At 49.4% G+C, this 41,423-nt stretch carries 40 protein-coding genes; 17 read left to right on the top strand and 23 right to left on the bottom strand.

Features of this window, described 5'->3' with window-relative positions:
* Window positions 1-58: 58 nt before the first annotated feature.
* Complete coding sequence (locus tag QOS01_RS06630) at window positions 59-424, bottom strand: DUF1304 domain-containing protein (RefSeq protein ID WP_283621648.1); 366 nt, start codon at window positions 422-424, stop codon at window positions 59-61.
* A gap of 10 nt (window positions 425-434) precedes the next feature.
* The gene (locus tag QOS01_RS06625; RefSeq protein WP_283621647.1) at window positions 435-1,415 is read right to left on the bottom strand and encodes an alpha/beta hydrolase; all 981 of its coding nucleotides are present in this window, start codon (window positions 1,413-1,415) and stop codon (window positions 435-437) included.
* 103 nt (window positions 1,416-1,518) lie between these two features.
* Here QOS01_RS06625 and QOS01_RS06620 point away from each other — a divergent pair, with 103 nt between their 5' ends.
* From QOS01_RS06620 to QOS01_RS06610, 3 genes are all read left to right on the top strand, one after another.
* On the top strand, window positions 1,519-1,932 hold the full coding sequence (locus QOS01_RS06620) for a helix-turn-helix domain-containing protein (protein ID WP_047768500.1): 414 nt from the start codon (window positions 1,519-1,521) through the stop codon (window positions 1,930-1,932).
* A 9-nt stretch (window positions 1,933-1,941) separates the two neighbouring features.
* Entirely contained in the window at window positions 1,942-2,799 is an 858-nt protein-coding gene (locus tag QOS01_RS06615; protein WP_283621646.1) for an SAM-dependent methyltransferase, read from the top strand.
* Between the two features lie 278 nt (window positions 2,800-3,077).
* A complete protein-coding gene (locus QOS01_RS06610) occupies window positions 3,078-4,253 on the top strand; it encodes an MFS transporter (protein ID WP_283621645.1) in 1,176 nt (391 codons plus the stop codon).
* A gap of 461 nt (window positions 4,254-4,714) precedes the next feature.
* On the opposite strand, the gene QOS01_RS06605 is transcribed toward QOS01_RS06610, so the two are convergent.
* From QOS01_RS06605 to QOS01_RS06595, 3 genes are all read right to left on the bottom strand, one after another.
* Entirely contained in the window at window positions 4,715-5,173 is a 459-nt protein-coding gene (locus QOS01_RS06605; protein WP_283621644.1) for a hypothetical protein, read from the bottom strand.
* A complete protein-coding gene (locus QOS01_RS06600; protein ID WP_283621643.1) occupies window positions 5,170-5,577 on the bottom strand; it encodes a hypothetical protein in 408 nt (135 codons plus the stop codon). The genes QOS01_RS06605 and QOS01_RS06600 overlap by 4 nt, the downstream gene beginning before the upstream one ends.
* Window positions 5,578-5,731: 154 nt before the next feature.
* A complete protein-coding gene (locus QOS01_RS06595; RefSeq protein ID WP_283621642.1) occupies window positions 5,732-6,745 on the bottom strand; it encodes a lipoate--protein ligase in 1,014 nt (337 codons plus the stop codon).
* A gap of 178 nt (window positions 6,746-6,923) precedes the next feature.
* Here QOS01_RS06595 and QOS01_RS06590 point away from each other — a divergent pair, with 178 nt between their 5' ends.
* Window positions 6,924-7,385 (top strand): universal stress protein, encoded by a 462-nt coding sequence (locus QOS01_RS06590; protein ID WP_283621641.1) that lies wholly within the window; start codon window positions 6,924-6,926, stop codon window positions 7,383-7,385.
* The gene (locus QOS01_RS06585) at window positions 7,378-9,321 is read left to right on the top strand and encodes an elongation factor G (protein ID WP_283621640.1); all 1,944 of its coding nucleotides are present in this window, start codon (window positions 7,378-7,380) and stop codon (window positions 9,319-9,321) included. Before QOS01_RS06590 ends, QOS01_RS06585 begins: the two co-directional genes overlap by 8 nt.
* Before the next feature lie 56 nt (window positions 9,322-9,377).
* Here QOS01_RS06585 and QOS01_RS06580 read toward each other — a convergent pair whose 3' ends face one another.
* From QOS01_RS06580 to QOS01_RS06565, 4 genes are all read right to left on the bottom strand, one after another.
* Entirely contained in the window at window positions 9,378-10,046 is a 669-nt protein-coding gene (locus QOS01_RS06580) for a YczE/YyaS/YitT family protein (protein WP_283621639.1), read from the bottom strand.
* Between the two features lie 7 nt (window positions 10,047-10,053).
* Window positions 10,054-10,962 (bottom strand): ROK family protein, encoded by a 909-nt coding sequence (locus tag QOS01_RS06575; protein WP_283621638.1) that lies wholly within the window; start codon window positions 10,960-10,962, stop codon window positions 10,054-10,056.
* Between the two features lie 20 nt (window positions 10,963-10,982).
* Complete coding sequence (gene brnQ / locus QOS01_RS06570) at window positions 10,983-12,332, bottom strand: branched-chain amino acid transport system II carrier protein (RefSeq protein WP_283621637.1); 1,350 nt, start codon at window positions 12,330-12,332, stop codon at window positions 10,983-10,985.
* Window positions 12,333-12,470: 138 nt separating this feature from the next.
* Window positions 12,471-14,882, bottom strand: a complete 2,412-nt coding sequence (locus QOS01_RS06565; RefSeq protein WP_283621636.1) for a phosphoketolase family protein — start codon at window positions 14,880-14,882, stop codon at window positions 12,471-12,473.
* A 286-nt stretch (window positions 14,883-15,168) separates the two neighbouring features.
* Here QOS01_RS06565 and QOS01_RS06560 point away from each other — a divergent pair, with 286 nt between their 5' ends.
* Entirely contained in the window at window positions 15,169-16,284 is a 1,116-nt protein-coding gene (locus QOS01_RS06560) for an acyltransferase family protein (RefSeq protein WP_283621635.1), read from the top strand.
* 161 nt (window positions 16,285-16,445) lie between these two features.
* Here the strand turns inward: QOS01_RS06560 and QOS01_RS06555 are convergent, their stop codons facing one another.
* Window positions 16,446-17,177, bottom strand: a complete 732-nt coding sequence (locus tag QOS01_RS06555) for a GntR family transcriptional regulator (RefSeq protein WP_283621634.1) — start codon at window positions 17,175-17,177, stop codon at window positions 16,446-16,448.
* Window positions 17,178-17,298: 121 nt separating this feature from the next.
* On the opposite strand from QOS01_RS06555, the gene ybaK reads away from it, so the two are divergent.
* Both ybaK and QOS01_RS06545 read left to right on the top strand, forming a co-directional pair.
* Window positions 17,299-17,805 carry a Cys-tRNA(Pro) deacylase gene (ybaK, locus tag QOS01_RS06550; protein WP_283621633.1) on the top strand — a complete coding sequence of 169 codons (507 nt, stop codon included), beginning with the start codon at window positions 17,299-17,301 and terminating at the stop codon, window positions 17,803-17,805.
* Between the two features lie 78 nt (window positions 17,806-17,883).
* Complete coding sequence (locus tag QOS01_RS06545) at window positions 17,884-19,320, top strand: C69 family dipeptidase (RefSeq protein ID WP_283621632.1); 1,437 nt, start codon at window positions 17,884-17,886, stop codon at window positions 19,318-19,320.
* 64 nt (window positions 19,321-19,384) lie between these two features.
* On the opposite strand, the gene QOS01_RS06540 is transcribed toward QOS01_RS06545, so the two are convergent.
* Window positions 19,385-20,341 carry an NAD(P)-dependent oxidoreductase gene (locus QOS01_RS06540; RefSeq protein ID WP_283621631.1) on the bottom strand — a complete coding sequence of 319 codons (957 nt, stop codon included), beginning with the start codon at window positions 20,339-20,341 and terminating at the stop codon, window positions 19,385-19,387.
* Window positions 20,342-20,358: 17 nt separating this feature from the next.
* Window positions 20,359-21,285 carry a hypothetical protein gene (locus tag QOS01_RS06535; RefSeq protein ID WP_283621630.1) on the bottom strand — a complete coding sequence of 309 codons (927 nt, stop codon included), beginning with the start codon at window positions 21,283-21,285 and terminating at the stop codon, window positions 20,359-20,361.
* A 125-nt stretch (window positions 21,286-21,410) separates the two neighbouring features.
* On the opposite strand from QOS01_RS06535, the gene QOS01_RS06530 reads away from it, so the two are divergent.
* Together QOS01_RS06530 and QOS01_RS06525 are read left to right on the top strand one after the other, a co-directional pair.
* Window positions 21,411-22,250, top strand: coding sequence for a sugar phosphate isomerase/epimerase family protein (locus QOS01_RS06530; protein ID WP_283621629.1), 840 nt, complete (start codon window positions 21,411-21,413; stop codon window positions 22,248-22,250).
* A gap of 2 nt (window positions 22,251-22,252) precedes the next feature.
* Entirely contained in the window at window positions 22,253-23,374 is a 1,122-nt protein-coding gene (locus tag QOS01_RS06525) for an AI-2E family transporter (RefSeq protein ID WP_283621628.1), read from the top strand.
* A gap of 47 nt (window positions 23,375-23,421) precedes the next feature.
* Here the strand turns inward: QOS01_RS06525 and QOS01_RS06520 are convergent, their stop codons facing one another.
* From QOS01_RS06520 to QOS01_RS06510, 3 genes are read right to left on the bottom strand one after another with little or no spacing between them, the layout of a single operon-like run.
* The gene (locus QOS01_RS06520) at window positions 23,422-23,949 is read right to left on the bottom strand and encodes a DUF1836 domain-containing protein (protein ID WP_283621627.1); all 528 of its coding nucleotides are present in this window, start codon (window positions 23,947-23,949) and stop codon (window positions 23,422-23,424) included.
* Window positions 23,936-24,490 carry an NAD(P)H-binding protein gene (locus QOS01_RS06515; protein ID WP_283621626.1) on the bottom strand — a complete coding sequence of 185 codons (555 nt, stop codon included), beginning with the start codon at window positions 24,488-24,490 and terminating at the stop codon, window positions 23,936-23,938. The genes QOS01_RS06520 and QOS01_RS06515 overlap by 14 nt, the downstream gene beginning before the upstream one ends.
* Before the next feature lie 14 nt (window positions 24,491-24,504).
* Window positions 24,505-25,368: a P-loop NTPase family protein gene (locus QOS01_RS06510; RefSeq protein ID WP_283621625.1), complete on the bottom strand. Its 864-nt coding sequence runs from the start codon at window positions 25,366-25,368 to the stop codon at window positions 24,505-24,507.
* A gap of 166 nt (window positions 25,369-25,534) precedes the next feature.
* Between QOS01_RS06510 and QOS01_RS06505 the strand changes: the two genes are divergently transcribed.
* Complete coding sequence (locus tag QOS01_RS06505; RefSeq protein ID WP_283621624.1) at window positions 25,535-26,902, top strand: hemolysin family protein; 1,368 nt, start codon at window positions 25,535-25,537, stop codon at window positions 26,900-26,902.
* Window positions 26,903-26,976: 74 nt separating this feature from the next.
* Entirely contained in the window at window positions 26,977-27,447 is a 471-nt protein-coding gene (nrdI, locus tag QOS01_RS06500) for a class Ib ribonucleoside-diphosphate reductase assembly flavoprotein NrdI (protein WP_283621623.1), read from the top strand.
* A gap of 122 nt (window positions 27,448-27,569) precedes the next feature.
* Here the strand turns inward: nrdI and QOS01_RS06495 are convergent, their stop codons facing one another.
* A complete protein-coding gene (locus QOS01_RS06495; RefSeq protein ID WP_283621622.1) occupies window positions 27,570-28,004 on the bottom strand; it encodes a VOC family protein in 435 nt (144 codons plus the stop codon).
* Window positions 28,005-28,118: 114 nt separating this feature from the next.
* Here QOS01_RS06495 and QOS01_RS06490 point away from each other — a divergent pair, with 114 nt between their 5' ends.
* Complete coding sequence (locus QOS01_RS06490; RefSeq protein ID WP_283621621.1) at window positions 28,119-29,318, top strand: CynX/NimT family MFS transporter; 1,200 nt, start codon at window positions 28,119-28,121, stop codon at window positions 29,316-29,318.
* A 58-nt stretch (window positions 29,319-29,376) separates the two neighbouring features.
* Here QOS01_RS06490 and QOS01_RS06485 read toward each other — a convergent pair whose 3' ends face one another.
* Window positions 29,377-29,712 (bottom strand): ArsR/SmtB family transcription factor, encoded by a 336-nt coding sequence (locus QOS01_RS06485; protein WP_408612474.1) that lies wholly within the window; start codon window positions 29,710-29,712, stop codon window positions 29,377-29,379.
* A 34-nt stretch (window positions 29,713-29,746) separates the two neighbouring features.
* Window positions 29,747-30,307 carry a cadmium resistance transporter gene (locus QOS01_RS06480; protein ID WP_283621619.1) on the bottom strand — a complete coding sequence of 187 codons (561 nt, stop codon included), beginning with the start codon at window positions 30,305-30,307 and terminating at the stop codon, window positions 29,747-29,749.
* A gap of 299 nt (window positions 30,308-30,606) precedes the next feature.
* Between QOS01_RS06480 and zwf the strand changes: the two genes are divergently transcribed.
* From zwf to QOS01_RS06465, 3 genes are all read left to right on the top strand, one after another.
* The gene (gene zwf, locus QOS01_RS06475; protein ID WP_283621618.1) at window positions 30,607-32,088 is read left to right on the top strand and encodes a glucose-6-phosphate dehydrogenase; all 1,482 of its coding nucleotides are present in this window, start codon (window positions 30,607-30,609) and stop codon (window positions 32,086-32,088) included.
* 137 nt (window positions 32,089-32,225) lie between these two features.
* On the top strand, window positions 32,226-33,662 hold the full coding sequence (gndA, locus tag QOS01_RS06470) for an NADP-dependent phosphogluconate dehydrogenase (protein ID WP_283621617.1): 1,437 nt from the start codon (window positions 32,226-32,228) through the stop codon (window positions 33,660-33,662).
* A gap of 283 nt (window positions 33,663-33,945) precedes the next feature.
* The gene (locus QOS01_RS06465; protein WP_283621616.1) at window positions 33,946-35,889 is read left to right on the top strand and encodes a glycoside-pentoside-hexuronide (GPH):cation symporter; all 1,944 of its coding nucleotides are present in this window, start codon (window positions 33,946-33,948) and stop codon (window positions 35,887-35,889) included.
* Window positions 35,890-35,960: 71 nt separating this feature from the next.
* On the opposite strand, the gene QOS01_RS06460 is transcribed toward QOS01_RS06465, so the two are convergent.
* The 4 genes from QOS01_RS06460 to QOS01_RS06445 form a co-directional block, all read right to left on the bottom strand.
* Entirely contained in the window at window positions 35,961-36,956 is a 996-nt protein-coding gene (locus QOS01_RS06460; protein ID WP_283621615.1) for a serine hydrolase domain-containing protein, read from the bottom strand.
* 238 nt (window positions 36,957-37,194) lie between these two features.
* On the bottom strand, window positions 37,195-38,358 hold the full coding sequence (locus tag QOS01_RS06455) for an RNA-guided endonuclease TnpB family protein (RefSeq protein ID WP_283621614.1): 1,164 nt from the start codon (window positions 38,356-38,358) through the stop codon (window positions 37,195-37,197).
* A complete protein-coding gene (locus QOS01_RS06450; protein WP_283621613.1) occupies window positions 38,333-38,530 on the bottom strand; it encodes a hypothetical protein in 198 nt (65 codons plus the stop codon). The genes QOS01_RS06455 and QOS01_RS06450 overlap by 26 nt, the downstream gene beginning before the upstream one ends.
* Before the next feature lie 56 nt (window positions 38,531-38,586).
* Window positions 38,587-39,048: a universal stress protein gene (locus QOS01_RS06445; RefSeq protein ID WP_283621612.1), complete on the bottom strand. Its 462-nt coding sequence runs from the start codon at window positions 39,046-39,048 to the stop codon at window positions 38,587-38,589.
* Window positions 39,049-39,253: 205 nt separating this feature from the next.
* Between QOS01_RS06445 and QOS01_RS06440 the strand changes: the two genes are divergently transcribed.
* Window positions 39,254-39,724 carry an Lrp/AsnC family transcriptional regulator gene (locus QOS01_RS06440; RefSeq protein ID WP_283621611.1) on the top strand — a complete coding sequence of 157 codons (471 nt, stop codon included), beginning with the start codon at window positions 39,254-39,256 and terminating at the stop codon, window positions 39,722-39,724.
* 54 nt (window positions 39,725-39,778) lie between these two features.
* On the opposite strand, the gene QOS01_RS06435 is transcribed toward QOS01_RS06440, so the two are convergent.
* Window positions 39,779-41,065, bottom strand: coding sequence for a dicarboxylate/amino acid:cation symporter (locus QOS01_RS06435; RefSeq protein ID WP_283621610.1), 1,287 nt, complete (start codon window positions 41,063-41,065; stop codon window positions 39,779-39,781).
* Window positions 41,066-41,423 lie beyond the last annotated feature (358 nt).

Here is a 41,423-nt window from a genome sequence, read left to right as displayed (position 1 = left end):
ACTGGCATACACCAATCGAGATCTTCCTGCTTAATTTACGTCATTAAATTCGTTCAAGTTATTTCTTGCAATCTGCCGTTACCAAAAATGCTACTAATGCCGGCAGCAGCTGGAAAAGCCAGATCTTTTTGGTGGCGGTAAAACCGCCGAAGACCGCTACGACCATGACGAAAATCAACATCATCTGCCAGGCAATGATTAGGTTTGGTCCCTTTAGCAGCCAGTAGCTGAGAATCATCATTACACCCAGGGCACCATTGTAAATTCCCTGGTTTGCAAAGGCCACCCGGGCAGCGTGCTGACGGGTATATTCTTCCGGCAGGTCAAACGCTTCTGCCTGTTGGGCCGGGGTAGCAAACAGTTCCATCAGCATGATGCCAATATGCTCAATCGCCACGAGCATCACTAAAAAGATCAATAACATTTTTTCCGCCTCACTTAACGTACTGGTTTAAGAAGTGGGCAATTCGTCTTGGATACTGGTGCGGGTCCTTGGCGTACGATGCCGCATGCTTGGCACCCTTTACGACCCACAGTTGCTTGGGCCCCCGGCTGGCAGAATAGTTCTGGTAAACCATCCGGGTAGGAACAAAGTGGTCATCACTGCCGTGGATAAAAAGCATCGGGCGGTGGTTCTTGTGAAGCATCGCCGTCGCACTAGCACTATGCACGTAGAAGCCGTTTCTTACCCGGTTGATCAGGCTCAGGCTGCCAATTAACGGTGCACGAATTACTCGGGGAATATTATACAGGTTTCCCGCCTCGTAGTTAAGTTCCCCTTCAAGGCTGTCATAACCACAGTCCTCCACAAAGGCCTTAACCTGGTGCGGAAGGGCGATGCCACTGGTCATCATCGTTGTGGCCCCACCCATGCTGACCCCGAAGATCACAATCTGGCTATTTGCGCCGTTCTCGGCAATCAGTTTATTGGCCCACTTGCGGACGTCGTAACGTTCGGGCCAGCCGTAACCAATGTACTTTCCCTGGCTCTGGCCGTGGGCACGGGCGTCCGGCATCAATACGTTGTAACCCATCTGGTGGAACATGGCCCCGTATTCCCCCATCCGCTCCTTCTTACCCATGAAGCCGTGGAGGATAATGACGTTCTTAGTCGTCTTCTTGGCAGCTGGAATGTAGTCAGCAACTAGGCGGTAGTGCCCGCTGGCCGACTCCATGGTCCACTTTTCCTTATGGGCCCGCTTAAACCACATCTTCTGCTTATACAGTGGATCACTTTTACTAATCCGGTTTGAGTTGTTTACAAATGACTTATGACTAGGAACCATCGCCACGTTAAAGAAGTAACTACCCGCCGCAAAGAGGGCCACGGCAATTACGACAACGATTCCGACCAGCCACCGCCAGAGACGATGGCGACGTTTACTTGCTTGCTTTTTCAAAATGATTAACCCCATGTCGTATTTTTTAATCAATGCGAGTATTTTAGCACACTTTCCGTTACTTTGTAATCTTCTTTTGTTAAAATAGAATGTGAGACACTAAAGGGAGTGTGAGAGAATGTTTCCAGAAAGGCTCCGTGCACTGCGGAAGGGACAAAAAATCACCCTAAAAGAACTGGCCAAGCACCTGAACGAAAACCTTGGGCCCAACGAAAAGCCCAATACCGCTTCCCAGATTGGTAACTGGGAAAGGGGAATTCGGACCCCATCATACGTCGAGGCACGTAAGCTGGCCGAATTTTTTGATGTCAGTCTGGACTACCTGACCGGTAAAACCGACCGGGATGACTTCGACCTCGGCAAGTTATTCTTCTCCGGGAAAAACCTATCGTTCAATCAGACCGTCCTCACCAGCGAGGACCGTTACGAAATATTTCAACTGATTGACGGTTACCTGAAGGGAAAGAATAACCGGCGGGATACCGATAAGTTCTATGGCAAGCAGGAACAGCTGAATCTAAAGTTAAAGTAAGGACCAACAATGAATCCAAAGAAACTTAAAAAGTTAAAGAAGCGGGTTAAAAAGGCTCAGCAGACCGTGCACCAGGACCCATATATCAAACGGTTGATGAACTACCGGGACCTGTTCAACGACTTTCCCGCCATCAAGTACCTGATTAATAACGCCCTCGAAAGTGACCGCCTCTTGAAAAACGGCTTACTACCACAACCATTACCGCGGTTACTCCTCCCTGATGACATTCAAGACACGATCTTTAAAAAAGTGAACGCCCACTACCCCCAGGGTGACCCACACGGCGATGCCCTATGGGATAAGTACAGCGCAGCTTTGCCCAAGCTCGATAAGGACCTGCGCAACTTCCGTGACTACCTTGAGGACACGTACGGAATGTGGTCATACGTCAACGCTCCCTTCGCTAAGGCCCTGTCGAACTACCTTAATGGCGCACCGGTCCTGGAATTGATGGCCGGTAATGGTTACATTTCCAAGGGGTTGCGGAATAATAACCCTACCCAGCAGATTTACACCACGGACAGTCAGGCCTGGGTAAGGGAAAACGAAACGGGTAAGCACCCGGTAACCAAGATTGAGCGCCTGGACGCAGTTGATGCAGTCAAGAAGTACGGTAACGACGTTCAGTTTATTATCATGTCCTGGGCGCCTGACAAGCAGGAAACGGACTGGGAGGTTCTCCAACTTATTCGCGAAGACTACCCTGACGTCCACTTTCTGGTAATCGGTGAGAAGGACGGGGCGACCGACTCCAAGAAGTTCTGGCAAGAAGCCAAGCTGAGCCAGGACGAAGACTTAAAGAAGGTCAACCAGCAGCTCCACTCCTTTGACCTGATTGACGAACAAATTTACCTCGTGAAATAATTACACGAGGATTAGAACACGTTAAAAAGCCTTCAGCAAGATCGACAGCTGAAGGCTTTTGGTATTACTGGGACCGGTGAGCCCCTGCTTGTTCATCAGATAATGCACAAGCGCTTTGATACAAAAATTAACGGCGGGCCTTGTAGCTAATGCCGGGCCGCCCCAAAATTTTTCCTGACTTTTTTCAAATTTCTGTTAGTTTTTCCTAGTAAAAGTGGCCCATTTCCCGTACAATATTCTGGTTGCGAAAAATCTGAAACTAAGGAGGAAAACTAATAATGAAGTACCGTCTCCAAGCAATTTTATTCGTGTTCATCGCCTTTATGCTCGGCTGCAACGAATACATGATTGTCGGTGTCCTGCCGGATATTGCCCATGAATACCACGACTCACTGTCACGGTTAGGTCTGCTCGTCACCGTCTTTGCCTTGATCTACGCCGTCTTTACCCCCATCATCACCTCGCTAGCCAACCGTTGGCGACGGCACCACGTCCTGTTATGGTTGATGGTCATTTTCCTGGTCGGTAACACCTGGTCTTCTCTGGCAACTAACTTTACGTCCCTCCTTTTGTCCCGGATTTTGACCGCGACCGTTGCGGGGGCTATCATTTCACTTGTCCTCGTAATGGCCAGCTTTGTAGCCCCACGGGAAAAGCGGGCAAGCCTAGTATCCTGGGTCTTTGCCGGGTTCAGCATTGCCTCCGTCATCGGGATTCCCATTGGGACCATTATTAGTACCACCTTCTCCTGGCATGACAGTTTCTGGATGGTCACCGTCATTACGGTTTTGGCCTTTGCCTTCCTTCTCTGGCTGGTTCCCAAGGATACTCCCCAGGTAAAAAGCAGCTTAGGCAAACAGTTCGTACTCTTTAAGGATTCCCGGGTAATTCTCGGGGTTATCTTCGTCGTTTCAATCTGTGCGGCGGATTATACGATCTACACCTACATTCGTCCCCTGATCACTAACGAGATGGGTTTTAATAACACCTGGTTAAACTGGCTGCTGTTTGCGATGGGGGTCTTCTTCATCTTCGGCAACAAGTTCGGTGGGGTCCTGGCTGACCGGGGAGGCGTCCACCGGTTACCATTGATTTACGGTATTATGTTTGTCCTGTACGTTGCCTTTGGTCCCTTATTATCATTTAAGTGGCTGGCTATTCTCGTAGTTGGCTTACTCTGCATTGCCTTTTCCTGCTATGGTTCTTCAACCCAGTTGATGTTCTTAGACATTGCGGAAAAGGAATACCCGCAGTCACTAGACCTGGCATCCTCATTAAACTCGATCTTTGCCAACATCGGTATCTCATTAGGGTCCTTCACCGCATCCCAGGCCATGCACTTTACCACTATGAACCACCTCGGCTACGTCGGCTCGGTATACGCCCTGCTTGCCACCATTCTGGTGATTATTTTGAGCCGCCGCTACACGGGGATGCGGTACCCAGTTAAATAACTTAATTTAAAAAACGAAGCGACCGGAAGAAAGTTATTTCTCCCCGTCGCTATTTTTTATGGTTCTATTTTTCATTACCATCATTCTAATTATAAGCAAAGCAAAAATACGATTGCCATCAACGCAACAACTGAAACGCCATAATATGCTTCTGCCATAATGCTCACCCTCGCTTTCACCCTTATTGTAAGCCCTTACGTGAAAAAATGCACTATCTTTAGGGGATTAATTTAAAAGGGTGCACAAAAAAAGCGGCTAGCATCCGCTAACCGCTGGCTGTGTATTGATATCATCTCAGGTTAAAAGGCGATGTCCACTTCGCCTTCAACCGGGCACCTCACAATCCGGTGAGTTAACGTGCCCCACATTCGAAATGTCTAATGGCAGCAATTAGGGTTGCTACCAGACCTCTCGACTCATCGCAACATCTATTCTAGCAAAGATTACAAAAAAGACAAGGATTAGGCCCGATTTTCAACCGTTGCTGCCACGTGTTCGGCAACCCATTCCTGGGCACGCTGGACCAGGTTAGTGACACTACCGGCCTGGTCAGTATCGTTTGCCAACTCATCGATCCGCAAGCCCGACTTGTTGACGTCATCCCCCTCTAGCACCATGTAGAGGTTCACCGGGTATGCGGGTTCTTGGTCCAAGAGCTTTGGATCCAGGCGCTCTGCTTCGCCCATTGGGATGTTGATGAGGTTCATCTCCAGGCGGAGGCTCAGTGGGTCACCCTTCTTCATCTTCACGTTAATTACGTACTGCCCAAGTGTCCCTTGCGCAAGCTGGTCCAGCATAAACTGAATTCCCTTCTTGAGGGTCGTCTTCTGCTGTGCTTGGGCGGCCGTCTTTTCGACCGTTTCCGTGGTTACCTGGTCACCAGTTACCTGGGCTAAGTAGTCTGCTACTGTCATCTTCATTTTTTAGCTCGCTCCTCTAACTTCTTGATCCGGGCACGGGTATATTCAGCCCGCTGCCGGATGCCATAATAGATTCCTGCACAACCGACCAGGATACCGATAACACTTAGGGCCTCAACGATGATGCCAAAAAAGCTCGTCCGCTGGTTCACGGTCTGAAAAGCGGCCAAACAAGCAATCGCAAAGTACAGGTTCACAAAGATTGTGGCGTACCCACAAAAACGCATTTTCACGAGTGCCAGGCCGTTGACGACTGCCGCTAAAATAATAAATACCAGCAAGCGGCCCCACACGGGCGCACTCGTCAGCGGTAAGCCGTGCTGGATGGACATGATGGCGTCCAAGACCATTGCCAGGGCCGCCGCTACGGACGTCACCACAATTACCTTATCAGAGTTCTTCATCTCATTACCAACTTTCCTAAATTTAAAATAAAACGGGGCGCCAGGTCAATACCTGTCTCCCCGTCAATTTATTTTCACGATCACCCGGGGGTGAGTACAAGGTTTAACCTTTGTATTTCACTCCCATTCTACTAGATAACTGGACAAAGCTCAATTAGGCAAGCAAATCCGCAATCTGGTCGGTTGGGATTCCCGTAATGTATTGCTGGGTCCCCGCCTTTTCAAGGGCCTTGGCAATCTCATCGTGGTCGTACTTAACGCCCTTCAGCTGGTCAGCCAGCTTCGTAACGTCTTGCGGGCCAAAGAAATCACCAAAGAATTTGATGTTCTTGATCACGCCATCCTTAACGTCCAACCGAGCATCAATCGTCCCCATGTCGAAGTGCTTCCGCCGCTTCAACGTAAACTCAGGATTCTTGCCGTAAACCCAGTCCCAGTTGTTGTAGTACTGTTCGTAGATCTTGTCGATTTTCTTCTGGTCTTCTGGGGTAACAACGTATTGCTTATCCTTAATCTCGTCGAGGCTGTCAACGTTGAAGAGCCCCTTGATCAGGTCATCCCTGAAGGTTGGAACATCGATGTTTTGGTATTCCTTAGCCAGGTATGGCCGCAGGTTAGTAACCCGGGAGCGGACGGACTTGATTCCCTTAGAGGCAATCTTATCCTTGGCAACGTGGAGGGCATCCGCAACCACGCTCAGGTCAACGTTTAACATCAAGGTTCCATGAGAGAAGGTCTTGCCGTTCTTGGAGTACATTGCGTTACCAGAGAACTTCTTCCCGTCAACCAGGATATCGTTCCGCCCACTGACTTCTGCGGTCGTGGCTCCCATCTTATGAAGGACGTCAACAATTGGCTTCGTGAATGACTTGAAGTCACCAAATTCCTCACTGTCGCTTGGAACCACAAAGCTGAAGCAGAGGTTCCCCAGGTCTTGGTAGACTGCGCCACCACCAGAAAGACGCCGGGTAACCCGGATATTGTGTTCCTTTACGTAATCCTGGTTAATCTCTTCGGCCGTGTTTTGGTTCCGGCCAACGATAATGCATGGTTCTTCATAGTAGAACAGGACCAGTGGTTCGTTCCCAAAATCCTTATCATTCATCAGGTACTGCTCGGTTGCTAAGTTCATCCCAATATTGTGGGAAGTCATTGAAACATAACGCATTATATTACTCCTTACTTGTGAAAGATGTCACAATTATTAGACTAAAATAAACTATTTGTCTTTTAAGTCTCTACGAGTAGTTTAAACTTATCTGCAAACGTTTTCAATTATTTTGTTTTGCTATATTAAAAAAGTATAATAGAAATAAACAATACTATCGACAAAGGAGTTTTTTACAATGGCAGATTCACAATACAAAAACATTCTCGTCGCAATCGACGGCTCCAAAGCGACCAGCAAGGTTCTCGAAGCGGGAATCGACATTGCCGCCCGTAATCACGCCCACCTCGACATTCTGACCATCACCCAGGTTGACCAGTTGACCGATGGTTACAGTAATGCCGTTTTGAGTGACGAGCAGACCTATGACGCTGTCCACCGTACCCAGGAGCGGATGGAAGACTTGAAGCAAAAGTCAATTGACGCTGGAGTTACCGACGTCAGCATCCACATCCGGTTTGGTAACCCGAAGCGGGTCATTGCCCGTGAGTTCCCGAAGGACCACCACAACGACCTCATCGTGATTGGGGCCACGGGGATCTCTGGTATGGAACGGTTCATGGTGGGGTCCGTTACCTCCTACGTTAACCGGAACGCCCTCAGCGATGTCATGGTTGTGCGGATTGCAGAAAATGACTAAGCAAATTGTTACCGGCCTCGTCGCCCACGTTGATGCCGGCAAAACGACCCTTTCTGAAGCATTGCTCTACCAGTCTGGCCACCTGCGCAAGCTCGGCCGGGTTGATAACGGCGATGCTTTTCTTGATCCTGACCAGTTAGAAAAGCAGCGGGGAATCACGATTTTCACCCACCAGGCCCGCCTGTCTTACCATGATCTCACCCTCACAATGCTTGATACCCCCGGCCACATTGACTTCGCCGGGCAAACCGAACAGGTCCTCCAGGTGCTCGACTACGCAATTCTGGTGGTCTCCGCAACCAATGGCATCCAGGGCTATACCCGGACGCTGTGGGACCTTCTCAAGCGCTACGGCATCCCCGTATTTATCTTTATCAATAAGGTCGATAGCGTGGGGGCCGATTCTGTACGGGTCCTTAACCAGTTGCAAGACGAGTTTTCCGCCGGTTGCATCGACTTCACCAGCGGCCAGGTAACCACGGGCGAGGCTGCCGAAGCGATTGCCATGCAAGACGACACCGTCCTCGCTAGCTACCTCGACCAGGAAAAGCTAAGTGAAGATACGGTCCGGACCCTGATCAAAGGGCGGAAGGTCTTCCCCTGCTTTACCGGTTCTGCTTTAAAGATGACTGGAGTTACCAACCTCCTGGATGGGCTCGCTAAGTGGACCGTCGTACGTCCCACCAAGCAGGAATTTGCTGCCCGGGTATTTAAGATTTCCCATGATCCCAACGGCAACCGCCTGACCTGGCTCCGCGTCACCGGGGGAAGCCTGCGGGCCAAGAGCGTCCTCCTTCCTGACGAAAAAGTGGACCAGGTCCGTATCTACGACGGTGACAAGTTTACCATTGCCCAGACAGTTCCTTCTGGGGAGGTTTGTGCCGTCACCGGCCTGACCTCTTCCTTCCCGGGGCAGGGCATTGGGGCGGAAGCTAACACCCCCCGTCCGCAAATGCAGCCGGTGTTATCGTACGCGGTTGAGATTGGTGACAACGACCTCCAGGCCTGTCTGAAAGCCTTGCGGGAGCTTGCAGACGAGGATCCCCAGCTCAAGGTAACCTGGTCAAAGCACCTCCAAGAAATCCACGTGCACCTAATGGGAGAAGTGCAGCGGGAGATTTTGGAACAGATCTTGGAGGAACGCTACCAGCTCAAGCTCAAGTTTAGTCAGGGACAAATCCTCTACCAGGAAACCATCGACGCGTCTATCGAGGGGGTTGGCCACTTTGAGCCCCTCCGGCACTACGCCGAGGTTCACCTCCTCCTGGCCCCGGGGAAGCCCGGGACCGGCCTGCGCTTTGCCGCCGACTGCCGCGTTGACGTGCTTAGCCACAACTGGCAGCAGCAGATCATGACCAGCCTGGCGGCCAAAGAACACCGGGGCGTCTTAACTGGTGCACCGCTGACCGACGTGCAAATTACCTTGATTGGTGGCAAGGGAAGCATCGTTCACTCGGTTGGTGGCGACTTCCGCGAGGCAACCTGGCGGGCAGTCCGGCAGGGATTAATGGAACTGGCGGCCCACAAGCACTGCCTTCTTCTGGAACCCTACTACCGCTACCGGTTGACCGTCCCCCAGGATGAGGTTGGCCGGGCAATTAACGATATTCAAAAGATGGACGGGACGTTTAAGTTGGCCCCGAATACTGGCCAGTCGCAGGCCCTTTTGACCGGGGAAGCACCGGTTGCGACCATGCGCGATTACGCAACCGCCGTCCGTAATTACAGTCACGGCCAGGGCCACCTCGAATGCGTTGTTAATGGTTACCGGCCGTGTCATAACGCTAACGAAGTAATTGCCCAGGCAAAGTACGTGCCCACCGCGGACCTCGCCAACACCCCCGACTCAGTCTTTTGTGCCCATGGTGCAGGGTACCCGGTCCGCTGGGATAAGGTCCCGGAAATGGCGCACTTTCCCTACCGTAAATCACTTTAAAACAGGAATAGACCAGCAAACGGTTGCCGACAAATCAACCGTTTACTGGTCTATTTCTACTTTTGCGTCTTTACCCGGAAATTATGGTGGAGGCCATGCCAGACATGCTGGTCCGCCTGGCCAATCAGGGGACCGTTAAACAGGATACAAAGGAGGGTCCCAATATTAACCGAGTAGATGTGACGGGTTATGATCCACGCAATGGGAATCATAATGATGGGGACCATAAAGTTGACCAACTGGGCGGTCCCGACCCGGCCCTTGAAGTAGAGGAAGCGCAGGATGTTGGTCGTATCATCATTGGGGTGCATAATTAGGTTGGCCCGCTGGTAAAGGGAAATGGCGGTACAGAAGACCACGATTCCCACCAGGCACAGGAGGGTCTGCCACCAAATTGCCAACTGCGGAACCTTGAGCCAGTTGAAGAGGGCGATAAAGACATCAATGAAGTAGCTAAAACCCGCGATAAAGGCAACTTCACCGAAGAAGCGCCACTTATCCCACTGCCGAATCAGCAGCTGGTTGGTAATTGCCACCAGGACCCCCACGAAAAACATCATTAACCCAACCGAAATGTGGGCCATATAGGCCAGGTTAACCTCGGCGGCCGTCCACGGCGCCGCCCCCATGTTAGTCGCCACCGTTAGGCCGTTACCAAGGGCGTTCACCACCAGTCCCACGACTAGGGCAAATAGGCGTGTCGGCATCGTATTGTTCTTATTCATTAAATCCTCATTCTCCCCTATCTATTCGTAACAGTAAGCCATACAGCGCCCCCAATAGGTTCGCTTCGTTACCAAACTTGGCCTTTTGAATATCCGGCATAATGATATCGTCGTGCAGGCGGCGGTCCCCCTCCTGGAGTAGTTGAAACTGGTGGCGAATCTCGGTCACTACCACTGGTTGGGCGCTGATTCCCCCACCGATCAGGACCCGCTCTAGGTCAATAACTGCCTGGACATTCACCAGCAGGACCGCTACCCGCCGGCAAAAGGCCGCAAAGATATCCCAGGCCCGCGGGTTATGGTTGTTGATCTCGACGAAGGCCCGGCGCCCATCCTTTACATCCGGCAGGCCACACGCCGTGGCGACCGCCTTGACCATTTTTACCGCTGAGGTGCTGGCGCCCACCGTCGACTCGTGAATATCCGTATGGTCGTGGTTGTTAACAATTGCGCTGATTTCACCGGCCCGGAAGTGGGGACCCACAAAGAGCTGACCATTGATCATCAGTCCGCCCCCTACCGACGTACCAAGGGTCACTACCGCCCCACTATTTAGGCCCCGCAAGTTGCCCAGCCACATCTCAGCAAGGGTTGCACAATTAGCATCATTGCCCACGTAGACGGGGAGCTGGGCAATCTTTTTGAGGTAGCTGGCCAAGTTGAACTCCCCCATGAAGCCGAGGGCCCCCGTAAACTTAACCTGGCCACTGTGGTGGTTGACGATTCCCGGGACACTCACACAGACCGCACGGACACCCGGGTGGTCACGCACCAGTTGCCCAAGGATAGCTAAAAAAGCGTTGGCACTGGTCGGGGTAGCGGTTTTAGCCGTTTTAATAATATTTCCAGAATGATCGATTAGGGCACTCTTGATGGCGGTTCCCCCAATATCAATACTTAAATAGTGACGTTGCATCTGATCACTCCCCTGCGTAATTAGTTAGTATTATAACGCCGCCACCGCCAGGCAGCCAAGCCGAGTGCAAAGCCAACTACAGAAAACGGTACCCAGGCCAGACCAAGTTGAAAAAGCGGCAGGGTGTGTCCCGCCCACTTTACTAGGGCCTGGTTAAAGCCCAGCTTCAGAAGAACCGGTGGCAGGGCGTTGACCAGGTCAAAGAATGCGGGGAAGACGGTCAAGGCCAGGGTCCAGCGGTAGACCAGCGGGTTATTTTTAAACAGGGGTGACAAGATAGCCAGCAGAATTAAGACAATTGCCAGTGGGTACAGGAACATCAAGACGGGCGCTGACCAGGTAACAATCTGGTCGAGGCCCAGGTTGGCAATCAGAAACGAAAGCAGGCAGTTGACCCGTAAAAAGTTCCTGTAAGACACCTGGGGGAAGCGACTATGAAAGTCCTGGGAGAAGGCAATCACCAACCCCATCGCCGTGGTTAGGCAGGTTACCGTGGCGAGGGTCAACAGGAGGGCATTGCCAAAGGTTCCCAGGTAAAAATGGGCCACCTGGTTGAGGGTCGTCCCCCCGTTGCTTGCAACCGTAAACTGGTTACGACTGGTGGTGCCGAGGTAAATCAAGCCGAAGTAAAGAACCCCCACACCAGCGATTCCGACCAGGCCCCCCTTAGCCGTCGCCAGGGCAACTTTTTCCTTTGAAAAGCCCATCTGCTGGACAGCAGCAATGATGGTTACCCCAAAGATTAGCATTGCCAGGGCATCCATCGTGTTGTACCCCTGCAGGAACCCGTTAGCAAACGCTTGGTGCAGGTAGCTGGTGGTTGGCGCCGGTGCAGATAGTTTCCCCATCGGGTGGATAAAGGCCAGGAGAAAAATTACAAGCAGCATCACCAAAAAGGCCGGGTTAAGGACCTTCCCAATCACCGCCGTCACCTTTCCTTCCTTGGTCGCAAAGAAGTAGGTCAAGAGGAAGAACGCCCCGGTGTAAAGGGCCAGGCCGACTGGTTGCATCCCCTTCGACAAGTAGGGAGCAACCCCGATTGCGTAGGGAACCGTTGCCGTCCGGGGGGTCGCACAGAGGGGGCCAATCGTGGCGTGGACACAGACCAAAAAGATCAGGGCAAACCAGCCCCCCACCGGCTGGGCGAGCTCGAATAGTCCCCGAGTATGGGTTACACTCAGGGCCAACAAGGCCAGCAAGGGGAGTAAAACTCCCGAAGTGATGAAGCCCAGGGCGGCCGGCCCCCAGTTACTACCGGCGAGCTGCCCCAGGTGGACAGGAAAGACCAGGTTCCCCGCGCCAAATATCATTCCAAAGACGAGGGACCCAATTACCAGGTAGGTCTGAAGCCCCGTTTGCTTTTTATCCATCAAACTCTCCTCCTCATTTCAATCCAACTAATTATATCTGATTAGCGATGACTGGGTAAAGGGCAAAAAAAGCGCGCCAACATTGCGTTAGCGCGCTTTTCATATTTGATAAGTGTTTAATTAGTAATCAGCAGATGATTACTTAAGACCCTTCCAAGTCCAGTTAGTAACTTCTGGTAAGTCCTTACCTTCTGAACGGATGTAGTGGTTGTGCTTGTTGATCATGTTGTCCATCTTGGCAACAAATGCAGCACCCTTTTGTTCGTAGCCAGGGATGTTTTGGATAGCGTCCTTAGCCAAGTGGAACCGGTCCAGTTCGTTCAATACACGCATGTCGAATGGAGTGGTGATGTCACCATTTTCTTCGTATGAGTGAATGTGAAGGTTGTGGTTAGCACGTTCGAAGAACAGAGCTTGGATCATGTCACGGAAGCCGTGCCATGCGAAGATAACTGGCTTGTCAGTAGTGAAGTATTGGTTGAATTCTGCGTCTGACAGACCTTCTGGGTTCTTGTCTTGCTTCATCAACTTCATGATTTCGATGATGTTGATGTAACGAATCTTCAGTTCAGGGAAGTTGTCGTGAAGAATGTCGATAGCGGCAAGAGATTCTTCAGTAGGTTCAGTACCTGCAGAAGCGAAGACAACATCTGGTTCGCTACCTTGGTCAGTAGAAGCCCAGTTGATGTAGCCAAGACCGTTGTCAACTAATTCAGTAGCTTCGTCAATGGAGAACCATTGTGCACGTGGGTGCTTGGAAGTTACGAAGATGTTGATGCATTCTTGGTCGTTGAATGCCTTGTTGGATACGGCCATCAGGGAGTTAGTATCTGCTGGCAGGTATTCCTTAACAAGGTCTGGACGTTCCTTTTCGAACATGTGAGTCAACAGACCTGGATCTTGGTGAGTGTAACCGTTGTGGTCTTGTTGGAAGACAGTTGAAGTATCAACGAAGTTCAGTGCTGGGTATTGCTTACGCCAGTAGAGATCCTTAGCCTTCCGTAACCACTTCATGTGTTGAGTCAGCATGGAGTCAACAACCCGGCCAAAGGCTTCGTAGGTTGCGAAGAATCCGTGACGACCAGTCAGAGTGTAACCTTCGAGGAATCCTTCTGCTTGGTGTTCGGAAAGTTGAGAATCAATCATCCGACCTTCGTGAGAAAGGTTTTCGTCGTTTGGTTCGTGGATACCTTCCATCCATTGACGCTTGTCGTTGTCAAGGAATGCGTAAAGACGGTTAGACTTGGATTCATCTGGACCGAAGCCACGGAACGTGTCTGGGTTCAGTTCAGCCATCTTGCTGAGGTACTTACCCCATTCAAGCATGTCTTGCTTTACAACAGAACCTGGTGTTTGAACGTCAACGGCGAAGTCACGGTAGTTAGGCAATACTAATGGCTTTGGATCGATACCACCGTTAGTGATTGGGTTCATAGCCATCCGCTTGTTGCCATCTGGAGTGTTTTGTTCAACTAAGTCAACTGGGTGACCATTTTCATCGAACAATTCTTCAGGCTTGTATGACTTCATCCAGTCAACCAGCATGTCCTTGTGTTCCATATTGTCTTGGGAAACCGGAATAGGAATCTGGTGAGCACGGAATGAGTTTTCGATTGGGTTACCATCCAAGTCCTTCTTAGGACCAGTCCAACCCTTAGGAGCACGCAGGATGATCATTGGCCAAGTTGGCAGTGAGTCATCGTTGTTTTCACGAGCATTCTTTTGAATAGCCTTGATCTTTTCGATAACAGTGTCAAGGGTCTTAGCCATTTCTTCGTGAACCTGCATGTGATCCTTGTAACCGTTGAATTCACCATCACGGTCAGCTTCCTTGTATGCGGAAACAAAGTGTGGTTCCCAACCCATACCTTCGAAGTACTTAGTAAGTTCTTCGTCGCTCATCCGGGAAAGGATAGTTGGGTTAGAAATCTTGAAACCGTTGATTTGGATGATTGGTAATACGGCACCATCCTTGATTGGGTTGATGAACTTGTCAGAGAACCATGAAGCGGCCAGTGGACCAGTTTCGGATTCACCATCACCAATTTCAACAGCGGCGATAACATCTGGGTTATCTAAAATAGCACCAACACCGTGTGAAAGTGAGTAACCAAGTTCCCCACCTTCGTGGATTGAACCTGGAGTTTCAGGGGCAGCGTGTGATGCAGTACCACCTGGGAATGAGAAGTGCTTGAATAACTTAGCCATTCCCTTTTCGTCTTGAGTAAATTCTGGGTAAATTTCGGTGTAGGAACCGTCCAAGTATGAGTTGTTAACCATAACTTGGCCACCGTGACCGGAACCTTCGATGTAGAACATGTCAAGGTCGTACTTCTTGATTACCCGGTTCAAGTGGGCGTAAATGAAGTTTTGAGGAACAATCGTACCCCAGTGACCAATTGGCTTAGGCTTAACGTCTTTTGCTTGTAATGGTTGACGTAATAATGGGTCGTTCATTAAGAACAAAGTACCAACTGAAAGGTAGTTGGCTGCACGCCAGTAAGCGTCAACACTTTCCAAGTATTGCTTGGAATCGTAATCTACTGCCATTCTAATAAACACTCCTTCTGAATAAATAAATACGTTCGTGCTTGAAACAACTAACGTAAATCATTCAATTTACAAGTATTATGATAAACTGTTTTTGTTTAAAGTCAACCTTTTTGAAAATTGATACGGTCCAATTACCAAATTTTAATAATTTTAACCCGTCCTTTAAGTTTCCCGTATTACGAAAATTGCCGTAATGTGGCTAATAAGCCCTTATTAACGCCGCTTTTAATGAATGCTGTATACTTAAAAATGTAATATTTTTAATTTGGAAGGCAGGCAAAAAATGGCAGATCTCGACACACTTAACCAGGCTGATATTGGTGATTTTGAAAAGTTAATGGCCGTCACCACCGTAATGACGCAGTCGGTAATTAGCTTCTTGATGGTGGGCAACCTCCCCGTTGGTCAACAGTTTTTTCTCGGTGGAATCTACGAGGCAGTAAAGTTTAGTGCTTCGGCCTTTATCTTTGGGATCCTGTTCTCAACAATCCGGACCCACCCCCAGGCAAGGTTACGGGACTACCCGCGTTTCATGCGGAATCGCTGGCACGTCCTCTTTGTTCCTTCTATTTTATGGACCGCTGTCTACCTCCTGGTCCTGCCCCAGGTCCAACAGCACCGTCACTACCATGACTGGCGGCAGTTCTGCTGGCAGTTTATCAACGGGAACGCCGCACCCCACCTCTGGTATAACGTAATGATGCTTCAATTCATCATCCTGATGCCGTTCTTTTGGTGGCTCGCCCGGGTCGTCCAAAATCATCCCCGTCGCGGGGTCAGTGCCTTTTTGTTGGCACTGGTTTTTGAACTCGGTTGGCACTGGCTCTACGAGTACCAGGTCTTCCACGGCCCCGAAGCAAAGAACTGGTACCTCATTGACCGCTGCTTCTTAAGCTTCTTGATCTTTGGGGTTGCCGGCACCCTCCTCTGCAAGTTCTATAAACAGCTACTGCCCTTTCTGATGCGTCACTGGCTAACCCAGATTGTCTGCTGGTTGGTCCTCTTTTACTTTGTCACCATCAACTTCTTTGGGTACGGGGTCCCGGTTAAATTAACCAACGCTCCCTACTACCTGCCATCGATGATCTTCTATAATTTGAGTACGATTGGCCTGATCGTCACCCTTGCTTCTTACATGCAGAAGTTTCGGAACCAGTGGCTCCCCTTCATTCACTGGGTCGCCCTGTACGCCCACCGGTCATACCTGGGTCACGTCTTTTGGCTTTACTGGTGTTGGCAGGGAATTAATCATTTCGTTCCCCACCTATTTCTCGCGGTTAAGTTCCCCCTGCTCGTTATTCTGACGATCACCCTGTCCTTTGCATTCTCCTATTGTGCTCATCTAACTTGGACAAGGATTAAGCGGGTATTGAATGTCCGCCACCTAGTAAATGGATAATAAACAAGCTGGGAGAAAACAAAGTTTTCTCCCAGCTTGTTTTAGTTCTTCGAATATTACACAGTAATCGCGGAAAAACCAAATAGGCTTGCTCCGCTTCGAAGCGTGCTCCTAATGTCTAGCTACGGAGCACTCTGAAGCTTTTTTCCCAGCTTGTTTTATTATCCTTCCTGGTCTAAGTTGATGAATGTGCTGTACCGCATGTACTGGTAGTGGATCCGCATGCTGGAGACCTCAAACGGGGTTCCATCATCTAAGAAGAAGACCCCGTCCATAATGCCCACTGGCTCCGTCGGCTTTAATTTCAGCAAGTGCTGGTCATCCGCCGTTGACGGGGCCACGCTGATGGTCGTAAATGACTTGGTTACCCGCTTACCCATGCTGTCTTCCAGGTAGTTAAAAATCGAGCTGTTGACAATCGCTGGTGACAGGGTGGGCACGATCTTGATGGGAATAAAGCCGGTCTCAATCATAAACGGCTGGTCATCAATCAAACGCAGCCGTTTGATTTGGTATACAAAATCGTTATCATTAAGGAAGAGTTCCTCTTGAATATCTTCACTGGCGGGAATAACTTGGTAGTTGAGCAACTGGATACGCTGCTTTTTACCGGCAACTTGGAAACTATCAGTAACCCCTAAATTGCTGCCCTCATAGTGAAAAAGAGATTGGTTTTTCAGGTAGAGGGGGTTAATAAAGGTTCCTGACCCCCGCTTTTTAAAGATGATCCCTTGCTGGGCAAGAATTCCCAGGGCCCGCTTGATTGAGCTCCGGCTTACTCCGTAGGTTTCACTGAGGCTTCGCTCGTCGGGGAGGCGCATCCCCTCGTATTGGTTTTTCAAGATTTTTTGTTTTATATCGCGCATTACGGAGCGATATACTAAATCTGCCATATCGTTAACTCCTCCGGTCGATGTGTCCCGCTTATTTCACTACTAGTATAACAGACCTATTTCAAATTGGGACCTTTTTGTGAAATATTGGTCCGTTCCAGATTAAAAAAGGAGTTTTATTATGAGTAAAAAGAACAAAAAAAGCAAGTTGAAAAAGACCCAGGTTGAGCAGATCCTGGACAAAAATAAGATTGCCTACAAGCAGGCAGAATTTCCAACCCACCAGGATGGGGACGTGCGGACAATGACGGTGGACCACACCGGAGTCGATGAGCATACCGTCTACAAGACCCTGGTCCTGTCCGGAAACGTCACCGGCCCACTCGTGGGGGTCTTGCCGATTGACACCCACCTGGACGAAAAGAAGCTCGCCAAGGTCTCCGGCAACAAGAAGGTTAACATGGTGCCTTTGAAGAAGCTCCTGAAGACGACCGGCTACGTCCATGGCGCCAACACACCCGTGGGGATTTACGAAAAGTACCAGTACCCGATCTTCATCGACCAGGTTGCCGAAGAACAAGGGGAGATCTACGTTTCGTCCGGTAAGATTGGTCGGTCCGTCTGCCTGAATGCCACCGACCTCGCCAAGCTCGTCCACGCCAAGTTTGCCGACCTGGAGCAAAAGTAACCCCGGGTGAAGTAATTGACCCGTTTTCTGAATAAGCTTAAAGTATAAGTATCTTAATAAAAGAAAGGTTTTGAAGAAATGAAGAAGAACTTATCCGCTTGTACAACGGTCCTTGTGGGAAAGAGTGCCACCATTGACGGCTCCGTCATGGCGGCCCGGAACGATGATACCTTCGCTCCCCTTACGCCCCAACGTTTTGTCACTTATCCGGCCTACCATGACCACCCCAACCAGGTAAAGGCCTACCTCAACAAGTGTGTGGTTGACCGTCCTGCCGATGGTTACCGTTACCAAGGGACCCCAAACGTTAACTACGAAAAAGAAGGGGTCTTTGACGAGAGCGGCTTTAACGAAAAGAACGTTGGGATGAGTGCCACCGAAAGTGTCTACGCTAACGAGCGGGTCCTGGCGGTTGACCCCCTGAACACCGAAACCGGGATCAACGAAGACCTGATTGTGGCGGCAACCCTCCCGTTTATTGACAGTGCCAAGAACGGGGTTGAATATCTCGGTCAGTTAATTGCCAAGTACGGTTCTGCCGAAGGAAACGGGGTCATCTTTGCCGACAAGAACGACGTCTGGTACATGGAAATCGTCACTGGTCACCAATGGGTTGCCCAGCGGATTCCTGATGATGCTTACGCCGTTACTGGTAACCGGATTGCCATCCAACAGGTGGACTTCGATGATCCGGCCAACTTTATGTGGTCCGACGGCATCCAAGAATTCGTTGAGAAGAACAACCTGAACCCGGACAAGCATAGCTGGAACTTCCGTCACATCTTCGGGACCGCCGATGTCTTTGACCAGCACTACAACACACCCCGGCAGTGGTACGGTCACAAACTGCTCAACCCGGGTGTTGAACAGGACCCGTTGGACTTTGACCTGCCGTTCATCATGCGGAGTGACCGGAAGTTGACCCTGAAGGATGTCCAAGACGTTCTCAGCAGTCACTACCAGGGCACCCCTTACGATCCGCTGGGTCATGAAGGTAGTAAGCAGGAACGGGAAATGTTCCGGCCAATCTCCTTGAACCGGACCCAGAATTCACACGTCCTGCAGATTCGCAACGACCTGCCTGAAGCAGCCTCAACCATCATGTGGATGTCCTTTGGGGTGCCAACCTTCACCCCATATGTCCCATTCTTTGGGAACGCCGACGACATTGACGTTAGCTACCGGGAAACGCCGAAGAAGCTCAACATGGACTTCAAGAGTGCCTACTGGATGTACCGGGCCCTCTCGATGATCGTTGAATCCCACCATGCTGAATTTACCCAGGCCGACCTCGACTACTTAAAGGACAGCCGGGAGTACTTCTACCGGTGGGTAAACAAGGTTGCCCACCAGGTTGAGGGGATGGATCCTAAGGAAGTCAACCAGTTCTTGAGTGACCGGACCCACGAAATGGTCGCCGAAATGGCCAAGCGGACTAAGAAACTGATGGCTGAACTGATCATGCACGGCCTAGAGCTTTCCAAGCTGACCTTCAACATGGACAAGAACCTGTAATTAGAAACTAAAAATAGAGCAAAGCCGTGACTAGAGAAAAAATTCTCCGGTCGCGGCTTTGTTTTTACTTATTTACCTGATTAATTGCCACCCCATCGCGGAGGTAGGAAATGAGGTTTTGCGACGCCTCCTTGGCCATCGCAACCCGGGCAGCCGGGGTTCCCGTCCCCACGTGAGGCAGCAGGACAACATTATCAAGCTTGCGGAGCGCGGCAGTAACCTTGGGCTCGTGTTCGTAAACGTCCAGACCGGCCCCCGCAATTTCACCCGTTTCCAGGGCCCAGACAAGGTCATCTTCCTTGACCAGGCTCCCCCGGGCAACATTGACCAACAAGGCCGTCTTCTTCATCTGTTTAAAGACCGCCTTGTTAAATACCCCGGTAGTTTCCGGCGTCGCTGGCGCGTGAAGGCTTAGGACATCTGATTCCTTAACCAGGGTTGCAAAGTCGGCATACTCAATCTGCCGCCGCTTTTCTTCCGCAGCTGGCAGGCGGTGTCGCTTATTGTACAGGACCTTCATCCCCAGGGCCTGGCAGAACTTGGCGACCTGACCACCAATACCACCGTAGCCATAGATCCCCAGCGTTTTCCCCGCCAGGTTCGTGCCCATGTACTCCGGGTTGGAAACGTCGAGCCACTTGCCTTCACGGATTGCGTGGTCATAAAAGTGGAAGCGCCGGGCCGTTGCCAGAATCAGGCCTAGGGCAGTTTCCGCGGTCGAGTAGCGGACACTATGGGGACAGTGGGCAACCACGATTCCCTTTTGCCTTGCGTAGTCAATATCAACGTTATCAAAGCCATCCCCCTTAGTCGAAATGATTTTCAGGTTGGTCCCGGCATCAAGGAGTTCACGGTCACCCTTGGTTCCCGAAAGGATCATCCCGTCAAATTCGTGGAGGTGGCGGAGAATCCACGGCCGGTCGGTCACCGCTGCATTATCGAAGACATCAAAGTTTTGCCGTAATTCTTGTAGTCCCGCCTCCGGGATATCGCCAGTAATTAGGATTTTTGCTTTTGCCATCAGATTTCCTCCCGTCTTTAAAGTTTCCACAGTAACAACAGTAGGGCCAGTAAAAAGGTCAAGCACCCCAGCAAGACGTAGCGGTAAGGGTGACGGGCCGCATTACCGTACCGGTAATCGTTCCGGTAGCGTTGCATTGCGGCTAGAATTGCCAGTCCGCCGGCGGCCGCGACTAGGCTATTAGCCAGGCACAAGATCAAGAGGGTCTGGGGGCCGCCCGCCCAGTAGGTCGCCAAACTATCCGTTCCCGCTAATGCCGCAACCAGGGTGGCCGTCACTACTAGGCCGTTCAAAAACTGGTAGGTGCCGCTCCGCCGGGTGACTAGTGGGGCCCACAGTCGGGGAATCATTTTCCCCACAGCAATTAGCAAGATTGCCAGGGCCCCCAGGCAAATAATGATGAGCCCCCGCTGCCACAGGCCGTGGCTGGTCGTCACCAGGGCTAACAGATAACTAGCGGTAATCAGAGCCCCGGTCCCGAGTGGTAAGGGAATGAAGAGGGGGCTGGTCAGCCGGGTAACCTGGGCGAAATAGTTGCCCAGCAGGGCCTGAATACTGGTCAAGGCCAGGAAGCTGCCGCCCAAAACGGTCAGCCGCGCTGGGGCCAATACCTGACCGGGAGCTCCCCAGGCAAGAACCAAAGCAGCAATCATTACCACCGCATTGACCACTGCCAGGGCCTGGTAGTGCCCCCGCTGCTTAACTGCTACCGGCTGGTTGTAAATGAGCAGCAGGTTGTAAATATTGGCCACCAAGACGGGAACGGAGAGTAACAAAATGGATTCTTGCAAATCCTGGGTAGGGGCCAGGATTCGACCACTCGCCCGCCAAGCGCTGGTAACCGTCATCCATCCCCCGGCCCAGGCTAAGGGAATCAGGGGAACAAGGGCCAGTGGCGGCTTTTTGTAAGGACACTGTTTAGATTTTTTTACTGAATTTGCCATCTAACTTCCTCTTGAATCATCATTGCTGAAATCAATTATAACAAAATTATTATTCAGATGACTTTCATTACGACCTATCAAATCTGCTATGATGGAAACGAGGAATAAAAAAGGAGTCTTTTAATATGTTTCAATCACAGCTGGGGCTAAAGGGGAGCAGCGACCGCCAACAAATTGACGACCGGTTGGTGCACCATCCCCACGTTTACGAATTCTTTACGGCCGCCCGTGATTTCACCCCCGAGGATTACCGTCACCTGGCGCGGGCAATCCAATACGTCCAATCACAGGGAATTAAAAACATCGTCCTCCACCACCCGATGACCTTCCACAATTACCATTCTGACGTGGTGGCCCCGGAAAAGGATTATCCTGACCTCTACCGCTTTATTGAGACAACTACGGAGCAGCTGATCCGCCTGGCTGATGACTACCACGTCCAGGTACTCGTTCACGGTGGCTACTCCGGTGACCAGGTCAAGCACATGGTCGCCCTGTACCCATCAGTTGAGGCCGCCCGCCAGGCCGTTTACCGGCGGTTGGACCGGTTCGCCCGGGCGGGACGGGATCAGATCATGTTTGAAAACTCGATTGCCCCCGTCTTTGCCTATGGTGACCCGGACGAGGAAGACGAGATCTTGAGCCACCACTATCGGCTGGCGTTCGACACCTCGCACTGCTTCATCGAGTTGCATGGTGACAACCGCGGCCTCCAGGCTTCCCTCAAGCACCTCGCCCCAGCCGTTGTCCACTACCACCTGGTCGATTCGATGGGGTTGACCCACGATAGCCTGACCCTGGGGACGGGCAAAATCGACTGGGCACCGGTCCTTCCCCTGCTCAACCCCCAGGCAACCAGTATCTACGAGATTAACCTGCGCGACCAAGGTAACTGTCAAGAGCAGTTGGATAGTCACGCCTACCTGTGCCGAATTGCCCGTCGCCTGCGTGAGAAGGAGAACTAGCCGTGAAAAAATACATTAACAAGCAGCACATCTCATTAGTGCTCGCCCTCTTCATCCTTTACCTGGCCATTATCTTTTGGCCCCACTTCATCAAGTGGGCGGGTACACTTTTGGGCGCCATGACACCCCTTTTGATTGGTGGCGTGATTGCCTACATCGTCAACCTCCTTTTGCGCCAGTACGAGGACCTGTACCTGCGCCTGTTCAAGCAGAAGAAGGCCCGCCGGTTTAAGCGCTTGTGGGGAATCGCCCTTTCCTACTTCACCATTTTTCCGATTGTGGCGATTGTTATTCGCCTGGTGATTCCCGAGCTCATCAGCTGTATCCAGCTTTTGATTACCAACCACAGCCGGGTGATTACCCACTTCATTGCCACCTTTGAGAACAACGACAATGTCCAAAAGATGCTCCGTAATTTTGACCCCCGCCACATTTCCTGGGCTAAGGCGCAAAAATACCTGACCTATGGCTTTGGCGGCACGTTTAAGGCCCTCATGTCAACCGCCTCTTCCGTTGTCTCGGTTGCCACCACGGCCGTAATTGCCTTCTTCTTTTCCATCTACCTCCTTATCTACAAGGAAATGTTGGCCCGCCAGTTCTCACGCTTAATCAACACCTACCTGGCCAAGGTTAAGCGCCCCCTGATGTACGTCATTCACACCTTTGACGATAGTTACAGCAGCTACATCGTCGGCCAGTGTAAGGATGCTGCCATTCTGGGAATCGCCTGCTTTATCGGGATGACCATTCTGCGGATGCCGTACGCCACCATGATTGGCGTGGTCACGGCCTTTGGTGCCCTAATTCCAATTGTTGGGGCCATCCTGGGGGCCAGTATCGGGGTCGTCCTAATCTTTGCCGTTTCCCCAATCAAAGCGGGAATCTTTTTGATCTTCATCATCCTTCTCCAGCAGTTTGATAACCGGGTCACTTACCCCTTAGTGGTTGGGAAGAGCATCGGTCTCCCCAGCGTTTGGGTATTTGCCGCCGTCATTGTCGGCGGGAGTATTTCAGGAATTCTCGGCATGATGCTGACGGTTCCCCTCTTCGCTGCCATCTACCGGATTGTTGCCACCGATGTCGGCAAGCGGGAACGAGCAAAGGAAAATTCAACAGATACATAAGAAAAGCCCTTAGTATTCGTGAACCGAATACTAAGGGCTTTAACTATTCATTTTTTCTTAGCAACTGTCTGGGGAGCCTGTTGGCACCGCATCTCGCGTACTAGGTGGATGGCCTTTAGGTGGGCCAGTACCGCGTCAATTGCCAGGCTCGTCAGTTCAACGGTCTGGGCATCAGCGTTTTCCACGGCCACTTTCTTCCCCGCCAGCTTCTGGTCAAGGATTGTTACAAAGCGGTCATAGGCCTGCTGTGGGTAAGATTGCAGCGTCGCCTGAGCAATTCCCCGCCGAATTTCTTCAATCGAGAAGCTCGACTTGAAAAAGCCAATAACCAAAAGGTCAACTAACTGGTTAACGGCGTACTTCTTCTTGACGGGCGCCTGAATGATCTTTTTCTTGACGTAGTTATTGACCATTGACTTGGTCAGCGGCTCAACGCCAACCCCGCTAAGCTGTTCATTAACGATTGTGACTACCTGGTCAATGTACAAACCCAGGGCCGGGAGTTCCTTCCAACGTGGAAACTTAACGTGGGCCAACTGTTCTTGCCACTGCCTATACTGATTATTTTCTACCATCGTAATCCACCTCGTCTTCGGTTGAAACACCAATCGACTGGCCATCATACTGGTCGCTATCCAAGATTTGGCCAAGGACTTTTGCTAGGGCCCGGTCACTAACGCCCGTCCCCGTTATTGCCTGCCCCTCTGCCGTGATTTTAGCTTTGGCCGTTGTTTCCACAATGGGAAGGGCCCGGACAATGGTGTAGGGCAACTCGAACTCATCAATCATTTTAACCGCATACTGGTGGGCCCACAGGTACTCCTGAGCTCCCTTGCCGTACCACTTTTTCAGCTGGTTAACGTCCGCATCATCAGCGGTCCCCGCCATTGAAAGCATGACAATCTTACGGGGTAAAAAGACGGACTGGTCAATTAACTTGGCCAGGTCCTGGACCTCATCGTCAACCGGGTCACCGGGCTGGGCAAGCCAGCATAACTGGTCGCCACGTTTAAACCCAATTTTAAAGCTACTGACGGCAACCGCGTCGTACAGCTGCTCCATGAGCAGGCGACTCAGTTGGTCATGGCGACGACTAACAATTACTGTTCTGCCCATTAAATCACCTCTTCTTAGTAGGCCATCAATTCATCTTCAACCGTTGAGTCCTCAATCCGGACATCGGTAATCGTGCTCTGTTCAAGTAGCGGCAAGAGGGCTTGAATGTTGCCGGTAAACAGGAAGCGGACTTCGTTTTCCGCCTCTTCCAGCATGTGGGCGCCCAGCTTAACCGCCATTTCAACCGGGAACCCGGTCCCGGTAACGGTTACCGTGCAATCGACCCCGTCATTCATCGTCAGGTCCCGGGCCGACGTCAAGCGGTTGCTGTTGAAGTAGTAAATGGTGTTGGCAAACCGCATCATTGTTGAGACATTGTCACTGGTAAAAATAACCAGGGAATCGGTCTTTCTTGTGTAATCCTTAATAAGGTTGCCAATTATCAGCCGGGACTTTTCGGTCAGGCCGTCCAGCGCGTCTTCCAACACCACAATGGGGCGGCGCAGGGCAAGCAGGATAATGATCTTTAGTTCCTGTTGCTGGACCGCACTGAGGGTGGCCGTCTTGATGTTGTACTTAATTCCTAGGGGCAAAAGCATCTGGAGGGTATGCTCGACATCTAGGGCCCCACTCACATGCCGCAGTGCCCGGTGGAGGACCTTTTCAACCGTCTTGCCTTTCAGCTGAACATTTTCAAAGAAGGCCATCACCCGCTCTGGGTGCCGTCGGAAGTCGGCGATGTCCTGACCATTAACTTCAACCGAGCCATCAATAATATTCCCCTGACTCAGCAAGAGCTGGTCAATGGCCGCGGCCGGACCATCGTCACTGCTACAGATAGCCACCATCTTTGGTGAAACCAGCCCCATTGAAACGTCTTCCAACTGGTCACCAGACTTGGCTTCAAAGGTTACCCCATTTAATACAACGCTACTCACAATAATATCCCCCCGTTAGTGGCTTTAGTATTACCATTCAATTTTAGCATTTTTCTGGACAATTCAGGGAAAAGTTAGGCAATTATTATCTAAAATTGGAATACATTTAAGCCTTTTCATCCAAAATAATGGTAGAATAATAAATTGTAACTAATTTCACACAGAAATGAGGAATGTTATTTTGGATAATGGTCAGATACTAATGAATTTCATTATTATCATCATTACCTTTATTTTCGCAGCGTTTTTCGTTGCCGCTGAGTTTGCCCTCGTTCAGACCCGGGTGACCGCCCTGGAGGAATTGCAGGCAAAGCGGAGCAAGCCATCGGTAAAAATTACGCGGGCTATCAAGATGGTTACCAACCTGACCGAGTACCTGTCCACAACCCAGGTAGGGACTTCCATCTGTGGGATTATCCTTGGTTGGATCGGTGAGGACACCATCGAAGGGTTACTCGTCGATGCCCTGCACACCTCCAGCGTTGCCCTCAACAGCAACCTGACCCACGTCATCAGTGCCATTGTCGGTGTCCTGATTTTGACCTACTTTGAAGTGGTCCTGACGGAAATCGTCCCGAAAAACATCAGTATCGATATCCCTGTTAAGATGCTGATGTTGACGGTCACCCCGCTTCATTACTTCCACGTGATCTTCTACCCCTTTGTCTGGCTTCTCAACTCGTCTGCCAACGGGATTGTCCGCCTGATGGGGATGAAGCCGGCGGATGAAAACGACGAGGTGCTATCACAAAGCGAAATTATTAACCTGTCACGAAACGCCGTTAAGGGCGGTGCCCTGGAGCACAATGACCTGGTTTACATGAAGCGGGCCTTCGCCTTTAACGACAAGGTTGCCAAGGACATTATGATCTACCGGACCCAACTGGCCGTTATTGATATCACCAAAACGGTTAACGATGCCCTGAAGGAATACCTGCAGACCAAGTACAGCCGCCTCCCCGTGGTGGCTAATAACGACCGGGACAAGATTCTCGGCTATGTCTTCAACTACGACCTAGTTCGCCAAAAGCAGACCAACGGTAACGTCTCATTGGCAAAGGTTCTCCGCCACCTTTCGACAACGCCGGAAAATACGCCAATTACCGAAGTCCTTAAGCAAATGATCAGGACCCGGGTCCCGATGGTTGTCGTGGTTGATGGATACGGGGGAACCAGCGGAATCGTAACGGATAAGGATATCTACGAGGAATTGTTCGGAACTGTCCGAGACGAGATCGATAACGTTGCCGACAACATGATCTTACAGTTAAGTCCTGATACCTACCACGTTGATGGCAAAACAACCATCTATGACTTTGAACGCTTCTTTAACGTGGAACTTAACGAGCCCGAAAATAGTGATACTGTCACCCTTTCCGGTTACATTCTGGAAAACTATGACCACGTTCGTGAAGGTGACCAAATCACTTTAAACGGTTTAGAAATCACAATTATGGACTACGAGAATTCGTATATTGACTGGCTAAAGGTCAAAAAATTAGGACCAGCAAGGCCAAAAGACGAAGATAATTAGTGCCGCCCCACCTGTTTTATCGTATAATTAAACAGGTGGCTGATAGTTTAATTAGTGCAGAAAGAGGAATCAAAATGACAACAATGAACATCCTTTATATTTCACTTGAAGGAAATACCCGCTCTTTTATTAATCGTTTATCTAAATTTGCTAAGCAACAAAATATTATTAATAAGAACAACCCATTAATTCATGCTAAGGAAATTGAGCCACAAACTCTTCCCGCCAGTGAATCAGCACCCTTTTTCGTATTCGTGCCCACTTATTTGACTGGTGGTAACGGAATTGATTCTGGGTTCACTGAAATCATGACTACCCCCCTCGGCGAATACATCGAGGAAGGTAACAACGCCAAGTACTGTATTGGGGTCGTCGGTAGTGGGAACCGGAACTTCAACGAACAGTACTGCCTGACCGCCCGTAAGTACGCTAAATTGTTTAACGCACCGTTTCTTGACAACTATGAGCTGCGGGGGACCTCACGGGATGTTGAACGAATCTACGGTGTCTTGAGCCGGGAATGGACAAAGCGGGAAAAGGATTAGCCTGCACTAAACGCCCCAAAATAGGTTTAAAATAAAACGAGGATGGGAAACATTTTCCCATCCTCGTTTTATTCTTCGAATATTACACAGTAATCGCGGAAAAAACAGTAATCTTGTTTACCTTAGTCCGCGATATCATTACCCGTACAGATAATCCAGGTGACCCCATAGTGGTCAACTACTTGTCCCATCATACCGCCATTAATCCAGTTACCAAACGGGACTGTAACCCGCTGTTCATCCGAGTCTGCCAGCTGCTTGAAAAACTGCTGGGCCCTACTCTTATCCTCACCAAAGTTGAGCATGATCGAAATCAGGGTCGACGTTTGGGGATGCCCCATCGTTGCGTCCGCGCAAACAATTTTTTGACCCGCTACCGAAAATTCAGCGTACAGGGTCGTGTCCGTCAGGCTGTCGGTCCTTAAGCCGATGTTTTCTGCCTGCTGTTCGCTCAGTGGCTGATGATACGTAATCTGGGCCCCAAAGTTTTGGACATAGTAGTCCATCGCTTCCTTAGCATTTTCAAACGTTAAGTACGGGTATATTTTTGCCGTCATAATTTTCCTCCGTATAAAACTTCATTTTAGATTATATGTTTCTGAAATGCTGGCGTCAAATTGGTAAAGATAAATTACGCCCTTAGGTAAAACGTTTCAATATGCTATAATGGTATGGCTAAATTACATAAAGAAAGGACGAATCTCTTGGAAAAGGTTAAAAAACATAGTCCATTGTTAATCTTAGGGCTGCTCTTACTGGGCGTCTGCATGCGGATGCCAATCACTTCGATTCCCTCCGTTATTAAGGAAATTGCCCAGACCTTTAACGTTGCCCCGACAAGCCTGGGGATCTTAACAACCATCCCCCTCCTGTGCTTTGGACTCTTATCTTCCGTTGTTTCATCAACGGCTCAGCGGATTGGGAACGAGTTAACATTAGCGATCGCCATGGTCCTGATGTTTGTCGGTTCCTACCTCCGCATCATTAACTTCGCACTCTTGATGGTGGGGACCGTAATGGTCGGGATGGCCATCACCTGCATTAACGTCCTCCTCCCGGCAATTATCTCTGACAAGTACCCCAACCGGATGGGGAGCGTCACGGGGATGTACAACACCGCGATGACCCTCTTCGCCGCAATCGGGGCCTACACAATCACCCCCATTACCCACCAAAGTAGCTGGCAAACGGCGGTTGTCATCATCAGTGCAATTGCCCTGGTGACTGCCATCGTGTGGCTACCCAACCTCAAGTATAACGAACGGGGCGGCAACAATACGGCCAGCGATACCGGAACTAACATGTGGAAGAAGGTCAATGCCTGGTGGCTGCTCCTCTTCTTCGGCTTCCAATGCTTCGTGTTCTACAGTGTGGTTGCCTGGCTTCCAACAATTTCTATGGACGCGGGCTTGAGTGGGGACCAGGCAAGCCTGATTGCCGGCCTCTTCCAGTTGTTTGCCATTCCGTTTGCCTTCACGGTGCCCGTCTTAGCGGCTAAGATGAAGACCCGGCGGTCCATTATGTTGGGCGCGGGGATCTCATCAATGCTGGGAACGCTCATGATGTTTTTCCCGGTCAACTCCTTTGCCTACTTCTGTGTGGTCGCCTTCTTGTTAGGGGCCGGATCCACAACTACCTTTGTCTTGGCAATGACCCTCTTTGGGCTCAAGACGAAGAGCGCTGCTGATACCCGGAACCTTTCTGGAATGGTCCAGTCCGTCGGCTACCTGATTGCTGCTCTAGGCCCCATCGTGGTCGGCAGCTTGAATGCCCAAACACACGGCTGGACGGCAAGCCTGATCGTAATCTTTGCCGCTGCCTTCCTCTTTACCTTCTTTGGGGTCCTGGCAGAACGGCACTCTTACATTTAATTCACCTCATAAAATAAGGCCGTTCGTGTGCAAATCATCGCCCACGAGCGGCCTTATTTTATTTATATAAATTCCGCGGGTGGGGTTCACCCTTGATCTCGTGCTTCACGTGTTCCAACATGTCATCGACCATTTCAACCACGTGGGGGTCGTCGAGAATGTAGAAAACCTTGGTACCCTCCCGCCGGCGACACACCAACTGGTAGCGGTGGAGAATCCCCAATTGCTTGGAAATCACTGGTTGGGCCAGGCCCAGGTGGTCAACAATCGTCGAAACCGACACCTCGCCATCACAGTGCCGCAAGAAATAGAGGATCTCAATCCGGGTACTGTTGCTCAATACCTTATAAATTTTAGCCGCTTCATTGATTAAGTCACGCGTCGCGGTCACTATTTGCCATTCCCTTCTTTGAATTAATTAGGGAATATTATACCAGATTAAGCAGGTGGGTAATCAAACCACTGTCGTAAAAGACGTAGAGGCCGACACCAATGTAAATCACCTTCATTAAGATTTCCCCATACCTCGTCAGGGCCCGCTTGACAACCGGTAGTTCACCGATTGCCCTTATTAGCCAGACGACCGCGACCGCCAGGGCACCAATAAAGATAAGGGCCATTGCAAAATGGCTGAAGGTCATCCCCGTCAATACCGGCAGGAAAATTGACAGGTTACAGCCAGTACAAACCGCCAGATAGGTGGTTAAGGTCGCTAGGATGGGCGCTCGGTCAGTCTGCTGGGCCGCCTCGTCCTTATCATGGAGCGCCATGTAAATTGGTAAAAAGCCCAATAGGCCGAGGATCCATTCCGGCAAAAAGAGGGCGAGCGCCTTGCCAATCGTGAAGCTGAGGGTCATCAAGATTACCACCCCCACCAAGTAACCAACCATCACGTCTACAGTTCGGTAACGGTGGAGCAAGAACAGCATAATAATAAAGAAATCTAGGTTAACGGCAACAAAAGTTACCAGGAGCAGCCAGTAGTTCATCTTCGTTTCCTCCAATATATCAAATTCGATATATTATTTATATACCATTTTTGATATATATACAAGATGGAATTTTGTGTTAATCAGTGTCAGTAAAGGTGTTTCCAGCAAAAAAACTTTTTGCTCTAGACCATTTACCGACCGGTACCCGGCCAACCTTATTGACAGCGCTGTTTCCCACCGGTGGGCCATTTTACTACTGCCCAGAAACCGGTTCCTTTTGCCGTGCAGATAAGCGTTTGAGAGTATATAATTGTACAGGTGATAGAATTTCTGTAATTTCAGAAGGAGTGAACATTTTGGCTACAGAAAATAAAGCTGTTATTACATTATTTGGTGCAACTGGTGACCTTGCTAAGCGGAAGCTGTACACCGCCCTCTTCAAGCTCTACCAAAAGGGCTACCTGCAAGACCACTTTGCACTGCTCGGAACTTCTCGTCACCCTTACACTGACGAAGAATTCCAACAAGTTGTTCGGGACTCAATCAAGGATGTTGAAGAAACTCGCAAGGGCGAAGCTGCTGACTTCTCCAAGCACTTCTTCTACAAGTCACATGACGTTACTAAGCCTGAACACTACACAATTTTAAAGAAGCGGATTGAAGAACTGGACAAGCAGTTCGGCACAGAAGGCAACCGCTTATTCTACATGTCCATGGCTCCCCAATTCTTTGGTACCATCGCCATGAACCTGAAGAAGCAAGACCTGCTCTCTGACGACGGCTTCAACCGCCTGGTTATCGAAAAGCCATTCGGTCGTGACTTCGACTCAGCTAAGAAGCTGAACGACGAACTGTCCAAGACCTTCGATGAAAACCAAATCTTCCGGATCGACCACTACCTGGGTAAGGAAATGGTTCAAAACATCCAAGCACTGCGCTTTGGTAACACCATCATCGAATCTCTGTGGAACAACCGTTACATTGACAACATCCAGGTTACCCTGAGTGAAAAGCTGGGTGTCGAAGAACGTGCCGGTTACTACGACAATTCCGGTGCCCTTCGTGACATGGTTCAAAACCACATTATGCAAATCGTTGCTCAACTGGCAATGGAACAACCAGTTTCATTCACTGATACTGATGTCCGGGTTGAAAAGATCAAGGCATTGCGGAGTCTTCGTGTCTACACCCCATCCGAAGCCGCTGCTAACTTTGTTCGTGGCCAATACGATGCTGGAGACGGTACTGAAGCATACCGTGACGCTGATGGTGTTGACCCTGACTCTGGTACCGAAACTTTCGTTGCTGCCAAGTTAATGTTTGATAACTACCGCTGGTCTGGTGTGCCATTCTACGTTCGGACTGGTAAGAAGTTAGCCGACAAGTTCACCCGGATTGACGTTGTCTTCAAGAAGCCATTGATCGATATCTTCGCTGACCCTCGTCACGAAAGCGACCAAACTCTGAACTCCAACGTTTTGACAATCTTTGTTGAACCTAAGTCTGGTTTTGCTATGCAATTAAACGCTAAGCGCGCCGGCCAAGGCTTCACGACTCAACCAGTCGACCTGAAGTACCTGCAAAGCGACACTGACAAGAAGGAATCCCCAGAACCATACGAACGTCTCTTCCACGATGCTCTGGAAGGTAACCACACCAACTTTGCATCATGGGCTGAAATTGCCTACGCATGGAAGTTCGTTGACGTAATTCGCAAGCTTTGGGACATTGAAAAGCCGCAATTCCCTAACTACGTACCAGGCTCAATGGGCCCGGCAGCTTCTGATGAACTGCTTGCCCGTGATGGTCGTCAATGGGTTTACCGTTTAAACCACTAATACGCTCAAAAACGTTTTAAGAAAATTCTTAAAACGTTTTTTTGTTATGGGATATCGGTTGCACTGTAAAATTTTTTTGTTATAATGGACATTGTGAAAATAATTACATGTTTTTCTTTAAGAGGAGAGTGACTTTAATGTCAGAGAATAAAGCACAAATCGGTGTTGTCGGTTTAGCTGTTATGGGTAAAAACCTTGCATTAAACATTGAAAGTCGGGGCTTCACTGTTGGTGTCTACAACCGTCACCGTAACCGGACTGACGAAATGATGAAGGACCACAGCGACAAGAAGCTTGTACCTAGTTACACAATTAAGGACTTCGTTGACTCCCTTGAAAAGCCACGGCGGATTCTGCTGATGGTTAAGGCTGGTAAGCCAACTGATGCTGTTATTGACGAATTACTCCCTCTGCTTGACAAGGGTGACGTTCTGATCGATGGTGGGAACACTAACTTCCACGACACCATGGCGCGGAACGCTAAGTTGGACCGTTCTGGTATCAACTTCATCGGCATGGGTGTTTCCGGTGGTGAACTGGGTGCCCTTCACGGTCCTGCCCTGATGCCAGGTGGCCAAAAGGAAGCTTACGACTTAGTTGCTCCTATTTTGACCCAAATCGCTGCTAAGGCTGAAGAAGATGGCAAGCCATGTGTTGCTTACATCGGCCCTAACGGTGCTGGTCACTATGTCAAGATGGTTCACAACGGAATCGAATATGGTGACGAAGAATTAATTGACGAAAGTTACAACATCATGCGGAATGTCCTGAAGATGCCTGTTGACGACATTGCCAAGACCTTCGCTGAATGGAACAAGGGTGAATTATCCAGTTACCTAGTTGACATCACTGCTGACATCCTTACTCGTAAGGATGACCTGGGTGACGACAAGAACAAGCCAATCGTTGACATGATTCTTGACCGTGGTGCCAACAAGGGTACTGGTAAGTGGAGTTCCGAAACTGCCCTTGAAGGTGGCGCTCCACAATCTGTTATCACCGAAGCCGTTTACGCTCGTTACATCTCCATGATGAAGGACGAACGGGTTGCCGCAAGCAAGGTTCTGCCTGAAGTAACTGAATCCATCTCCGTTGATGACAAGAAGGAACTGATTGAAAAGGTTCGTGAAGCCCTCTACTTCGGTAAGGTTATGTCTTACGCACAAGGATTCGAACAAATGCGGATTGACTCCGAACGTTACAACTGGAACCTGAAGATGGGTGAATTAGCACAAATTTGGCGTGCCGGTTGCATCATTCGTGCACAATTCCTGCAAAACATCACCGACGCCTTCGACAAGAACCCTGACCTGAAGAACCTTCTTCTTGACGACTACTTCAAGGACATCGCCAAGAAGTACCAAAAGGCTATCCGGGACATCGTTGCCCTTGCTGTTAAGGCTGGTATCCCTGTTCCTGCTCTTAGTGCCGCAATTAGCTACTACGACTCCTACCGTGCAGAAGTTGTTCCTGCTAACCTGCTCCAAGCACAACGTGACTACTTCGGTGCTCACACTTATGAACGTGTTGACCGCCCAGGTAACTACCACTACACTTGGTACGAAGAACAATAAAATTATTACTAATAAATCCCATGAGGGGACCGGAATATTTCCGGTCCCCTTTTTGTATTGCTTAAGGATAAAACTTTACCTCGGCCTTGTCCCCACCTTTACATGATGCCTTGAACGCCATTTCACAACCTTTCCTCCGTGCCCACCCCCGGTCACAGGCCACAGCTAGCAATAATTTTAATCGTAAAAGTTTACTAAAAAGATATTGACATATTTAGTGAAAGCGCTTAACATAATGGCTGTAAGCTATTATTTATTTTTACGTAGAAAAGGGGAGTCAATAATGGATAAGCAAGAGCCACATAAAGTTCGTTCGCGCCTCGCATACTCACTCGGTGCGTTCGGGCATGATGCCTTCTTTGCATTACTTTCTACTTACTTTATGATGTACGTTACCGGTCACCTGTTTACGTCCGGTAACAAGTCCTTTGATAACCGGATGGTCGGATACGTTACGATGATCATCATGATTCTCCGGATCGTGGAATTACTGATCGACCCACTGATTGGTAACGCCATTGACCGGACCAACACCAAATGGGGGAAGTTCAAGCCATGGGTTGTTGGCGGTGGTGTTATTTCTGCCGTCCTCTTGGCTGCACTGTTCACCCCACTTGGCGGTCTGAACGTTTCTAACCCGATCATGTACCTGATTGTCTTTGCTATCATCTACATCATCATGGATGTCTTCTATTCCTTCAATGATGTTGGTTTCTGGTCCATGGTTCCAGCCATGTCATTCGATTCACACGAACGTGACAAGATTGCTACCTTCGCCCGGGTTGGTTCAACCATCGGTGGGCAGATTATCGGTTTTGTTATCATGCCAATGGTTCTGTTCTTCTCCATCAACCAAAACGGTGGAACCGGTGATGACCGTGGTTGGTTCATCTTCGCCGTCATCGTTGCCGCTATTTCGGCAATCACCGCGATCGGTGTGGGGATGTTTACCCACGAACAAAAGTCACTGCTTCGTGAAAACAAGGAACAAACTAAGTTAAAGGATATCCTGCACATCCTGATCAAGAACGATCAATTGCTGGCAATTGCGATGTCCTACCTGTTCTTCACTACTGGTCAAACCCTGTTGAACAGTTTTGAACTTTACTACTTCACTTACATTTTAGGTAACTCAAAGGCCTTCTCAATCCTGGGTGGTCTGAACACGGTTGTCGGGGTTATCTCCGTCTTCGCCTTCCCACTCTTCTCAGGTAAGGTTGGTCGTCACAAGCTCTTCTATGGTGCTGCTACCATTGAAGTTATCGGTGCCTTGATCTTCTCCTTTGCCGGCAAGTCATTAGCACTGGTTCTGCTCGGTGCCGAATTATTCTTCATCCCACAACCAATTATCTTCCTGGTTGTTCTGATGACGATTACCGACTCTGTTGAATATGGTCAATTGAAGCTTGGTCACCGTGACGAATCGTTGACCCTGTCAATTCGGCCACTGCTTGATAAGTTCGGTGGTGCCGTTGCCAACGGTGTTGTTGGTGCCGCTACCGTTGCTGCCGGGATGACCGGTGGTGCTACTGCCGCTACTGTTACTGCTCACGGCGTTAGCGTCTTCAAGATTTACATGTTCTTAATTCCAATTGCCTTAATTGTTGTTGGTATCATTATCTTCGCCCTCAAGGTTAAGTTGGATGAAAAGTCCCACGCCAAGATCGTGGCTAAGTTGGAACAAACTTGGGGTAAGCACCTTGGTGAAGAAGGCAACGACCAAAACGCCGCTGCTGAAGAAGCTGCTCCACAACCACAAGCTGGTGTTACTAACATCCCAGCTCCAGTTGCTGGTGAAGTTGTTAACCTCAAGGACGTCAGTGACCCAGCCTTTGCTGAAGGCAAGATGGGTCAAGGGTTTGCTATTAAGCCAGCTGACGGTAAGGTTTACGCACCATTTGCTGGTACCGTTCGGGCAACCTTCTCGACTCGTCACGCGGTTGGGTTGGTTTCCGACAACGGAATTGCCCTCCTGATTCACATTGGTGTTGATACTGTGAAGTTACATGGTACTGGTTTCGTAACCTACTTCACTAAGGGTCAACACGTCGACAAGGGTCAAGAACTCATGGAATTCTGGGACCCAACTATTAAGAAGGCGGGACTTGATGACACGGTTATCGTTACCGTCACTAATAGTGAAAACTTCGACTTCGAAATGTTAGCCAAGGCTGGCGACAAGGTCACCGACAAGGACAACATTATGAAGGTTACGAAGAAAGACTAACCGATTTTAATTAATAAAGGCCCGGCTAGTGAGGAACTCCTCACCAGTCGGGCCCTTATTATTTTGAAACGTTACTGGGCGTTGATCTGCTTTTGTTCTGTCCGGTGGTCACCAAAGTAAGCATGAACCAGCTGACTGTTGACCGTCCGCAGTTCATGGTAGGAAAGGTTATTAGCGAAGAGCATCACCGTCTGCCGGCTTTCCCAGTTACTGTAAAAGGTGCATGAATACCCGCTCAGGTAACCATTGGCGTGGAGGTACGGGGCCTCGATGTAGGCACCACCATAGTAGGTTTCCCCCGCTGCCTGCCGGTTAGTAAACTGGGCCAGCATCGTGGGGTTATCAAGCACACCCCGGTACAAGAAGTGCCAGTAGGCTACCGGGGTACACAGGATATCACCGGCCCCCAGCTCCGTTGACATGCGCCTTTGTAAGGCTGACCACCCCTGCTTTCTTCCCATAACCTGAGTCACCCGGTGGCCATTCTTAAGCTGGTTAGCGAACTTCACCCGTACTCCCCGGGGCCCTAAAACCTGGTCCGCCAGGTAGTCCTGGTACGAGTGCCGGGTCGTTCGGTAAATAATGGCTGCTAAAAAGCTAAAGTCCACGTCGGAGTAGCACCAGCTAAACTTCCCTGTCGACCGGTAATGCTTTAACGTATACCGGCGCTGGGCCCCTTCGTCTTTTAACGGTGCCGCTAGCTTACTAGAAACGTTGCGGAAGCCGCTGGTGTGCATCATCAGCCGTTCTATTGTAATCTGTGAGCCATTGGCCACCCGCGGGTAAAAAGCGCTTAGCGGCGTGCTCAGCGTTAATTTCCCGGAAAGGACTAATTGGTTAATCGCCACTCCTGTCATCAACTTCTGAAAGGAGGCAATTAGAATCAGGCGATTTGCCCGGACCACCTGGCGGGAATCCTTTGTTACCTGGTTACTAACCACTTCCGGACGGTCGCCGGGGCCATTTATGAGGGCCAGGCCATTGACGTGTTTTCTCCTAAGAAGTCGTTGCACCGCTGCCCTTTGTGCTGGGGTTGCCATCTGGGCCTGGGCCATTGTCGGCTGCAAAAAACACCCTACGCTAATGCATAAGACTAAAAAGAGGGTTCTCAGCCCGTGTTTGGTCATAATCTCATTTCCCATCAATCGGTAATCTTTCTTGAGCCTCTTATTTTATCATAAAACACGTGAACTACTCGGCCATTAATGACCGCGCTTCTGGGAACATAGAGTAGTATTTAGGATGTTACGCCTGTATTCAGGATACCTAACTTACAGAACTCCACTCTTTTACCATGGCTAGTCCCTAGCCAATAGCTTTTAATCCTTGATGCAAGATATTAACTGCCGCATTAATATCCCGGTCGTGATGGGTACCACAGTTTAGACACGTCCATTCACGAATGTTAAGGGGCTTAGGGCCACTATGATAGCCACAATGACTACAAATTTGACTGGTATAGTTCGGTTTAACAGTTACTAATTCCTTACCATACCAGGCACATTTATACGCCAGCATGGTCCGGAACTGGTACCAACTAGCATTCGCAATTGCTTTAGCTAAGCAATGATTTTTCTGAAGGTTTTTGGCTTTCAAATCTTCAATGACGATTACGTCGTATTGCTTAACTAAAGTCGTTGTTAGCTTATGCAAGTAATCTTTACGCTGGTTCGCTATCTTAGCCTGATACCGGGCCTTTTGTTGCTGTGCTCGTTGCCAGTTTTGGTAATCACCCAGTTCTTTCTTGAAGGTTTTGTGATTATGGTTCCATTGACAGACAGCAGCTGTCGCCTGATGTTTCCGTTTGGCATACTTACTTTGCCACCTGGTTGCTTGCTTTTCCGCCCATTTAGCATTAAAGTTTCCGTACTTAATCCCATCAGAACTAATGGCTAGACTAGCGACTCCAACGTCGATACCGACTACTTTTCCCGTCCTCCTTAAGTGTTCGGGAGCTTCAATCGCCACTTGTAATGACAGATAGTAGTGGCCAGTTGGCTCAAGGCAAACCGTATAGCACTTAATCTTGCTATTAGCTAACAATGTTGTTTTACTAGTCCGAATACTGCCCAGCTTAGGCAACTTAACCCGCCGTTTAGCAAGCACTCGACAAACTGACCGCCCCGTATAAGCTTGCCGAATAGCGCGACGCGATTTAAAACGTGGGTAACCACCTTGGCGTTTAAATAACATCTTAAAGGCTTGGGCGAGGTTGTGATTAACCACTAGAAAACTAGTTGAGTCACTCGCCCTAAGAAATGGGTATTCTTGCTTGAGTCTCTTCAGTAGATAATTCATTCCGTATTCATTGACGAAGTGACTACCGGGATTATTTTGATACCGTTCCTTGGCCATCGCCAACATTTGGTTCCAAACGAAGCGATCATTACCAAACATCTGCCACAATTGTTCCCTTTGCTGGGCATTGGTATATAGACGAAGTTTAATCCCCTTTATAACTTGCGCCATTTTCACCACAATCTTTCATCATTGGCCAGTCAACAAAGCTAATTAATACCTGAACACCACTCTCTGGTAAGTACATTATATCATATCCTAAAACATGTGTTCGATTAAAAGATTTAAAAAATGGGCAATTCATCACATCCTTAAAAGAACGTGGTTCCTTGCCCGTTTTCAAAAACAGGTTCCCGCGCCAAAGTTGGTGACGCAAGAACCCGTTTTAGATTGCTTATATTAAGCTTTATCAACGGCCGTCCGGACAACCAGGACGTCCACAGGGGCGTTCCGCTTTACATAGGAGGTAACGGATCCCATCACTGCTCGTTGCATCCGTGAAAGGCCACTAGCCCCAATCATGATCATGTCGTTGTGGTGGTCATGAATGAAGTCAAAGGAAATGATTGTCTTCGGGTTACCCAGACGAATGTGGATATCCATGTTGTCAAATTCGTTCTTTTCCTTTGCTTCCTTTAACAGCTTGGTCAGGTATTCTTTTGACTTATCAACCAATTGGTAAGCGATACTGCCATCAGACATCCCGGCAAAGTTGTATGCCATTGCCCGGGTGTCAATAACGTTCAATACATCAACGTGGGCACCGTTACGCTTAGCAACAAAGATTGCCCGTTCCAGTGCTAATTCTGCTTCCTTAGAACCATCGACTGGTACTAAGATATTTTGGTATTCTTGATCCATATCTCTAAGCCTCCAATGCAGCTTTTTTCCTATGTAACTATTGTACCATTAAATTACCAGGATAAGTAAGGATTCACGCGATCTAGCGTATTTTTTCACAATTGACATTCACGGCTAAATCACCTACAATTCAATCAATACATTAAGCTAATATGAGAATAATAACATTATTATTTAATCATGGAGAAATGAGGCTGGGAACTTTATGGATAAAATCGACCGCAAAATTATTAACTCATTGCAAGAGAACGCCCGGGTGTCATTGAAGGAACTCTCTAAGAAGTGTTTCATTTCCTCGCCCGCAATCGCTGCCCGTATTACCAAGCTGGAAAAGGCGGGAGTGATCAACGGTTACCACTCTTCCATCAACATGGAAAAGATTGGTTTCCACGTCCGGGCCTTTATCCAGGTCCAGCTGGAACCACGGCAAAAGAAGGAGTTCTACCCCTTCGTGCAAAGCGTGCCCAACGTTGTCGAATGCAACTGCGTAACGGGCGATTATTCCGAAATCATGGAGGTTGTCTTTCCCTCAACCACTAACTTGGACGATTTCATCAACACCATCCAACAGCGCTTTGGAAAAACTAGTACCCAGATTGTCTTTAGCACTAGCGTCAACCACCGGGGAATTCACCTGGCAAACGAAGAAGACAATGATGATGAATTAAATGAATGAAGGCACATAAAAACCGGGACGAAGTAATTTCCGTCCCGGCTTTTTTATTAACAATTATTGCTTATTTTTTCCGTAGTTATCAATAAACTTGTTGTACTGGTCACGGTCTAATGATTTCTCCGATTCACCGATAACCAGGGTCGCGATTGAGTTACCGACAACGTTAACGGCCGTCCGGCCCATGTCGACGAACCGGTCAATCCCGGCGATAAAGGTCAGGCCCGCCATCGGTACCCCAATGGTCGAAACACTGGCAAGCAGGACAACGAAGGATGCTCCCGGCACACCCGCCATCCCCTTACTGGTAATCATTAACACAATCAGCAGGGTGATCTGGTGGGCAAGGGACAGGTGCAGGCCATAAGCCTGGGCCAAGAAGATGGCTGCCAGGGACTGGTAGATGGCAGAACCATCAAGGTTGAAGGTGTAGCCAGTTGGGATAACAAAGGAAGTAATCCCCTTTTCAACCCCCATCTCTTGGGTCTTCTTCATCAGCCGTGGCAGGGTAACCTCTGAACTAGCGGTCGTAAATGCCAACACGATTTCATCCCAGATAACCCGCATTGTCTTCCAGTAACGCAGGTGGAAGATGTGGGCGGTAATGCCGAGGATAACAATGATAAAAATCAGCATCGTGACGTAAGCGATCAGGATAAAGTAGCCAAGCGGAAGCAGCGCGTCCAGCCCCATTTCCGCGATGGTCATTCCAATCAGGCCGAAGACACCGATTGGGGCGAACTTCATAACCCAGTTTGTGACCTTGAACATTACCTCAGACACACCGTTTAAGACGTCAATCAAGATCTTCGCCTTTTCACCAACGGCAGCAATTCCCAGCCCAAACAGGACGGAGAATAAGATCACCGGCATCATGTCACCATCGGACATCGACTTGAAGATGTTCGTAGGAATAATCGACAGGATCAGTGGCCAGAACCCGCTGTCGTGAGCCGCGTGCTTGGCGGTTGACATGTATTGCGAGATGTCCGTTGCGTGAAGGTCATGAATGTTGATAAAGGTCCCCGGGTGGGTCAAGTTGGCCATCCCGATACCAAGAAGCAGGGCAATCGTCGTCAAGATTTCAAAGTAGATCAAGGTCTTGGCCCCAATCCGCCCCAGCTTCTTGATATCACCAATGTTAGCAATCCCAACGGTTAAGCAGGAGACAACAATCGGCATAACGATCATTTGGATCAGGCGGATAAAGATTGTCCCCAGACTTTGCATCACGGTGATGGCACTATTGTTCTGGTAGAAAATCACTCCACAGATAATCCCCAAAACTAAACCAATCATAATTTGCCATCCCATACTAAGACGGCCGAATCGATAATGTTTCACTTTTACATCCTTCTCTCCCTTTCAATGTCAGTGAATACTTTATCACATGTCGACTTACTTTTCACTACCTACTATGGCAAAATACGAACAGAAATGTCTTATATTTACATCAAGTTCACTATTTATAAATCACACTTCTTTAGGGAGAATGATGGCAAAGTTCCGCTTTTTTCCTAAAATTACCCGGATATAAAAAATAATATACCGATTTTACCGTAACATTGCCTTTGTATTCTTCCCTATCGTTTGGCTAAAATATTCTATGATTGTCCGGATTTGCTTTTGGCAGATTGTAAAATTTAAGTTGAACATTTAAGTGGACAGAAAAACCCATCAAGGTCTTTAATGGTGTTACCTC

It is taken from the genome of Limosilactobacillus avium, from assembly GCF_947381485.1.
Classification (GTDB): Bacteria; Bacillota; Bacilli; order Lactobacillales; family Lactobacillaceae; genus Limosilactobacillus; species Limosilactobacillus avium.
The sequence above is the reverse complement of the archived record's forward strand: the minus strand, read 5'-3'. Positions and strand labels throughout refer to the sequence as shown.

What these genes read in the sequence shown, in the direction of transcription:
- QOS01_RS06465 (WP_283621616.1), top strand. Translation starts at nt 33,946, where the DNA reads ATGGATAAGCAAGAGCCACATAAAGTTCGTTCGCGCCTCGCATACTCA.
- QOS01_RS06445 (WP_283621612.1), bottom strand. Translation starts at nt 39,048, where the DNA reads ATGGATCAAGAATACCAAAATATCTTAGTACCAGTCGATGGTTCTAAG.
- QOS01_RS06440 (WP_283621611.1), top strand. Translation starts at nt 39,254, where the DNA reads ATGGATAAAATCGACCGCAAAATTATTAACTCATTGCAAGAGAACGCC.
- QOS01_RS06590 (WP_283621641.1), top strand. Translation starts at nt 6,924, where the DNA reads ATGGCAGATTCACAATACAAAAACATTCTCGTCGCAATCGACGGCTCC.
- QOS01_RS06565 (WP_283621636.1), bottom strand. Translation starts at nt 14,882, where the DNA reads ATGGCAGTAGATTACGATTCCAAGCAATACTTGGAAAGTGTTGACGCT.
- QOS01_RS06480 (WP_283621619.1), bottom strand. Translation starts at nt 30,307, where the DNA reads ATGAACTACTGGCTGCTCCTGGTAACTTTTGTTGCCGTTAACCTAGAT.
- ybaK (WP_283621633.1), top strand. Translation starts at nt 17,299, where the DNA reads ATGAGTAAAAAGAACAAAAAAAGCAAGTTGAAAAAGACCCAGGTTGAG.
- QOS01_RS06580 (WP_283621639.1), bottom strand. Translation starts at nt 10,046, where the DNA reads ATGAATAAGAACAATACGATGCCGACACGCCTATTTGCCCTAGTCGTG.
- QOS01_RS06520 (WP_283621627.1), bottom strand. Translation starts at nt 23,949, where the DNA reads ATGGTAGAAAATAATCAGTATAGGCAGTGGCAAGAACAGTTGGCCCAC.
- QOS01_RS06555 (WP_283621634.1), bottom strand. Translation starts at nt 17,177, where the DNA reads ATGGCAGATTTAGTATATCGCTCCGTAATGCGCGATATAAAACAAAAA.
- QOS01_RS06560 (WP_283621635.1), top strand. Translation starts at nt 15,169, where the DNA reads ATGGCAGATCTCGACACACTTAACCAGGCTGATATTGGTGATTTTGAA.
- QOS01_RS06455 (WP_283621614.1), bottom strand. Translation starts at nt 38,358, where the DNA reads ATGGCGCAAGTTATAAAGGGGATTAAACTTCGTCTATATACCAATGCC.
- QOS01_RS06605 (WP_283621644.1), bottom strand. Translation starts at nt 5,173, where the DNA reads ATGAAGATGACAGTAGCAGACTACTTAGCCCAGGTAACTGGTGACCAG.
- QOS01_RS06620 (WP_047768500.1), top strand. Translation starts at nt 1,519, where the DNA reads ATGTTTCCAGAAAGGCTCCGTGCACTGCGGAAGGGACAAAAAATCACC.
- QOS01_RS06495 (WP_283621622.1), bottom strand. Translation starts at nt 28,004, where the DNA reads ATGACGGCAAAAATATACCCGTACTTAACGTTTGAAAATGCTAAGGAA.
- QOS01_RS06505 (WP_283621624.1), top strand. Translation starts at nt 25,535, where the DNA reads ATGAGGAATGTTATTTTGGATAATGGTCAGATACTAATGAATTTCATT.
- QOS01_RS06540 (WP_283621631.1), bottom strand. Translation starts at nt 20,341, where the DNA reads ATGGCAAAAGCAAAAATCCTAATTACTGGCGATATCCCGGAGGCGGGA.
- QOS01_RS06535 (WP_283621630.1), bottom strand. Translation starts at nt 21,285, where the DNA reads ATGGCAAATTCAGTAAAAAAATCTAAACAGTGTCCTTACAAAAAGCCG.
- QOS01_RS06585 (WP_283621640.1), top strand. Translation starts at nt 7,378, where the DNA reads ATGACTAAGCAAATTGTTACCGGCCTCGTCGCCCACGTTGATGCCGGC.
- gndA (WP_283621617.1), top strand. Translation starts at nt 32,226, where the DNA reads ATGTCAGAGAATAAAGCACAAATCGGTGTTGTCGGTTTAGCTGTTATG.
- QOS01_RS06600 (WP_283621643.1), bottom strand. Translation starts at nt 5,577, where the DNA reads ATGAAGAACTCTGATAAGGTAATTGTGGTGACGTCCGTAGCGGCGGCC.
- nrdI (WP_283621623.1), top strand. Translation starts at nt 26,977, where the DNA reads ATGACAACAATGAACATCCTTTATATTTCACTTGAAGGAAATACCCGC.
- QOS01_RS06615 (WP_283621646.1), top strand. Translation starts at nt 1,942, where the DNA reads ATGAATCCAAAGAAACTTAAAAAGTTAAAGAAGCGGGTTAAAAAGGCT.
- QOS01_RS06625 (WP_283621647.1), bottom strand. Translation starts at nt 1,415, where the DNA reads ATGGGGTTAATCATTTTGAAAAAGCAAGCAAGTAAACGTCGCCATCGT.
- QOS01_RS06530 (WP_283621629.1), top strand. Translation starts at nt 21,411, where the DNA reads ATGTTTCAATCACAGCTGGGGCTAAAGGGGAGCAGCGACCGCCAACAA.
- QOS01_RS06595 (WP_283621642.1), bottom strand. Translation starts at nt 6,745, where the DNA reads ATGCGTTATGTTTCAATGACTTCCCACAATATTGGGATGAACTTAGCA.
- QOS01_RS06490 (WP_283621621.1), top strand. Translation starts at nt 28,119, where the DNA reads ATGGCTAAATTACATAAAGAAAGGACGAATCTCTTGGAAAAGGTTAAA.
- brnQ (WP_283621637.1), bottom strand. Translation starts at nt 12,332, where the DNA reads ATGGATAAAAAGCAAACGGGGCTTCAGACCTACCTGGTAATTGGGTCC.
- QOS01_RS06630 (WP_283621648.1), bottom strand. Translation starts at nt 424, where the DNA reads ATGTTATTGATCTTTTTAGTGATGCTCGTGGCGATTGAGCATATTGGC.
- QOS01_RS06545 (WP_283621632.1), top strand. Translation starts at nt 17,884, where the DNA reads ATGAAGAAGAACTTATCCGCTTGTACAACGGTCCTTGTGGGAAAGAGT.
- QOS01_RS06575 (WP_283621638.1), bottom strand. Translation starts at nt 10,962, where the DNA reads ATGCAACGTCACTATTTAAGTATTGATATTGGGGGAACCGCCATCAAG.
- QOS01_RS06610 (WP_283621645.1), top strand. Translation starts at nt 3,078, where the DNA reads ATGAAGTACCGTCTCCAAGCAATTTTATTCGTGTTCATCGCCTTTATG.
- QOS01_RS06515 (WP_283621626.1), bottom strand. Translation starts at nt 24,490, where the DNA reads ATGGGCAGAACAGTAATTGTTAGTCGTCGCCATGACCAACTGAGTCGC.